This is a genomic window from Pseudomonas sp. DWRC2-2, from assembly GCF_049897885.1.
GTDB lineage: Bacteria > Pseudomonadota > Gammaproteobacteria > Pseudomonadales > Pseudomonadaceae > Aquipseudomonas > Aquipseudomonas azotoformans_A.
The window spans coordinates 337731-394644 of record NZ_JAFCXD010000005.1 but is presented as its reverse complement, the minus strand read 5'-3'; the positions used below and the strand labels follow the sequence as shown (position 1 = coordinate 394644).

The following is a 56914-nucleotide window of genomic DNA, read 5'->3' as shown; positions in this document are numbered from 1 at the left end:
TGAGAAGCTTCTGAATCATCTGCATCTGTATGATGTTTTTGGAGGCTGCAAAGATAGGGTGGAAGATGCTGTTTATGAACAGCTCTGCAGGATTGTTGCTCAGTCATGGAGGATAGTGTTGCTGAGTAAATTTCCAGAAAGGACATTTTGTGTCCAAGCGATAGTGTCCGATCAGGAATATGGCCCAGTGGTTACGTTTTCCCAAGTCAGCGTATAACCTTTCCGTTGCGGGAGGCCGCCGCACCGTCTGTTATCCCGTCGGGGGCGCAGAGCTTTTACGGACAGTCAGTTCAAAAGGTAGGGTCACATGCTGCTCAGGATTGGCTCTTTTCTCGATCAAGTTGATCAGCATTTCCACGGCCCTGCGCCCAAAGCCTTCGGCGGGCTGGGCAATAGTGGTCAGCGGCGGATCGCAGTAGTGCGCCAGCGGAATATCATCAAATCCCACCAGGGAGATATCCTCAGGCACGCGCAGGCCCGCTTCCTTGATGCGCTTGAGCGCGCCAATGGCCATTTCGTCGTTCTCGCAAAACAGCGCGGTAGGGCGCTCCGGTAGTGTCAACAGACTGGCAGCACCCTCATAGCCGGCGCGCAGGCTGAAGTCGCCGTGGCAAATAATCGCCGGGTCGCTGGGGATGCCTGCCTGCGCCAATGCAGCCTGATAGCCCGCCACTCGGTCCTGGGTCAGGGGGCTGCTTTGAGGGCCCTTGATCAAGCCAATCCGACGATGCCCCAGGCCGATCAGGTGCTCGGTCATCGCTTGGGCAGCCGCCTGGTTGTCGAGGCTGATGGTGGGATGGCGTCCGCCCTTGATCACCTCGCAGGCGTTGATCATCGGCGGCGTGTCTGTGCGGTCGGCCGGAAAAGGATCGTAGGCGCGCAACTGAATCACGCCATCGGCCTGATGGGCGTCAACCAGCCCGGCACATTCGCGCTCGACGTCTTCACGGCCCTGGGTATCGCAGAGCAACAGTCGATAGCCGGCAGTCTGAGCCGCCTGTTGCGCGCCGCTGATCACGCGCGCGAAAAACGTGTTGGCAATCTTGGGAACCAGAATGACCAGGTTGGCGGTGCGCCGCGAGCGAAATTGGACCGCCATCAAGTTAGGGCGGTAACCCACCTGTTCGACGGCAGCGTTGACCTTGTCGCGCGTGGCCTGACGCACGCGTTCGGGTGATGCCAGGGTGCGCGATACGGTCGCCACTGAAACCCCGGCGAGCCGGGCGACTTCACGAATATTGGACAAAATCACCTCTTGTCTGAACGCTAAGGCGGTCGAGCTTACCGCAGGTCTGCCTGCGCTTGAATCCTTGCGACTGTGGATTATCGATTTGACAGCCTTGCCTGCAGCGCATAAATTTCAGTTCAAATGTAACCGGTTACATTCTAACTAATGGAAACAGCTTTCAGTCGAGCCGCACAGAGAAGGTCAGCGATGAACACAGTGATACCCAAAATAAGAATGGGCTTTGTGGGTGGGGGAGAGGGGTCGTTTATCGCCCAGGCTCATCACCAGGCCGCAGGGCTCGATGGGCGCTTTGAGCTGGTGTGCGGGGCGTTCAGTCGCGACGCGAACAACAATGCACGTACGGCCAACCGTCTGGGCCTGGCGCAATCACGCTGCTACAGCACCTGGCAATTGATGCTTGACGCCGAGCGTGCGTTACCCGCTGAGCAGCGCATGGAACTGCTGGTAATCGTTACCCCTAATCATCTTCACGCGCCGGTGGCCTGCGAGGCACTTACCGCAGGCTTCCATGTGTTCAGCGAGAAGCCCGCAGCGTTGAGTCTCGCTGAACTGCGAGGCCTTGATACCCGACTGAACAGCAGTGCCGGGCTGTATGGCCTGGCGCACACCTACCTGGGCTATCCGATGGTCTGGCAAGCGCGGGACATGGTGCGCAGCGGCGTGATCGGTGCAGTACGCAAGGTCCTGGTGGAGTATCCCCAAGGCTGGCTTAGCCAGGATGTGGCCGGGCAGGGCAACAAACAGGCCGAGTGGCGTGGGCAGCCGGAACTGTCCGGGGTGGGCGGCTGCATCGCCGATATTGGCACCCATGCCTTTTCCCTGGCAGAGTTTGTGGCTGACCAAACCGTCACCCACCTGTGCGCCAGCCTGGGTGTGCATGTGGAAGGCCGTCAGTTGGACGACGATTGCGCCATGCTGTTCAAGATGGCGCAGGGTGCCACTGGCGTGCTGACCGCCAGCCAAGTGTGTGCGGGGGAAGAGAACCCGCTGAGTATTCGGGTCTACGGTGACAAGGGCGGCCTCGAATGGCGCCAGGAACAACCCGCCAGCCTGATTCATCGCTCACTCGACCAACCGATGCGCGTCTTGCGCTCCGGCATCGGGCAACCGTGGTTGTGCGACGCCGCGACCCAGCGCATGCGCTTGCCCGCCGGCCATCCCGAGGGCTACCTGGAAGCGATGGCCAATCTGTATGGCGATTTTGCCAAGGCCATTCGCGGCGAGGTCGAAGGCCACACCGCACCGGGTGTTCCGGGGATTGAGGTGGGCTTGCGCGGCATGGCCTTTATCGAAGCGGCCATCGCCAGTCACACCAGCGATGCCAAATGGACCCCGCTGGAGTGCAACCCATGAAACCTCAACCATCCATTGCGAGCTCGAACGGCCTGCGCGGCCCCGGGATTTTTCTGGCGCAGTTCATCAGCGATGAGGCGCCTTTTGACTCGCTGGCCAATATCGCCCAGTGGGCAGCTTCCCAGGGCTACACAGCCATTCAGCTGCCGACCCTGGACACGCGTTACATCGACCTTGAACGTGCAGCCGAAAGCCAGAGCTATTGCGATGAACTCAAGGCCGTGTGCGCCAACGCCGGGGTTGAAATCAGCGAGCTGTCCACCCATCTGCAAGGGCAGTTGGTGGCCGTGCACCCGGCCTTCGATGCCTTGTTCGATGACTTCGCCCCGGCGCATTTGCGTGGCCACCCCCAGGCGCGCACCGAGTGGGCAATCGAGCAATTGAAACTGGCGGCGCGCGCCAGCCAGCGTCTGGGCCTGACCGCACACGCAACGTTTTCCGGGGCCTTGCTCTGGCCCTATATGTACCCGTGGCCGCAGCGCCCTGCAGGGTTGGTGGAGCAAGGTTTTGCCGAACTGGCCAAGCGCTGGCTGCCGATCCTCGACTGCTTCGACGAGGCTGGTGTCGACCTGTGCTACGAAATTCATCCGGGTGAAGACCTGCACGACGGCGCCTCCTTCGAGCGTTTCCTTGAGGCCGTCAATCATCATCCCCGCGCATCGATCCTCTATGACCCCAGCCACTTGTTACTTCAGCAAATGGACTACTTGGGGTTTATCGACCGTTATCACGCCCGTATTCGCATGTTCCACGTCAAGGACGCCGAGTTCCGTCCCGATGCGCGCTCCGGGGTCTATGGGGGTTACCAGGGTTGGGTGGAGCGCCCAGGACGTTTCCGTTCGCTGGGTGACGGACAGATCGACTTCAAGTCGATCTTCAGCAAGTTGACTCAATACGGTTTCACCGGTTGGGCCGTGCTGGAGTGGGAGTGTTGCCTGAAAGACTCTGCACAAGGCGCTGCCGAGGGCGCGGGGTTCATCCGGGACCACATGATCAATCGAAGCCAGAAGGCCTTTGACGATTTCGTCAGCGTGGCCAGCGATGCGGCTTCCAACAGGCGCTTGTTGGGCTTGCCAGACGCTTGAGTTGCACCAGTTTTTTCCAATAACAATAAGACGGTGACGGTTATGACGTGGATGAGTGCGCGCTTGAGCGCCATGATGTTTCTGCAATTCTTTATCTGGGGTGGCTGGTTCGTCACCCTGGGCACTTTTCTGTCCAGCCAGTTGGGCGCCAGCGGCAGCCAGATTGGCATGGCGTTCTCGACACAGTCCTGGGGCGCGATCATTGCGCCGTTCGTGATCGGGCTGATCGCTGACCGTTTCTTCAATGCCGAACGCATTCTGGCGGTGCTGCACCTGGCGGGGGCGGTGTTGCTGTATCAGCTCTACCGGGCGCCGGATTTTGCCGCGTTCTACCCCTACGTGCTGGCCTACATGATGATCTACATGCCGACCCTGGCCTTGGTCAATTCCGTTGCCTTCCGACAGATGCGCGACCCGGCGCTGGAGTTTTCGCGCATTCGTGTATGGGGCACCGTGGGCTGGATTGTCGCGGGTGTGGTGATCAGCTTTGTATTCGCCTGGGACTCGAAAGCCGTGATTGCTTCCGGTGGCCTGCGCAACACCTTCCTGATGGCGGCGCTGGCGTCCCTGGCGCTGGGTGTCTACAGCTTCACACTGCCGAAAACGGAACCGCTGAAAGCCGACACCACGCGAACCGGGGTTAAACAGATCCTCGGCCTGGACGCTTTGGGCCTGTTGAAAGACCGCAGCTACCTGGTGTTTTTCATCGCCTCGATCCTGATCTGTATCCCGCTGGCATTCTATTACCAGAATGCCAACCCATTCCTCGCCGACATCGGCATGACCAACCCTACGGCGAAGATGGCCATCGGGCAGGTCTCCGAAGTCCTGTTCATGCTCCTGCTGCCTTTGTTCATTCACCGCTTCGGTATCAAGATTGCCTTGCTCATGGGCATGCTGGCGTGGGCCTTGCGCTACGTGTTGTTTGCCTACGGTAACAACGCCGACCTGGCTTTTATGCTATTCACCGGTATCGCCCTGCACGGTATCTGCTACGACTTTTTCTTTGTGTCCGGGCAGATCTACACCGATGCCAAAACCCCTGAGCGCTTCAGAAGCTCGGCCCAGGGCCTGATTACCCTGGCCACCTACGGCGTCGGCATGTTGATCGGTTTCTGGGTAGCGGGCCATGTCTCCGATTATTACGCGACACCTGCGGGTCACCAGTGGCAGAGCATCTGGTTGTTCCCGGCGTTCTTTTCCCTGGGCGTGGTGGTGGTATTCATGTTTGCCTTTCGCGATGCACCGCGACCGGAGCCGACGCGCGCCAAGGGTTGAGGGGCTAACAAGCCTGGCCAACGAATCTTAGAGACTGTCAGGGGTCCCCAAAAAACATCTGAATCCGCGACCGCAACCACCGCTCCCCCGGATCATTATCCTGCGACCCACGCCACGCCATGTGCAGCTCAAAACTGCGCACCGGCAACGGCGGGTCCTCCGCGCGCAAGCCACCCGCAGAGGTCAGCGCCTCAGCGGCATAGTCCGGCACGGTCGCCAGAATATCCGTGCCGGCCAGCAGAGTGCCCAAGCCATTGAACTGTGGCACGGCCAGTACCACATGACGCTTGCGGTCGAGTTTCTCCAGCTCTTCGTCAATAAACCCGCTCAAGTCACCGGCAAACGACACCAGCGCGTGGGGGCGGGCGCAGAAGTCGTCCAGGCTGAGGGAGCTCGGTACGCTGTCGGCGCGCAGCAGTTTTGGCAGGCTGCGACGCAGCACTTTGCGTTTGGCGTTGGCCGGCAGGTCGGCGGTGTAGCTGACGCCGATGGAGATTTCGCCGGAGGCCAGCAGGCCAGGCATGAGGATGTAGTTGACGCGACGCACCACCAGCACGATGCCGGGGGCTTCGGCACGCAGGCGTTTGAGCAGTTGGGGCAGCAGCGCGAATTCAACGTCATCGGACAGGCCAATGCGAAACACTGCCGTGCTGGTGGCCGGATCAAACTCGGCGGCACGGCTCACGGCGGTGGAAATCGAGTCCAGGGCCGGGGAGAGCAGGGCGAAGATTTCTACCGCACGGGCCGATGGCTCCATGCTGCGGCCGGTGCGCACGAACAAAGGGTCATCAAACAGCCCGCGCAGGCGTGACAAGGCCGCGCTGATGGCCGGCTGGCCGAGGAACAATTTCTCGGCAGCGCGGGTCACACTGCGCTCATGCATCAAGGTTTCGAATACGATCAAGAGGTTAAGGTCGACACGACGCAGGTCGTTACGGTTCATCTTGTGTCCTGGAAGAGTCAGCAAACTTGACGAGAGCGGCCATATGTAAACAATGACCGGCATGAATCTTACGGGGAAAGGCTGGTACTCTGCACAGGATAATTGAGTTTTCCTACGATAGCTGAGGTCTATTCCTCACATGCGGAATCAATGACAGGCATGTCGACTATTAATGGCGACCGGTGGTCTTACCCGGAAAGCCCAGATAGAGTTCATGGCATTAGAGGTTACTTTGACGAGGTTTGCGATGTCCCGCACGATCCGTTTTCACAAGTTTGGTCCGGCCGAGGTGCTCAAATGCGAAGAGCATGCAGCCGCGCAGCCCGCACCGGGCGAAGTGCAGGTGCGTGTCGAAGCGATTGGCATCAGCTGGTATGACATCCTGTGGCGCCAGAACCTGGCGTCTTCCCATGCACGCTTGCCGTCCGGCCTTGGCCATGAGATGGCGGGGGTCGTAGTCGCTGTTGGCGATGGCGTGGATGATTTGACTGTGGGCGATAAAGTGGCCAGTTTTCCGGCCGAGAGCCCCAATGATTACCCGGTGTATGGCGAACAGATCGTCCTGCCCCGTTCGGCCCTGACCCGGTACCCGGATGTCTTGAGCCCTATCGAGGCGAGCGTGCACTACACGCCGCTGTTGATTGCCTACTTTGCCTACGTGGATTTGGCACGGGTCAAGCCTGGGCAGTTTGCCTTGGTGACTGACGCCAGCCACTGCGCCGGCCCATCCTTTGTGCAACTGGGCAAAGCCCTGGGTGTGCGGGTGATTGCCGCGACCAAAGACAGTGATGAGCGTGAATACCTGCTGTCCCTTGGTGCCGAGAAAGTCATCGTCACCGAAGAGCAGGACCTGTTGATGCAAATCAACAAGTTCACCGATAACCGCGGTGTCGACGTGGTGTTCGACGGTTTGGGCGGCCCGCAGATGTCGTTGCTCGGCGATGTGCTGGCGCCCCGTGGCAGCCTGGTGTTGTATGGCTTGCAGGGCGGTAACCAGACGCCATTCCCGGCGTGTGCGGCGTTCCAGAAGAACATTCAGTTCTTCGTGCACTGTATCGGCAACTTCACCGGCAAGCCTGAACTGGGCATTATCCAGGACCAGGTCGCCTTGCAGCGAGCGCTTCGGGATATCAACCAACTCACCGCCGACCGCGTGCTGGTGCCGCTGAAAACCACGGTGTTTCCGTTCAATCAGTTCGTGGAAGCGCATCGCTACATGGACGAATGCCCGTGCCGCGAGCGCGTTGCGTTGCAGGTTGAAGCTGTTTAGGGTGTAGGAATATTCTCAAATGAGTATTCCTCGCTCCTACCTTGTGGGGCATATGCGCCATTTGAAAGGGCTGAAACTGTAGTGTTCTTCCACGATAAGGCTGGTGTTTTAACGCCTGGATCCTGACTTTTTCCCCCACGCCGCGCTGGATTCCAGCGCGGCGTTTTCGTGTGTGCGTGATTCAGGGAGTGTCCGCAATTCATCTGCACTGGTTTTCGGCAGGGTTCTGTATCTATTAATCATTATTCCAGCACTGATAATTACGCCTTCACTTTCATCTCAAGGACTGAGCGATGATTGAATATCTGATACCACTATTGCGAGTAGTTGAAACTAACCTCGTGGTAAACGTCGGGCGCCAGGGAAATACATGCGCCCATGAAAAGACTCAATGCAACAAGTTGGAAAGTTGGTCGCAGTTATTTGTAAGACGCTTCCTCGAATAGTTGGTTAGATGCGTGTAAGGGTTTGTCGGAAAGATCCTAGGATCACGATTATGTTCGCCTGGCCCCAGCAAATACGGCGCTTGCGTGTGTTTGCAGGGCGTGCCCCCCAATCTGATGGCACTGATGTCATTTTATTGCGTGGTGCTAGTGTCTAGTCATAACCGCACAGGCTGCGCGCGAATTTCTTACACGTGCAATAGGTCGAGCAAATACTGTCAGCAGTTGCTTGAAACTGAATATCCAAACTCAGGTAATAGAATGATGAGCACTATTCACGAACAGGCTATGACTTATGTTTATCAGCAAGTTCTACAGCGCTTGATCGGGCACTTCGCTCGCGAAGAGCGCACGGCACTCCAGTTGTTGGTCCAGCGAATCGTTGTGGCGGCAGGTGGCATGGAGCAAGTGGGGGGCTATAAAGTGCTGGTAGTCCATGGCGGTGGCAAAGTGAGTAGCTACACGCTGGCCTTGTTGCGGGCCGCGCAATTGACCATCGCTGGTCGATCCCCACGAACCTTTCAACTGCGTGTCGCGACATTACGCCATGCGGGAATGACCGAGGGCATGCTCGACGGCATCAACCAGGGCTACGGCCGCCTGTTTCTGCACGATGACCCAAGGGTTGACCTGCTGATGGTGGAAAACCAGGAAGTGTTGCCCTTCAACCACTTGCGACCTGTTTCCAGCGTTGGACGAGAAATCAGCCAGCGCAACATGTTGATGGTGGGCCATTTGAGTTCAGGCGACTGCCGCGCCACCCTGTGCAGTGATACGTACCTGGCGCTGGGGGATTTCTACCAGCGCATCACCACTTGGAATGGCGGGGTGCACGCACTGGTGAGCGGCGACTCCCCGCGCAAGCAAAGTCAGTTCCTTGCCTGGCTCAAGAACACGGCGTTGGGCGCCGGTATCGCGATACCGCAAGGCTGGCCGTCGTCACTCACCGGGTTGTTCGCGCGCATGGATGAATGGAGCACCGGATATTACCGTGATGTGTATGGGGAACATTATGTTGAAAGTGACAACCCCAGCAAGAACGGACATCGCCACTTGGCTTACATTGGCGTTGCCGATTTGCTGGACGATGTCGACCTTTCATCCTCGGCCATGCTCAACGAATTCATGGCCTTCGCACCCGACCCGCAGGAATTTCACTTCAGTCATCCCGCGTATTCCAACCCTCGGCTTATGGCACATCTTCGTGGGCTGCAAGCCCAGTGCTTGCGGGACCTGGATTACGAGGAGGGGGTACAGCGCTTTATCCAGCAGGTCCCACACTGCATGCCCGATGAACTGCTTGCGCAGGTGGGGGGCCGCGACGGTCGCATCCAGTCAGGCGCCTACGCCCAGCAGTTCTTTGGCTTGGACGAGACTCAATTGATTTGCCTGCTGTTTTCGCCGTTTATCCATCACGGCGAACGCCTGGAAGGCTATTTGCGCCAATGCCACCCAGGCATGCTGGTGGCCTTGCCCGAATTGCACAAGGTCCTGCAAGGCAAGCCGTCCGCCGACATGCTGCAACAGTGGGTCACTGACACCAGCGGCTTGCCGATGACTTTGTTGCAACACCTCTATCGCAAACGTCCGCTGGGCTATGTGGGCGGCAAATTGCGCAATGTCGGCACTACGGCCCATGACAGCGCGCAGGCCTGTCAATTGTCCGGACGATGACGCTGCGCGGCGAGCGGCAGGCAGATTTCGCGTATCAGGCGGTCTATCGCTACATGATCAGCCTGATCAACGAAGTCAGTACTGACGCACGGGTAAAACTGCCCTCCCTGCGACAATTGGCGGGGCGCTTGAACGTGTCGATTTCAACCGTCCAGTATGCCTACTCGCTGCTTGAAAAAGAGGGCCGGGTCTATTCGGTGGCCAAATCGGGTTATTACGCCTGGCCGCTCTCGGCAAATCCGCTGGCAGGTGCCAGCGGTGACCTATTGGATCGGCTCTACGCAGCGGCACGGCGCCCAGGCATGGTGGTGCTCAGCGGCGATGAGCCTGCGCTGCTGGCTTCGCTGGATGGCACGCTGTTGCGCTTGGAGCGAGAACTGGTCCGCCAGTATCCGCAATATCTTCAACCCTGGTCCCAGCCTTGCGGAGTCTGGGAGCTGCGTGCAGCGCTGGCGGCGCGTTATACGTCGTCGCCGACCCGCTGCTGGCATGCCGATGACGTCTATATCGGTGCCGACCTGCGCGGTGTATTGGACATCCTCATCGAAGTGTTGGGCCTGAGGGGGGCTGCGGTGATTGTGGAGTCGCCGTGTGATTGGCTGGTCCTGCGCCTGCTTCAGGATGCCGGGGTGCGGATCATCGAGCTGCCCTGGACGCCAGAAGGGCGGCTCGACCTGGTGTGCCTTGATCAATTGTTATGCGCCGAGTCGGTGCATCTGGTGTTGCTGTCATCCAGGGTCAGTGTGCCAGCCGGAGTTTCCATGCCGCCCCAGGATCGAGTGGCCATCGCGCACATGCTGGATCAGTACGGTTGCTGGCTCCTGGAGAACGACACCTTTGGCGAACTGGGTTTCCACGAGCCACAGGTCGCACTGCGCGAGTTGGTGAACCCTGAGCGATTGATGGTGTTTTCCTCGTTCGAGAAAGTACTGGGCTCGGAAGCGCCCTATGGGTATCTGCTGTCAAGGCGTATGAACAGCGAACTTCAGCGCCATTTCCTGCTGCGCTCCTTTCGCTTGTCGCCGATTCGCCAGCGTGCCATTGCGCGTCTTTATCACAGCGGGCGGATCGACCAGCACCTGCGTGGGCTGCGCCAGCAGCTGCGTCAGCAGGCAGACGAAATGTGCGAGCGCCTGGACCAGCATCTGGGAGACCAAATGACCTATCGTGCACCCGCTGCGGGCGCGGCGTTCTGGTTGAACGCCACACGACCCGTGGATATGCGCCAGGTCTTCCAGCGTCTGCTCTCCCAGCAAGTGGTGATTGCCCCTGGCGAACTGTTCAGTATCAGCGGTCTGCATCAGCAGCATTTGCGCCTGAGCCATACCTTTCAGGGGCAGCCGAACCTGGATATTGTCCTGGCAGCTCTCAGCGAAGCGTTGCGTAAGGCACAGATAGGATGATCGCGTGAAGTTTCTCTTACTGTTGTAGGATCGATAACGTCGCGCAGCAGTCCAACTCTCAGTAAACTGCCATTTTATTCCAAATCCTTCTTTCCGAGGTTTATGCATGACAATCAGTCCTTTTGCGGGCAAGCCGGCGCCAGCCCAACTGCTGGTGGATATCCCGCGACTGGTCACGGCCTACTACACGGGCCAGCCTGATGCAGCAATCTCCACCCAGCGCGTGGCATTCGGTACTTCCGGGCACCGTGGTAGCTCGTTTGAACTGAGCTTCAACGAATGGCACGTGCTTGCCATCAGCCAGGCCATCTGCCTGTATCGCGAAGCCCAGGGCATCAACGGCCCACTGTTCGTCGGCCTGGACACCCACGCACTGTCGACACCTGCTGGTGCCAGCGCCCTGGAAGTGCTGGCTGCCAATGGTGTGCATGTGATGCTGGCCGAAGGCGATGAATACACGCCGACGCCTGCGATTTCCCACGCCATCATCTGCTACAACCGTGGCCGCACCAGCGGCCTGGCGGACGGTATCGTCATTACGCCGTCGCACAACCCGCCGCAGAGTGGCGGCTACAAGTACAACCCGCCGAATGGCGGCCCAGCCGATACCCACGTCACCAAGTGGATCGAAGCCAAGGCCAACGAACTGTTGGCCAACAAACTCGCCGGGGTCAAGCGCATCACCCACGCCCAGGCACTCAAGGCGGATACCACGCATCGCCATGACTACCTCAACATCTACGTGGCTGACCTGGTCAATGTGATCGACATGGACGCCATCCGCAGCGCTGACCTGCGCCTGGGCGTGGACCCGCTGGGTGGAGCAGGGGTGCGCTACTGGTCGGCGATTGCCGAGCATTACCGCCTGAACCTGGACGTGGTGAATACCGAAGTCGATTCCACCTTCCGTTTCATGAGCGTGGACTGGGACGGCCAGATCCGCATGGACCCGTCCTCCAGCTACGCCATGCAGGGCCTGATTGGGCTCAAGGAACGCTTCGATGTGGCGTTCGCCTGCGATCCAGATCACGACCGCCACGGCATCGTCACGCCGTCCGGTGGCTTGCTTGCACCCAACAACTACCTGGCGGTGTCCATCGACTACCTGTTCCAGAACCGTCCTGACTGGCGCGCAGACGCCGCCGTGGGCAAAACCGTGGTCAGCAGCGGCTTGATCGATCGCGTCGCTGCGCGCATTGGCCGTCGTCTGTATGAAGTGCCGGTTGGCTTCAAGTGGTTTGCTGATGGTCTGTTCGAAGGATCGTTGGGCTTTGGTGGCGAAGAAAGCGCCGGTGCTTCGTTCCTGCGCAAGGACGGCACTGTCTGGAGCACTGACAAGGATGGCCTGATCCCGGCGCTGTTGGCCGCGGAAATGACCTCGCGCAAAGGCCAGGACCCCAGCCAGATCTACCGTGGGCTGACCGACGCATTGGGTGAGCCGTTCGCGATTCGTGTGGATGCCAAGGCCACTCCGGCGCAGAAAGCCCTGCTGGGCAAGCTGTCGCCAGACCAGGTAACGTCTACCGAGTTGGCCGGTGAAAGCATCCAGCAGATCCTCAGCCATGCGCCAGGCAATGACCAGGCGATCGGCGGATTGAAGGTGATGACTGAAAACGGCTGGTTTGCCGCACGGCCATCCGGTACTGAGGATATCTACAAGATCTACGCCGAGAGCTTTATTGATGAGGATCACCTCAAGCAACTCGTGGAAGAGGCGCAGGTGCTGGTAGACGGTGCTATCAGCCAATAACTAGCCCTTGCAGGAACTGGCAAGCCAGCTCCTGCATACATTCAGGCGAGGTCGACCAACACAATTTCGCTGTCTTCAATTGCCGTTACCCGCAACACCTGTTCATCTTCAACCGCGACACCATCTCGAGCTTGTGCACGCAAGCCATTGACTTCAATAACCCCGGTCGCCGGCACCAAGTAAGCCCGACGCCCGCTGTCAAGCCGGTATTCGGCACTTTCCCCCGCCTTCAGGTTCGCCGCCACCAGGCGTGCATCCGCACGAATGCGCAAGCTCTCGCTGTCCCCGGCCTTACCACTCGCCAGCGTTACAAAACCCTCCCGGTCACCCTTAGGAAACGGCTTGGCGCCCCATGAAGGTGGCAAACCGGCTTCGTTCGGAATAATCCAGATCTGGAAGATTTTGGTCGGCGTGTCCTCAAGGTTGTACTCGCTGTGGGCAATCCCGGTGCCTGCGCTCATCACTTGCACATCACCGGCTTCGGTACGGCCTTTATTGCCAAGGTTGTCGGCATGGCTGATCGCGCCTTTGCGCACATAGGTGATGATCTCCATGTCGCGGTGCGGGTGCTGTGGGAAGCCGGTGCCCGGCGCGATAATGTCGTCGTTCCACACCCGCAGGTTGCCCCAGTGCATGCGGTTGGGGTCGTGGTACTCGGCAAACGAAAAGTGGTGATGAGCGTCAAGCCAGCCGTGGTGGGCGCCGCCCAGGGAAGTGAAAGGTCGAAGTTCAAGCATGATCGTCTCCTGTGAATGGCCCTATGATCCTGCAGCTCATGATCGATAAAAAGCGTAAAAACTGCCTGATTCCTATCAGTCGATTAGATTGGTTAGTGGCGCTTTGACTTTCAGTTCATCGCCTAACTGCATGACGGAAAAGCAATTGGCTGGAACTGAGCGTCGATTCCGGCGACCATGGCGCACTTGTTTGAAACCAGCTCATCGCAGGAGTCCGCGTGTCGCAACAAAAGCCTGATCTTCCTCCCGAACTGCGCCCTTTGGCAGACATGCCGCTATTCAAACGCCTGGCTGCGCGCCTGTTTGGCCATGGCTTGACCCGTTTGCGCGCCCAGCACCGGTTTTCCTGGCTGCACGGGCAGGCGGACGGTTTTCGCAGCGGGCATGAAGCGGGTGTGGAGTACGGCTATCGCGAAGGCAAAGCCGATGGCATCGAAGAAGGTCGTCAAGTGCTGTTGATTCGTGACTTCCGCCCGGATGAACACCGTGCACCGGGTGTGGATGACAGCCTGTTCGAGGATTGGCGCCTGCCGCTCACCGCCGAGCTGAAGAAGCGCATGAAGGCCGACGTCGCACGATTGCTGCCGGCTCACGCCCAGCCGAGCGCGGCGCAATGGAAGATGATCTTCAGTGAAACACCCTCGACCTCTGTGATCGCCGGGGCCGGTGCTGGCAAATCCACGTCGCTGGTGCTGCGCATTTTGCTGCTCACCCATTACCTGGGCTTTGAGCTGAGTTCGATGACGGTGGTGACCTTCACCCGCGAATCGCGCAAGGACTTCATCAACAAGCTCATGGAGATTCTCAACCTTTGGGGCCAACCCCTTGGTATGAAAGAAGCGCAAGTCGTGGTGCGGACCTTTCACTCGCGCATTCTGCCCATGGTACGCAGCCTGCCGGGCTTTGAGCGCCTGCAAGCCTTCGAGAACCTGAATTCGGGTTTTGAAGACGCTGACAGCAACCCTTTTGACCTGCGTATCAACGACGCCCAGCGCCAGCAGATGAATGCCTGCTACCACCGGCTGCAGGGGCAGCACCCGCGTTTCCGTGAGCTGATTGCGCCACTGGCGCGCCACGGGCTGCAACTCAAGGAGCTGGAGCGCGATCATCCGGATGTGCAAAAACGCGTGGCCGTGACCGAACTGGCGGCCAAACGCGACGAAGAACTCTGCGATGTGATCGAGGACCTGTGGTTTCGCGCAGGCGCGTGGCCAATCAAGGGCATTGAACCCAACCGCCAGACCGTGGAAATCAACGGTGCGCAATTTCACTGCCATGGCTACAGTCCCGAGCTAGATGCCTGGGTGGTGCTGGGCTTCGACTCACGGGAAAACGCGCAGACCAGCCGGCCAAGCTCGAAGCTGTCGGTGCGCGCAGAATGGGCGGTAAAGCGCACCTTGTTTCAAGCTTTCTGTCGTAAGCCTTTGATATGGCTAGATAGCTACGAATCATCAAAGCGCCTGCTAAGCAGCCTGGCCGGCGATGCCACCGCCGGCCCCGGCTTTGATTACAAGGTCAAAGGCGAGTTGGCTTCAGCGCCGCTGCTGGACAGTTTTGTGATGGCCGCCGGATTCATCGAAAACCTCGGCCTGGACGTACCCACCGCCGTTGGGCAGATGAGCTTTGCCAAAGATGACCCGGACCGCTTCTTCTTCGAAGCCCTGAGTATTTTTTGGAAAGCCCTGGAAGATCACTTGCTGGACCAATCGCCACCGATCATGACCTATAACCGGATGTTCTCGCTGTTTGGCGAAAATACCCCGGAAAATTTGAAGCTGCTCAGCGATCCGCTACTGCGTCCCCTGTCGCACTTGATGATCGACGAATTCCAGGACGTTTCGCCGCAGATCGTCTCGTGGATCCGTGCCAGCCTGCGCGAGATTCGCAGCCGTGGCCCAGCCATGCATGTGGGACGCGGCGCGCAGCGCTCATCCTTGCTGTGTGTGGGGGATGATTGGCAGTCGATCTATGGCTGGCGCGGCAGTTCGCCCAAGTACTTCATGGAGTTCGACAAGGAGTTCCCATCCCCGTCGACCACCCGCGTGATGCTGGGCGAGAACTACCGCAGCCACCAGCACATCATCGATGCGGCCGAGCACATCGTGCGCGCCGCACCGGCGATTCCTGGCAAGAAGGCCAAGGCCAGTGGCGCGCCCAAGGCATTGGTGCCGGTCAAGGTGTTGGAGCGCGACGATGCGGCATTGGGGCGGCAGTTGTCGGAGCACTATCAGAAGGGTGAATCGATCTTGATGCTTTATCGAAAAAGTAGCGATAAGCTATTGATTCAAGAGCATATTCAATCTGTAGTTAATGTGGATTCTAGCTTGCAACCGCAGGCGCGCAGGTTGAAGCAGTTGACCTATCACAGTGCCAAGGGGCTTCAGGCAGACGCGGTGTTTCTGCTTGGGGATTGCCAGCATGTCACCAGCTCGCCGTACAAAAATCAGGTCTACCGCATGGCGGGCCTGGGCAAGGCTGGCGACAGCGAACCCTATGACAATGCGCAAAGGGACGAAGTGCTGCGCCTGGCCTATGTGGGCATAACCCGCGCCGTGAGCCATTGCTACTGGTATGTGGAAAAGCCCGAAGGCCAGGCCGTGAACGTGCCGAGGGCCTCGGAGCGGGTGGATGGCAAGAAGGCGTTTTTCGATGATCAGCGCGTTTAGGCGCTGATCACTCAGGCCCGCAATGACACCGGCGGCACAAACGACTCCAGCTCATCCTCAACGGCCTCAATGATGCGCTCCACATCGGCAGCATTCATCACGGTGGCGCAGGGGATGCCGGCGATGGCGATCAGCGTCTCGCCGCTGGCGCGGTCGAACAATCGGGCGATCATACTGCCAGGCGCATCCATGCTGCCCTCAAAACCCATCGGATGAAAATGCCAGCGCATCAGCTGGCAGGCGTTGGGGAACGTCACTTTGTTCATGTTGCCCACCTTGTTCATTGAGCGCTTCCTTTAGCTCGCGGCAGGGGGCCAAGACCTTCACTGGTCGTGGCATCTAAGAACTTAAAAATAGCATCCGTTCGCACACGCAAGGTGACTTTTTTGGCCCCGTTCGGCGGTTGTTTTTCATAAGTTTGATGTGGGTCATGTCCTACTTGAGATTGGGCAAAAGGCCATTAGTCAGAAGTGCCAATTCGCCATTGAAGGCCCCGGCAAAATTCGGCAATCTCCAAGGTTTACCCGCCGCAGAGCCTTCCATGTCCGACATCGCCCAAGACGATGAGCCCCAGCAGTCCCACGCCACACGCGAATTGGTGCTGCGTCACCACCTGTGTTGGCGTCATCGGGACCTGGAGGGCGTCATGTCCTACTACCATCCGGACATCCAGTACCACGACTTTTTCCAGAACCGCGTCGTCGGTTACGCCGAGCTGCGTGATTACCTGCAAGCCAGCATGCCGCGTGAGGCCGATGAAGCCATCGAGCACAGCGACCGCATCCGCGCCGATGGTGATACGGCCTTCATCCAGTACCGCATCACCTTGCGTGGCGGCCACGGCCTGGTGTCATTCCGCACCAGCGAAGCCATCACGGTGCGCGATGGGTTGATCTGGCGGGTCAATGAATACGCCTCCCTGGTGCACGAGCAACCTATCCAGGCCGCACGGCCTTCGGTCAGCCGCTTGGGCTTGTCGCCCCAGCAATTGGGGCATATGGCCAATGACCTGCAGCAGTATTTCGAACGCAAGCAACCTTATCTGGACCCGGGACTGGACCTGCAGCGCGTCTCCAAAGAGTGTGGCTACAGTCGCAATCAGATTTCCTATTTGCTGAACCAGGTGCTGGGGCAAAGCTTCTATCGTTACGTCAACCAAGCCAGGCTCCAGCACTTGCTGGCCGCATTGGACAAGGCAGCACCGCCGATAAAGGTCGACGACCTGGCCTTTGCCGCCGGTTTCAACTCACTGTCAGCGTTCTACAGCGCATTCCGTCAGCACACGGGCCAGTCACCCAAGGCCTACGTCAAACAAATTTCCCTGCGTGCACGCGCGCAAGACAGCCCCTGACACCGCGCTCTAGGATCCATCCTATCGAAACGAGGTAGGGGAACCCGGCATGCCGGCATGGCGCAACATCAGCTTATGGATGGACCAGTTGGATGACCCGCTGCTCGCGCGGCCCTCGCTGGAGCAGGACCTGGACGTCAACGTGGCCATCATCGGCGCCGGTTATACCGGGTTGTGGACCGCGTATTACCTGAAACGTCAGGCGCCCGAACTGAACATCGCAATCATCGAAGCGCAAACCGCCGGCTTCGGCGCCTCCGGCCGCAATGGTGGTTGGCTGATGGGCAACCTGCTGGGCGAGGACCGCTTGTTGGCAGGCCTGAACCCCGAACAGCGCCGCGCCTCGTTTGACCTGCTGCATGCCATCCCTGATGAAGTCGCCCAAGTGCTGGCGCGTGAAGGCATCGACTGCGACTACCGCAAGGGCGGCGCGTTGTACTGCGCCGCGCGCTACCCCGAGCAGGAAGGCAGCCTGCGCAGTTACCTCGACAAACTCTACGCCCAGGGCCTGACCGAAGCCGACTACCGCTGGCTCAGCCCGCAGCAACTGGCCGAACAGATTCGTATCGCCAAGCCTTATGGCGGTATCTATGCACCCCACGTGGCGACCATTAACCCTGCCAAGTTGGTGCGCGGCCTGGCGCGGGTGGTTGAGAGCATGGGCGTGGCAATCTACGAAAACAGCCCAGTGACCCATTGGCAATCCGGAGGCCTACGCACGGCGAAGGCCGGTGTTCGTGCCGCTTGGGTGGTGCCGGCAGTGGAGGGCTACGCCAACACCTTACCGCCCCTGGGCCGTTATCAACTGCCGGTGCAAAGCCTGATTGTCGCCACCGAGCCGTTGCCAGCCAGCACCTGGGATGAAATCGGCCTGAGCCACGGCCAAGCCTTTGGCGAAAGCAGTCGCCAGGTGACCTACGGCCAGCGGTCGGCGGACAACCGCCTGGTGTTCGGCGCCCGTGGCGGCTACCAGTTTGCCGGAAAGCTGCGGCACAACTTCGATCTGACTGACAGCGAAGTGGAACTGCGTCGCTACCTGTTCGGTGAGCTTTTCCCACAGCTCAAGCACGTGAAGATTACCCATTCCTGGGGCGGCAACCTGGGCATGTCGCGAAATTTCCGACCGCACATGCTGTGCGACCACAAGACCGGCATCGCACTGTCTGGCGGATATGGCGGGGAGGGCGTCGGCGCCACCAACCTGGGTGGCCGCACCCTGGCCGACCTGATCCTCGGCCGCGACACGCCGCTGACCCATCAACCCTGGGTAATCCGTGAACGTGGGCTGGACGCGCTCAAGCCCTGGGAGCCCGAACCCTGCCGCTGGCTGGGCTACAACGCGATCATTCGCAGTTTTGTCCATGAAGACAAGGTGTTGGCCAACCCCAATACCGCCCCTTGGCGCCGCAAGCTGGCGACCGGCGTGGCCGGGTTCATGGAAGGTTTCATGCACTAAGTCGTTTCACTCACACGGGAAAACCCCATGAGCATCACGCAATTCAAAGACACGCTGAACGCCCACCTACCGGACTCGTCGCCCGTGGCCGTGCCGTTGGGCGAGCCCATTGCCGTGGCCTCGACCCTGAGCGTCGAGCGCAACGATGGCGTCGAAACCGGCATCTGGGAATGCACCCCAGGTGTCTGGCGTCGGCAGATCAAATCCCAGGAGTTTTGCCACTTTATCCAGGGCCGCTGCACCTTCACCCCTGACAACGGTGAAATCGTCCACATACAAGCCGGTGACGCACTGATGTTGCCGGCCAACAGCACCGGCATCTGGGACATCCAGGAAACCGTGCGCAAGACCTACGTATTGATCCTGTAACGCTTTGATCCTTGATCGCCTGCCATAAAAACAGCCCTAAAACCGCCAGGAAATCGAACCATGAAAGCCATTGCCCTGTTGCCCTTGATGTTGGTGGCCTCTATCAGCCAGGCCGCCGAGACGGTGAAAATCTACAACTGGTCGGACTACATTGCGCCGGACACCACCAAGAACTTCCAGAAAGAAACCGGCATTGGTTTCACCTACGACGTGTACGACAGCAACGAAACCCTCGACGGTAAGTTGATGACCGGTAAATCCGGCTACGACGTGGTGTTTCCGTCCAACCACTTCATGGCCCGGCAGATCCAGGGCGGTGCGTTGAAGAAGCTCGACAAGAGCCAGTTGCCCAACTGGAAGAACCTGAACCCGGTGCTGCTCAAGGCCCTGGAAAACAACGATCCGGGCAATGCCCATGGTTTCCCGTACCTGTGGGGCAGCACCGGCATCGGCTACAACATCGACAAGGTCAAGGCGGTGCTGGGCGACAATGCGCCGGTCGATTCCTGGGACCTGATCTTCAAGCCGGAGAACATGGCCAAGCTGCAAAAATGCGGCGTGGCCATTCTGGACAACGGCCCGGAACTGCTGCCGGCGGCGCTCAATTACCTGGGCCTACCGCACCACAGCAAGAAGCCTGAGGACTACAAGAAGGCTGAAGACTTGCTGATGAAAGTTCGCCCTTACGTCGCGTACTTCCACTCCTCGAAATACACCGCCGACCTGGCCAACGGCGATATCTGCGTGGCGGTGGGCTTCTCCGGCGACATCCTGCAGGCGGAAAGCCGTGCCAAGGAAGCTAACAACGGCGTGAACATCGGCTACAACATTCCCAAGGAAGGCGCCGCGATCTGGTTCGACATGGTCGCCATGCCTGCGGACGCCCCGGATGAAAAAGCCGGGTATGCCTTCATGAACTACCTGTTGCGCCCGGAAGTGATGGCCAGCATCACCAACTATGTGCATTACGCCAACGGCAACCAAGCCGCCGACAGTCTGGTGGAGCCCGCAATCAAGGCAGATACCAAGGTGTATCCGAGCCCGGAAATGATGGGCAAGTTGTTTGCGCTGGAGGCGATGCCATTGAATATCGACCGGGTGCGTACGCGGGTGTGGAACACCATTCGCACCGGTAAATAAACGTTACGCATCACTCATGTGGGAGCGGGCTTGCTCGCTCCCACATTTAAACCGAGTGCAACCTCGGGCTCAGGGGTGTTCCAAATCATGCCCCAACGACTGGATAAACAACGAAAACAACTCTGGCTGTGACGATATATCCAGCTTGGCGTACAGATGCCGACGGTGCACCTTCACCGTGTCCGGCGAGATATTCAGCCGCTCGGCCATGGCCTTGGACGAGAACCCGCGCAACACCAACCGGGCGATTTCCAGCTCGCGGTCCGACAGCACACCACAACCGAACTGGCTCAACGCGTCCCTGATCTGACTGTCCATCGCCGGCGCACGCTGGGTGCTTTGCTGCCAGTGTTGCTGCATCAACGGCAATACCCAGGCGGCCACGGTGGTCATCAGCCCGGTCTCATCAAAACTGAAACGCCGCTGCATGCCCAACGAAAGCGACAATGTCCCCGCGCCCGGCACTTGCAGGATGAATTGCACCTCGTCTTCCAGCACGTTGTCGTGGAAGTAGTTGAGGAAGTATTCGCTCTGGCGAAAATGATCCGGTGCCACTTCCTCCAGGCGGTACACGCCGCTGGCATAGCCCTCGCGACAGACCTGGAAAAACGGGTCGAGCAAATACAGGCCATTGAGATACACCAGCATCGACGCCGGTTTGCTGCTGGGCTGGGCGTCGTATTCTTCCAAGGCCTGGGGCGGGCCATCCACCGGGTAGAAGATCGCCAAGGCGTTATCGAACGGCAGGCACTGGTGCAGCAACAACACCAACTGTTTCCAGAAATGCTCGGTGCCGATGTGCGCAACGGTGCGGCCCAGGCCGGCGTGCATGCCGACTTCGCGAAACAGGCTCATGTGGCAGGCTCCCACCCGCAAAAGATCGGCCAAGGGTTCGGCTTTTGCCCGGTGGCGTCAAGGGGAGTACGCCAATAGGGGAATTGGCTGACATGAACACCCTGTTTAAGGTTGCCATCATTCAGCGGAAAACATATCCCGCGATATTCAGACGTTTCGTTTCTGCCTCACACCAAGAACAACGACAGAGGATAACGATATGAGCACTTCCCCCACGCCTGACGGCGTGCTGAAACCCACCTTGAGTGTCTTTGATGTGGTCGCTATCACCGTGTCAGCGGTGACGCCGGCCAGTTCCGTGTTTGTGATTGCGCCCTTTGCCATCCAGCAAGCCGGCAGTGGCGTGTTCCTGGCGTTTGTGATGGCAGGCTTACTCGCGCTGATGTTTGCCTTTTGCTACGCCGAGTTGGGCCGCGCCCACAACAGCGCCGGGGGCGAGTATGTGTACGCCAAGCGCGTGTTTGGCGGCATGGCCGGCTATGCGACGTTCCTGACCGTACTGGTGATGTTGCTGTTTATCCCGCCGGTGCTCGCCACAGGCGCGGCGACTTATCTGAATAACGCCTTGGGCACGAAGTTCGACTCCCAGACCGTCGCGCTGGTAATCGTGGTGTGCAGCTACGCCTTGGGCATTCTCAATATCAAGCTGAATGCCTGGATCACCGGCACCTGCCTGCTGCTGGAAGTGGCCGCGCTGCTGGTGATTGTGGTGATCGGCTTTAGCAACCCGGTGCAACCGGCCAGTGTGTTGTTCCAGCCGCAGATCGTCGAAAACGGCGTGCTGCACCTGGCGCCGTGGGCGCTGGTGATCGGCGCGGTGGGTATCGGTCTGTTTTCCTACAACGGCTATGGGCCGGCGGTGTTGCTGGCTGAGGACATGAAATGCGGCGGCAAAGGCGTGCACAAGGCCGTGCTGTGGTCCTTGGGACTGGTGGTGATCATCGAACTGGTGCCGATCACCGCGCTGTTGATCGGAGCGCCATCGCTGAGTGAGATGATCAGCAGCCCGGACCCTATCGGCTACCTGTTGACCAGCCATGGCAATGAAACCTTGTCGCGGCTGGTCAGCGCCGGGATCTTCCTGTCGGTGTTCAATGCGATTGTCGCGATCGTGATCCAGATCGGCCGCGTGGTGTTCAGCAGCGGACGCGACGCCCTGTGGACGCCGAGCATCAACAAACTGTTCACGCGTATTCATCCACGCTGGGATTCGCCCTGGTTGGCTACGCTGTTCCTGGCGATTCCTTCGGCGCTGTTGAGTTTCAGCTCCAACCTGGCCGACCTGACCTCGTTCAGCGTGTTGCTGATCATGCTGGTGTACCTGGTGGTGGCGCTGAGTGCGTTGATGAGCCGGGTGCTGCTGCGTGATCGCGAGCATCCCTATCGCATGCCGCTGTGGCCGCTGCCGGCGTTGGTCGCGGTACTCGGGGCGGGTTATCTGTTGGTCACCCTGGTGGCGGCGGCTTCGATCCGCGACATCATGATCATCATCGGTTTGCTGGCGCTGTCGGTGATTCTGTATTGCATCAGTGGACGGTTGAGTCCGGTCTTCCAGAAATTGTAAGGAGTGGTTATGCGCGCACGTCAATTGGGCATCACGTTGGGGCTGGGCACGCCCGGTGAATGGAACGCCATTACCGATGTGCCCGGTGTCCGGGTCGGGCACAGCACGATCAAGACGCTTATCGACGGCAAGCACGTGCGCACTGGCGTCAGCGTGATCCAACCCCGCGCCGGCGAAGCCCGCCAGCAACCGTGCTTCGCCGGCTATCACGTGCTCAATGGCAATGGTGACGCCACTGGGCTTGAGTGGATCAACGAGGCGGGGCTGTTGACCACGCCGTTGGCCATCACCAACACCCACAGCATCGGCATTGTGCGCGACAGCCTGATCGCCCTGGAGCGCGAGCGCCTGGCGGATCCGGCGGTGTACTGGTGCATGCCGGTGGTGATGGAAACCTATGACGGCCTGCTCAATGACATCTGGGGCCAGCATGTCGGCCCCGAGCATGTGCGCGAAGCCGTGGACAACGCCGAAACCGGCCCGGTGCAGGAGGGCGCGGTCGGCGGCGGCACCGGCATGATCTGCCATGAATTCAAAGGCGGTATCGGCACCGCCTCGCGGCGCTTGCCGGCGGAACAGGGCGGCTGGACTGTCGGCGTGCTGGTGCAGGCCAACCATGGCAAGCGCCAGGAGCTGCGGGTGGATGGCTACCCGGTGGGGCGCCAGTTGATGGAGATTGCGTCGCCCTTCGCCGAGCAAGGCACGCCGGGTATGGGCTCGATCGTGGTGATCCTGGCCACCGACGCGCCGCTGTTGCCGCACCAATGCCAGCGCCTGGCGCAGCGCGCGTCCATCGGCATCGCCCGCACTGGCGGCGGCACCGAAGATTCCAGCGGTGACCTGTTCCTGGCCTTTGCCACCGGTAACCAGGATCTGCCGCCAGCGGATTATGGACGCAAGGGCCTGCCGTTCAGCAGCGCCTTGCAGATGGTCAACAACGACCATATTTCGCCGCTGTTCAGCGCGGCGGCGGAGGCGGTGGAAGAGGCGATCATCAATGCGATCCTGGCCGGGGAGAGCATGCTCACTGATGAACGTGTGCTGGTGCCCGGACTGGAAGGTGAAACGCTGTTGGCGGTATTGCACAAGACAGGCTGGAGTGCGTCCCGGTAATAGGGGGCAACCTAAGTTATTAATACAAGTAGTGGCTGTTTAATGTTGCTAATGACACCCTGCCAATATATTGGATCCATTAAATGGCGGCGCCGCTCTACTTGAGCGGCGTTAGTGCTATTTAATATTTAAATATGAGCCAGCTGTTTTTTGTCGGACAAAACCACTGCCACCCAATAAACACGGCACAGGTCTTAACTAAGTTGTTGTTCGAGTGATTTAGAATGCTGGAAAAGATGTAGACGAAAGATTTCAAGTTGTGTCAGTTTTCTTACGCCTTCAAAAGAGGCGAGTGATAGGACGATCTCGCCCGCGAGGTGCCTATCGAACAAAGACTGATGCACTTGCAAACAAGGAAGTACGTTTATGTCAAAAGTAAAAGACAAGGCTATCGTGTCGGCGGCGCAAGCCAGCACCGCTTACTCGCAAATCGATAGCTTCAGCCATCTGTACGACCGTGGCGGCAACCTCACGGTCAACGGTAAACCTTCGTTCTCGGTGGATCAGGCAGCTGACCACCTGTTGCGCGAGAACGCGGCCTATCGTGACCTGGATGGCAACGGCAAGATTGATCTGACCTACACCTTCCTCACCTCGGCGTCCTCGGCAACCATGAACAAACATGGCATCACCGGGTTCAGCCAGTTCAACACCCAGCAGAAAGCACAGGCCGTATTGGCCATGCAATCCTGGGCGGATGTGGCCAATGTGACCTTCACCGAAAAAGCCTCGGGCGGTGACTTCCACATGACGTTTGGCAACTACAGCGGTGGCCAGGACGGCGCGGCCGCGTTTGCCTACCTGCCGGGCACCAACGACAAGTACCACGAAAGCGGCCTGGACGGCACCTCCTGGTACCTGACCAACAGCAGCTACACGCCGAACAAAACGCCGGACCTGAATAACTACGGCCGCCAGACCCTGACCCACGAAATCGGCCATACCCTGGGCCTGGACCACCCTGGCGATTACAACGCCGGGACCGGTAACCCTTCCTACAAAGACGCGGACTATGGACAGGACACGCGTGGCTACAGCGTTATGAGTTACTGGAGCGAGAGCAACACCAACCAGAACTTCAGCAAAGGCGGCGTCGAAGCCTACGCGTCCGGCCCGCTGATCGATGACATCGCGGCGATCCAGAAGCTCTACGGCGCCAACTACAACACCCGTGCCGGCGACACCACCTACGGCTTCAATTCCAACACCGGGCGTGATTTCCTCAGCGCCACCTCGAATGCCGACAAACTGGTGTTCTCGGTGTGGGACGGCGGTGGTAACGACACCCTGGACTTCTCCGGTTTCACCCAGAACCAGAAAATCAACCTCAATGAAGCGTCGTTCTCCGACGTTGGTGGCCTGGTGGGCAACGTGTCCATCGCCAAGGGCGTGACCATCGAAAACGCCTTCGGCGGCGCCGGCAATGACTTGATCATCGGCAATAACGCGGCCAACGTGATCAAGGGTGGGGCCGGCAACGACCTCATCTACGGTGGCGGCGGTGCGGACCAACTATGGGGCGGCGCGGGCAACGACACCTTTGTGTTCGGTGCCAGTTCCGATTCCAAGCCAGGCGCTGCGGACAAGATCTTTGACTTTACCTCGGGTTCGGACAAGATCGATTTGTCGGGCATCACCAAGGGCGCAGGCCTGACCTTCGTCAATGCCTTCACCGGACATGCCGGCGATGCTGTACTGACCTATGCCGCAGGCACCAACCTGGGCACCTTGGCAGTGGACTTCTCCGGGCACGGCGTGGCGGACTTCCTCGTCACCACCGTCGGCCAGGCAGCCATCAGCGACATCGTGGCGTAATGCACGGGCGCGGCGCTTCGGCGCCGCGCTTTAGCGATGGAGCGTGGAGATGCAGCGTTTATTCAAAGTGATCACCGGCGTGTTGCAGGTGATGTTCGTATCGGCAGGAGCCCACGTGATGGCGAGCAGTCTTGTATTACCCACCAGCGCCCAGTTGGCTGGCCACTGGCAATTGCACCAGCAGGATCAGATGTGCGCACTGGACCTGCTGGAACAGGCGAATGCCTTGGGCGGCGACGTCGCCTGCGCGGCGCAATGGCTCGGTGAAAAACCACTGACCTGGACGCCGACACCGGATGGCATCTGGCTGATGAATGCCGAAGGCAGCGGGATAACCCACCTCAACCGAGAGCAAGAGGGCGAATATAAAGGTCGCACGCCTACCGGCCTGGAAGTTGTATTGCAACGCACACCTTAGTTGTCGCTATAGGTTTATAACTGAATTTATTAGTTGACCGCTCCGTTGTTTGGGGTTGGGGAAACTATTGCGCGAAATTTGTTTCAGGGAAGATCAGAAGCCATGGCGAAGTCCCATGCCGTCGCGCCGTTACTCAGGGCGTTGGGTGAGTACAAAAGTATCTTGATCAGTGTTGGTTGTTTCACCGCATTGATTAACCTGCTGATGCTGGTGCCATCGATTTACATGCTGCAAGTGTATGACCGCGTGCTGTCCTCCCAGAATGAAACCACCCTGGTGATGTTGACGCTGATGGTCGTCGGCTTCTTTGCGTTTATTGGCACGCTTGAGGTGATCCGCAGCTTTATCGTGATCCGTATCGGCAGCCAGTTGGAGCGGCGTTTCAACCTGCGCGTGTACAAAGCCGCCTTCGAACGCAACTTGAAAAGCGGGCAGGGGCATGCCGGGCAATCCCTTGGCGATTTGACCCACATCCGCCAATTCATCACCGGGCCGGCGCTGTTCGCGTTTTTCGACGCGCCGTGGTTTCCCATCTACCTGTTTGTGATTTTCCTGTTCAACGTGTGGCTCGGCCTATTGGCCACCGCGGGCGCGGTGCTGTTGATCGGCCTCGCCTGCCTGAACGAATACCTGACCAAAAAGCCGTTGGGCGAGGCCAGTGGTTATTCCCAGCAATCCACGCAACTGGCCACCAGCCACTTGCACAATGCCGAGACCATCCAGGCCATGGGCATGCTCGGTGCGCTGCGCCAGCGCTGGTTTGCGGTGCATTCGCAGTTTCTCGGTTTACAAAACAAGGCCAGTGATACCGGCTCGGTGGTGACGTCTTTGAGCAAATCCCTGCGCCTGTGCCTGCAATCGCTGGTGCTGGGCCTGGGGGCGTTGCTGGTGATCAAGGGCGATATGACCGCCGGGATGATGATCGCCGGTTCCATCCTGATGGGCCGGGTGCTCAGCCCCATCGACCAGTTGATTGCGGTGTGGAAGCAATGGAGTTCGGCCAAGCTGGCGTACCAGCGGCTGGATGATTTGTTGCGTGAATTTGCGCAGGAAGTCGAGCAGATGAAGCTGCCGGCGCCCAAGGGCCAGGTCAGCTTCGAACAGGTCAGCGCAGGCCCGCCGGGGCGTCGGGTGGCGACCTTGCATCAAGTCAGCTTCAACCTCGGCGCGGGTGAAGTGCTCGGCGTTCTGGGTGCATCAGGCTCAGGCAAATCCACGCTGGCCCGTGTGCTGGTGGGCGTGTGGCCGACGCTGGCCGGGACGGTGCGCCTGGATGGCGCGGATATCCACCGCTGGGACCGCGATGACCTCGGCCCCCACATCGGCTATCTGCCCCAGGACATCGAACTGTTCAGCGGCAGCATTGCCGACAACATTGCGCGTTTTCGCCAGGCCGACCCTGAGCAGGTGGTGCAGGCCGCGCAGCAGGCGGGCGTGCATGAGCTGATCCTGCGCTTGCCGCAAGGCTACGACACGTTGCTGGGTGACAACGGCGGCGGCCTGTCCGGCGGCCAGAAACAACGGGTGGCGTTGGCCCGCGCCCTGTATGGCGGGCCGCGATTGATCGTGCTGGATGAGCCCAATTCCAATCTCGACACCGTCGGTGAAGCGGCCCTGGCCAGTGCCATCGTGCAGATGAAAGCCCAGGGCAGCACAGTGGTGCTGGTCACCCATCGCTCGTCGGCGCTGGCCCAGGCCGACAAATTGCTGGTGCTCAGCGAAGGGCATTTGCAGGCATTCGGCCCGAGCCAGGAAGTGCTTCGGGCGTTGTCCGGCCAGCAGGAGCCGCCCAAGGAGAAACCGGGCGTGAGTTTCAGTCGTCAGTACCAGGCCGGAAGGAATCCAGGCGCATGAGCAGCCTCACTGTTGAACCTCGCTTCAAAGAACACGACGCCAATTTCTTCGCCCGCATGGGCTGGCTGCTGACGGTGGTCGGCGCCGGTGGCTTCTTCTTGTGGGCCAGCCTGGCGCCCTTGGATCAGGGCATTCCGGTGCAGGGCACGGTGGTGGTGTCGGGCAAGCGCAAGGCGGTGCAAACCCTCAGCCCCGGTGTGGTCAGCCGAATCCTTGTGAAGGAGGGCGAGTTTGTGAAACAAGGCCAGCCGCTGTTTCGTCTCGACCAAACCCAGCACCAGGCCGACGTGCAATCCCTGCAAGCCCAGTACCGCATGGCTTGGGCCAGCGTGGCACGCTGGCAGAGCGAGCGCGACAACCAGGCCAGCATCCGCTTTCCGGCTGAACTGAGTGCCAATCCCGACCCGGCCCTGGCGCTGGTGCTGGAAGGCCAGCGGCAATTGTTCAGCAGCCGTCGTGAGGCCTTTGCCCGTGAGCAGGCGGGTATCCGTGCCAATATCGACGGCGCCACCGCGCAGTTAGGCGGCATGCGCCGCGCCCGCAGCGACCTGACCGCCCAGGCCCAGTCCCTGCGTGATCAACTGAGCAACTTGCAACCCTTGGCCGACAACGGCTACATCCCGCGCAACCGGCTGATGGACTACCAACGGCAATTGTCCCAGGTGCAGCAGGACCTGGCGCAGAACACCGGTGAAAGTGGCCGGGTCGAGCAGGGCATTCTTGAATCGCGGCTGAAACTGCAGCAGCACAGCGAGGAATACCAGAAGGAAGTGCGCAGCCAGTTGGCCGACGCGCAATTGCGCAGCCTGACCCTTGAACAGCAACTCACCTCCGCCGGGTTCGACCTGCAACACAGCGAAATCAACGCCCCGGCGGATGGCATTGCGGTCAATCTCAGCGTGCACACCGAAGGCGCCGTGGTCCGTGCCGGTGAAACCCTGCTGGAGATCGTGCCCCAGGACACGCGCTTGGAAGTGGAAGGGCGTTTGCCGGTGCATTTGGTCGACAAGGTCGGCACGCACTTGCCGGTCGATATCCTGTTCACCGCCTTCAACCAAAGCCGCACACCGCGTGTGCCGGGGGAGGTCAGCCTGATTTCCGCCGACCAGATGCTCGATGAAAAAACCGGCGCTGCCTACTACGTGCTGCGCACCACGGTCAGCGAAGCGGCGTTGGAAAAACTTCACGGGTTGGTGATCAAACCCGGCATGCCCGCCGAGATGTTCGTGCGCACCGGCGAGCGCTCGTTGCTCAATTACCTGTTCAAGCCGCTGCTCGACCGCGCCGGCTCTGCGTTGACCGAGGAATAGACATGAAGCACATGTTTATCGCCTTGCTGTTGACCAGCGCCAGTGCCCAGGCCGCCATGGGCCCGTTTGATGTGTACGAACAGGCTTTGCGCAACGATCCGGTGTTCCTCGGAGCGATCAAGGAGCGCGACGCCGGCCTGGAAAACCGCGCCATCGGCCGCGCCGGGCTGTTGCCGAAGCTCTCGTATAACTACAACAAGGGCCGCAACAATTCCCAGGCCACCCTGCCGGACGGGCGCGGAGGCAATTACCACGATGACCGCAACTACAACAGCTACGGCTCCACCTTCAGCCTGCAACAGCCGCTGTTCGACTACGAGGCCTACGCCAACTACCGCAAAGGCGTGGCCCAGGCGCTGTTTGCCGACGAAAGCTTTCGCGACAAGAGCCAGGCGCTGCTGGTGCGGGTGCTGACCTATTACACCCAGGCCTTGTTTGCCCAGGACCAGATCGACATCGCCCGCGCGAAGAAGAAGGCGTTCGAGCAGCAGTTCCAGCAGAACCAGCATTTGTTCCAACAAGGCGAGGGCACTCGCACCGACATCCTGGAAGCTGAATCACGCTATGAACTGGCCACCGCCGAAGAGATCCAGGCCCTGGATGAACAGGACGCGTCCTTGCGGGAGCTGGGCGCACTGATTGGCGTGCAAAGCGTCAACATCCACGACCTGGCCCCGCTGAATCAGGGCTTTGCCGCCTTCACCCTGACGCCGGCCAACTACGACACTTGGCATGAACTGGCGATCAGTAATAACCCTACGCTCGCCTCCCAGCGCCAGGCGTTGGAAGTGGCGCGTTATGAAGTGGAACGCAACCGCGCCGGGCACCTGCCCAAGGTCACGGCCTATGCCAGCTCGCGCCAGCAGGAATCCGACAGCGGCAACACCTACAACCAGCGCTATGACACCAACACCATCGGCGTCGAAGTCAGCCTGCCGCTGTATGCCGGTGGCGGTATCTCCGCGTCCACGCGCCAGGCCAGCCGCGCCATGGAGCAGGCCGAGTACGAACTGGAGGGCAAGACCCGCGAAACCCTGATCGAGCTGCGTCGGCAGTTCAGCGCCTGCCTGTCGGGGGTGAGCAAGCTGCGTGCGTATCAGAAGGCCTTGGTGTCGGCCGAAGCGCTGGTGGTGTCGACCCAGCAAAGCATCCTGGGGGGGGAGCGGGTCAACCTGGATGCGCTGAACGCCGAGCAGCAGCTCTACAGCACTCGCAGAGACCTGGCCCAGGCGCGGTACGACTACCTGATGGCCTGGACCAAATTGCATTACTACGCCGGCAACCTGCGCGATACCGACCTGGCCAAGGTGGATGAGGCGTTTGGGCGTTGATTTTGGGTGTTCACAACAATAAGAGAGGCACTGACATGGGTATCTTTGACTATAAAAACCTCGGCACCGAGGGCTCCAAGGCGTTGTTCGCCGATGCGATGGCGATCACGTTGTATTCCTATCACAACCTGGATAATGGCTTTGCCGTGGGTTACCAGCACAATGGCCTGGGGCTGGGCTTGCCGGCCACGTTGGTCGGCGCGTTGCTCGGCAGTACGGATTCCCAGGGCGTGATCCCCGGCATTCCCTGGAACCCGGATTCGGAAAAAGCCGCGCTGGACGCAGTGCAAAAGGCCGGTTGGACACCGATCAGCGCCAGCACCCTGGGCTACGGCGGCAAGGTCGATGCGCGGGGTACGTTTTTCGGTGAGAAGGCCGGCTACACCACGGCCCAGGTCGAGGTGTTGGGTAAGTACGATGACGCTGGAAAACTGCTGGAAATCGGCATCGGTTTTCGCGGCACCTCAGGGCCTCGTGAAACCTTGATCAGCGACTCCATCGGCGACCTGGTCAGTGACCTGCTGGCCGCACTGGGCCCCAAGGATTACGCGAAGAATTATGCCGGGGAGGCCTTTGGCGGTTTGCTCAAGAACGTTGCTGACTATGCCAGCGCCCACGGTTTGAGCGGCAAGGACGTGGTGGTCAGCGGCCACAGCCTGGGCGGGCTGGCCGTCAACAGCATGGCGGATCTGAGTAACAGCAAGTGGGCCGGCTTCTACAAGGATGCCAACTACGTGGCCTATGCGTCACCGACCCAAAGTGCCGGCGACAAGGTGCTGAATATTGGCTATGAAAACGACCCGGTGTTCCGTGCGCTGGAGGGCGCGTCCTTCAACCTGTCTTCCCTGGGCGTGCATGACAAGCCCCATGAGTCGACCACCGACAATATCGTCAGCTTCAACGACCACTACGCCTCGACGTTGTGGAATGTGCTGCCATTTTCCATTGTCAACTTGCCGACCTGGATCTCGCACCTGCCCACGGGTTATGGCGATGGCCTGACGCGGGTGCTGGAGTCAGGTTTCTACGAGCAGATGACCCATGATTCCACGGTGATTGTCGCCAACCTGTCGGACCCGGCGCGGGCCAATACGTGGGTGCAGGATCTCAACCGCAATGCCGAACCGCATAAAGGCAATACCTTCATCATTGGCAGCGACGGCAATGACCTGATCCAGGGCGGCAAGGGCGCGGATTTTATCGAGGGCGGCAAGGGCAATGACACGATCCGCGATAACAGCGGGCACAACACCTTTCTGTTCAGCGGACATTTCGGCCAGGACCGGGTGATTGGCTATCAATCGACGGACACGCTGGTGTTCAAGGATGTGCAGGGCAGTGTGGATTACCGTGAGCACGGTGGGGATACGGTGATCAGTGTGGGCGGGGATTCGGTGACGCTGGTTGGGGTTAGCGGATGGTCGGGGGAGGGTGTTGTCATCGTCTGACAGACACATGTGGGGGCCAGGCCCCCACATGATTGCTCAATCAGTCTTCCTTGCGCACGGTGGCCACATCGTCGGCCTTGACCCGTACACGCTTGCCGGCGATGTCGGTGAATTCGTAGAAACCGTCGGCGGTCTTGGTTTTCGGGGTGTCCTTGGTCAAATACTGCGTGCCGTTTTGCAGCGTCACTACGGTCTGCGTCGCGCAACCGGCCAATACCAGAAAAGTGAGTGCAACCAGTGGCAGACCCAAATTCTTCATGTTCATAACCCTTACCTTTAACCTTGAAAAGTCCCACGCCAGAGGCGCGGGCCACAAATGTTACGCCATCGGCTCACCCATCTGATCACTTTTGTATGAAAAGTTGCAGGCGCCATTTATCTATTAGCCATTGCAACCTGGCCTTGGCGACGGCACTCTGTATGCATAACCAGTATTTGATCGCTGCGCACCATGGCCAATCCCCTCGAAAACCCGCTCTATTACCTGCATAACTTCCGCCAAGTCCTGCATTGGCTGGGGCAACGCTATGCGGATCTGCTCGATGCGGACGAACAGCATTTCATTCAGCAATTTGACAGGTTGCCGCAGCCCTCCCAGGCGCTTTTAGTACGCATGGTGATGCGCAAGGGTGTGCATTTTCGCGCGGGCAAACTCAATTATCTGGAGATCGGCTGCACACACGCCGCTGCTGCGCCATTGCTCGAGTTGGGCTGGGTCGACGATCAATCCCTGCTGGCGTTTGAAGCGCTGTTCGGCTTGCTGCAAAAAGGCGAGGTGCTCGGTGCGTTCAAGCCCTGGATCGACCAGCCCAGGGGCAAGAAGTCCGATTGGTTGGAAGGGCTGGCGGCGCAATTTACCGACAGCCGCAGTTTTTCTGGCTGGTGCCCCGACCTTGCCGACACCCTGTACAGCCTCACCGTCATGGAGTTGTGCGATCGCCTGCGCCTGATGTTCTTCGGCAACCTGCATCAGGATTGGTCGGAATTCGTGCTGGCCGACCTGGGCATCTACACCTACGAAAAAGTCGAATTCTGCGCAGAATCTCGTGGGCTGCGCAGCCGGGATGATGTGCAGGGGTTTCTGTTCCTGCACCAGTGTCAGCAGGCTTTTGAGACCGGTGAAGCGCTGGAGGAGGTACTTGCCAGGGTCGCAACCTTGAGTACCGACAACCCGTGGCTGGAAAAACGTCGGGCCAAGTTGTTGTTCCAGGTCGGTCAATATTGCGAGCGCATTGCCGAGTTGGCGTTGGCGGAACAGATTTACCGCGCCTGTACCTATCCTGGTGCTCGCTCACGACTGATTCGCGTGCTGGAGCGCCAGGAGGACTACGGCCAAGCGATGGCCCTGGCAACTGCCGCCCAACAGGCCCCGGAGAGCGCCGCCGAACAGCAGCACTTACTGCGTGTGGTGCCACGCCTGCGCCGCAAGCTGGGTGAACCTGCGCTGCCCAAAACGAAGCCGCGTCCGGTCACCCGGCTGGACCTGGCCCTTGCACTGCCCGAGCCGCTGATGTCGGTGGAGTATTGCGTGCAGGCCCACCTGAGCGAGCCCGATGGGCCGGTGCACTACGTTGAAAACGGGCTGATCAATTCACTGTTTGGCCTGTTGTGCTGGGACGTGATCTTTACGCCGCTGCCGGGCTCATTTTTCCACCCGTTCCAACGCGGGCCAGCGGACCTGCACAGCGAAGACTTCCACCAGCGTCGTGCACCGCTGTTCGCCGCGTGTTTCGAGCAATTGCAGGACGAACGCTACAAAGCCACCATTCGCCAGCGTTACCTCGGCAAGTGGGGGATCCAGTCACCTTTCGTGTTCTGGAACCTGCTCAGTGAAGACCTGCTGGAACAGGCCCTGGCCTGCCTGCCCGCCGAACACCTGCGCTACTGGTTTGAACGGCTGCTGCTGGACATCCGCGCCAACCGCGCCGGCATGCCCGACCTGATCCAGTTCTGGCCAGCGCAAAAAACCTACCGCATGATCGAGGTCAAGGGGCCCGGCGATCGCCTGCAGGACAACCAGTTGCGCTGGCTGGAATTCTGCGGCGAATACCAGATGCCGGTGACGGTCTGTTATGTGCGTTGGGCAGAGTCCGCTTGAGCTACAACGTTGCCGTGCGTGCGCTGTGTGAGTTCACGGCCAAGGTCGGTGACCTGGACCTGCGCTTTACACCGTCACCCAGTGCCCAGGAAGGCATTGTCGGCCACCGCACCGTCGCCTCGCGGCGCAGCGCGCACTACCAGAATGAAGTGGCGCTTGAGGGCGAGTACCAGCAGCTCAAGGTGCGGGGCAGGGCAGACGGCTACGACCCTGACGCGAACCGCCTGGAAGAAGTGAAGACCTATCGCGGCGACCTCGACGCCCAGCCGGCCAACCACCGGCAATTGCACTGGGCCCAGGTCAAAGTGTATGGCTGGCTGATGTGCCAGAAGCTCAACCTCTCGGAAATCGACCTGGCGCTGGTCTACTTCGACATCGTCGGCGAAGGCGAGACGCTGCTCAACCAACGCTTTCAAGCCGCCGAGCTGGAACCCTTCTTCAACCAGCAATGTGCGCTGTTCCTCGGTTGGGCTGAGCAGGAGATGGCACACCGCGAAGCGCGCAACAGCGCCGCGCAAACCCTGGCGTTTCCCCATGCCGGTTTCCGTCCTGGCCAGCGTTCGCTTGCCGAATCGGTGTTCAAGGCGGTCAGCACCGGCCGTTGCCTGATGGCCCAGGCACCGACCGGTATCGGCAAGACCATCGGTACGATTTTCCCCTTGATCAAGGCCCTGGCGCCCCAGCAACTGGACAAGCTGTTCTTTCTCACCGCCAAGACGCCCGGCCGCAAACTGGCCCTGGATGCCGCCCAGGTGCTGCATGCCAGCAGCCCGGAGCTGCCACTGCGTGTGCTGGAGCTGGTGGCGCGGGACAAAGCCTGCGAACACCTGGACAAGGCCTGTCATGGCGATTCTTGCCCTTTGGCCAAGGGTTTCTACGACCGTTTGCCCGCCGCACGTATCGCCGCCGCCAAGGTGCGCCTGCTCGATCAGCGCAACCTGCGCGACGTGGCCCTGGCCCATGACGTCTGCCCCTATTACCTGAGCCAGGAAATGGCGCGCTGGGCCGACCTGGTGGTCGCCGACTACAACTATTACTTCGATTTTGGCGCCATGTTGTTCGGCCTGGCCCAGCTCAACCAGTGGCGCGCAGCCGTGCTGGTGGACGAGGCACACAATCTGGTCGAGCGCGCCCGCTCGATGTACAGCGCCAGCCTCGACCAGTACCACCTCAAGACCCTGCGCGACACAGCCCCCGAGCCCTTGAAGAAGCCCTTGCAGCGCCTCAACCGTGAGTGGAACGCGCTGCATAAAGACCAACTTGCGCCGTACCAGGCCTACAGCGTCCGCCCCGAGAAACTGCTGCAGGCCCTGAGCCTGTGCGCGAGCGCCATGGGCGAATACTTCAACGATCACCCCGAATCCCTCAGCGGCGACCTGCAAAATTTCTATTTCGAGGTGCTGCAATTCGGCAAGGTCGCCGAGCTGTTCAACGAACACTTCATTTTCGACATCAGCAAGCGCCAGCTCGGCGGCAAACGCAGCAGCTCGACCCTGTGCCTGCGCAACGTGGTGCCTGCCGAGTTCATCCGCCCACGGTTGACGGCGGCCCGCAGCAGCGTGTTGTTTTCCGCGACCCTGAGCCCCCGTCATTACTACGCGGATTTGCTGGGCCTGCCCGCTGATACGGCATGGATCGATGTGGAGTCGCCGTTCAAGGCCGAGCAGTTGCAGGTGCATATCGTCGATGCAATCTCCACGCGCTTCGTGCATCGCGGGGCCTCGCTGGAGCCTATCGTTGCGTTGATCGCTCGCCAGTACCTGCAACAGCCGGGCAACTACCTGGCGTTTTTCTCGAGTTTTGATTATCTGCAGCAGGTGGCGCAGTTACTGGCCGAGCGGCATCCGGAGATCGCGCTTTGGCAACAGTCACGCGGCATGGCCGAGGGCAAGCGCCAAGCCTTTCTGGACCAATTCACCGAGCACAGCCAGGGCATCGGGTTTGCTGTGCTGGGCGGCGCGTTCGGCGAGGGCATTGACTTGCCCGGAACCCGTTTGATCGGCGCATTCATTGCCACACTTGGCCTGCCCCAGTTGAACCCGGTCAACGAACAGATGAAGTTGCGCATGGGTGCGATCTTCGGCGCGGGCTACGACTACACCTACCTGTACCCCGGCATCCAGAAAGTCGTGCAGGCGGCAGGCCGGGTGATCCGCAGCCAGCAGGACCAGGGTGTGGTGATGCTGATCGATGACCGATTTGGCGAGGCACGGGTACGTCAATTGCTGCCGCGCTGGTGGGCGGTGGCTTGAGTCATTCCTGCCATCAATGATGCTGGTGGCTTCAGCCGCCATGGTCCACGCTGGGGAAAACCTTCAAATAGGTCATGCCCATGCGCCAGCACCTCATAAGCGTCAACGGTATTGAGTTAAGCGTTCATAGTGCGGGCCCCGAACAGGGTGCGCCGATCTGGTTGCTTCACGGTTTCCCTGAGTGCTGGCACTCCTGGCGCGGACAGATTCCCGCACTGGCAGCGGCGGGTTATCGCGTATTTGCCCCGCAAATGCGTGGTTATGGCCAGACAAGTTCGCCCAGTGAAATTGCCGACTATGACCTGTTGACCCTATGCGGCGATATCCAGCAAGCCATGGACCATTTTGGCCATACGCAGGTGGTGATGGCCGGCCATGACTGGGGCGCTGTGGTGGCGTGGCACCTGGCGTTGCTTGAGCCTGAGCGTGTCACACACTTGATCACGATGTCCGTGCCATTCGCTGGACGTGCCCGTCGGCCGGTGATCGAAATCATGCGCGAGTTGTACGCCGAGCGCTTCAACTACATCCTGTACTTCCAGGCGCCGGGCGTTGCCGAGCAGGAGTTGAATGCTGATATCGAACGGACTTTGCGCCTGTTCATGCAGGACCAGGATGTGTTTCTACAGCGCAAGCCAGCCAGCGCCACCTTGCTCAAAGGCGTGTCGGCGCCCGGTGCATTGCCGCAATGGTGTTCCCGGGCGGATCTGGACGTCTATGTGAACACCTTCGCCGAGCACGGTTTTCGTGGCCCGCTGAACTGGTATCGCAACTTCGAACGCAACTGGCAACGCACCGAGTCCCTCGCTGGGCAGAAAGTGCTGCAACCCACACTGTTCCTGATCGGCGATCGCGATCCGGTCGGGGTCTTCGAGGCCCACACGCTCAAGCGCATGCCGGATTCAGTGCCGCAGCTTGAGCAGCACGTGCTGGCCAACTGTGGTCACTGGATCCAGAACGAACAAGCCCAACAGGTCAACGCGCTGATGCTCGGCTTTCTAGGGAAAACGTAAAGGTTGCCCCTCGACCCGGTTGATCGACCAGGCGAATGCTGCGCCCATGCAATTGCAGGATGCGGTGCACGATGCGCAGGCCCAGGCCACCGTCGCGACGGGCACCGCCAATGGTAAACGCGCGCAGGAACAAGCCTTCGCGCAACTCGGCGTCGATGCCTGGGCCGCTGTCGCTGACGGTGATGGCGACAGCATTGGGTTCCGGCGACAACGTCACCTCGATTTCGCCGTTCACCGGTGTATGGCGCAGGGCGTTATCCAGCAGGTTGGTCAGCACCCGCTCAATCAGGCCCAGGTCCGCCAACACCGTGGGCACTTGCGGTGGAAGGGTCGCAGTGAGCGTAATGCCGCGCGCTTCGGCCGTGAGCTCGAATTTCTGGAAGATGTCCTGCACCAAATCAGGTAATGAAAACCCTTCGATCACCGGTTGTACGAAACCATGCTCCAGACGCACCAGCTCCAGCAATGATTGGGCCAGACCGCCAACCTTGCGGCTCTGGTCCAGGGCAATGCCGAGGTAACGGCGGCGTTCTTCGGGGCTGAGGCTGGCATCCTTGAGCGACAGGGTTTCCAGGTAACCATGCAGCGAGGCCAACGGCGTACGCAGGTCGTGGGAGATGTTCGCGACCATTTCGCGACGTTCCTGGTCCTGATGGGTGATGGCGCGCCATTGTTCGCCCAGGCGGTTTTCCATCTGCACGAAGGCGTGGTCAAGCACGGCAATTTCATCGCCGCTGGTGAGTTCCGGCGCAGCGGTTTCAGCCGCTTTCGGTGCGCCATTGATGTCGAACCGGCCGACTTTTTCGGTCAACTGGCGCAGCGGTCGGGTGATCCACGCGAACGCAATCAGGCCGGCCAACAAGCAGAGCAGGGCGACCAGGCCGATGGACCACAGCGCGATCTTCAACGCCATGCCGGTGGCATCCTTGGCGTCATACACATCGTGGGCTTCACCCAGCAGCACCACATACAGGAAACCGGTCTGCTGACCGCCCGCCATGAGGGGGGCCGCGCTGAACACTTTGCGCCCATCAAGGCTGCGCGGGTCATCGCCGAGGATCGGCAGCATGAACCCGGCGAGGAAGCGCCGGATGGGCGCCAGGTCTACCCGATCACGCAGCAAGTGACCACTGGGCGCGGCGTTGCCGACCACGCGGCCGTCGATGTCGAGCAGGTACACCTCGACACTCGGGTTGACCAGCATCAACTGGCTGAACAGGTTGCGCACGGCGTCGGGCTTGAGGCCATCGGCGTCCATCAGTTGTGTGTCGCGGGCAATGTGCGCCGCCAGGTCGCGGGACAGGCCTTGCACCACCTCCAGCTCATGCATGCGGTTGGAGCGCACCTGCAACCAGGCCGAGGTGCCGCTGCAGACCAGCAGCAATACGGCGAACACCACCGACAGGCGCTGGGTCAGGGTCAGTTTCATGGTGGGCTCTCGGCAAACTTGTAGCCACGACCCCACACCGTAAGGATGCGCGCCGGGTTGGCGGGGTCGTCTTCGACCTTGGCGCGCAGGCGGTTGATATGGGTGTTCACCGTGTGTTCATAACCCTCATGGCTGTAGCCCCACACCGCATTGAGCAAGTCCATGCGTGAGAACACCTTGCCCGGCTGGCGGGCGAAGAAGTACAGCAGGTCGAATTCCCGTGGGGTGAGGTCCAGGCGCTGTCCTTGCAGGGTGGCGTCACGGGTCAGCGGGTTGATGAACAGTTGGCCCAGATCAAGGCTGCCGGCGTCCATCTTCAGGTTACGCGCCATGGCGTCGACCCGGCGTAACAGCGCCTTTACGCGAGCAACCAGTTCCGGCATGGAAAAGGGTTTAGCGAGGTAGTCATCTGCGCCCAGCTCCAGGCCGAGGATGCGGTGCAATTCGCTGGAGCGCGCGCTGGTGATGATGATCGGTGTGTAGCGCGTCATGGCACGGGCGCGGCGGCAGATCTCCAGGCCGTCGACGCCGGGCAGCATCAGGTCGAGGATCAGCGCGTCCCAGCCGCCTTGCTCCAGCAGACGCAGGCCTTCGGTGCCGTCGGCGCTGTGCACCACCTGGAATTGTTCATCACGCAGGTGCAGGCAGATCAGGTCGGCGATATGGGCATCGTCCTCGACCACCAGGACACGTTTTGGCTGATCCATGTAAGAGAAACCTTCGCTTGTAGTCCGCGCATTGTGCGGGTTTTGCAACAGTGTAGTTATCACGAATTGTTTAACTCTGCGTGAGGATTCCGCGACCGGCCAGGGCTCAGGATGGTTTCAATGCTTATGGAGGAATGCCCCATGTACTCACGCCGACAATTACTCCTGGCCGGTGGCGGCCTGGGTGTCGCGGTTCTGGCCGGTGGCCTGCTCAAACAGCTCGACTTGGTCACCGAAGCCGAAGCCGCCGAAACCTTCGAAGTCACTCACACCGACGCGCAATGGCGCAGCCTGCTCACTGCCGAGCAGTACGAAATCCTGCGCGAGGAGGGCACTGAGCGTCCTTACACCAGCGCGCTGAACGACGAACACCGTGCCGGGACCTTCGCCTGCGCCGGTTGTGCCTTGCCGCTGTTTTCCTCGACCACCAAATTCAACAGCCACACCGGCTGGCCGAGCTTCTGGCAGCCCCTGGACAACGCCGTTGCCAGCCGCAGGGACACGTCCCACGGCGTGGTGCGCAAGGAAATCCACTGCCGTCGCTGCGGCGGCCATCAAGGGCACGTGTTCGATGATGGCCCGCCACCCACCGGCCTGCGCTACTGCATGAACGGCGCCGCCATGACGTTCACGGCGGCTTAAGCCGATGTCTTTCTCTTATAAGGTTCCCTGCCATGTGGCTTCTGGTTCTCGCGTACCTGGGCGGCGTGCTGACAATCGTCAGCCCGTGCATCCTGCCTGTTCTGCCTTTTGTCTTCGCTCGCACCGGGCAGCCGTTTTTGCGCAGTGGCTTGCCGCTGTTAGCGGGGATGGCGGTGACATTCGCCCTGGTGGCAACGCTCGCGGCGGTGGGCGGCGGCTGGGTGGTGCAAGTCAATCAGTACGGTCGCTGGCTCGCGTTGCTGTGCGTTGCGCTGTTCGGCTTAACGCTATTGCTGCCGCAGCTGTCGGAACGTCTGACACGCCCGTTAGTGGCCGCCGGCAGTCGCCTGTCGGAAGCCGCCGGGGCCGATGCCAGGCCGCGTCCGGGCGCATCGTTCCTGATCGGCGTGGCCACCGGGTTGCTGTGGGCACCGTGCGCCGGGCCGATCCTGGGGCTGGTGCTCACCGGCGCCGCACTGCAGGGCGCCAGCATCGGCACTACCTTGCTCTTGCTGGCTTACGCCGCCGGGGCTGCTACCTCCCTCGCGCTGGCCTTGTTGGTCGGCGGTAAAGTCTTTGGTTTCATGAAAAAGTCCCTGGGTGCCGGTGAATGGCTGCGCCGAGGCCTGGGTGCGCTGATGCTGGCCGGGGTGGCCGCCATTGCGCTGGGCCTGGACACCGGCGTGCTGTCGCGGTTATCGACTGCCTCCACCGGCGGCCTGGAGCAACGCCTGGTAGACACCCTCAGCGCCAAGCCGGAACAAAAGGGCGGGGCGATGATGGCGGGGGGCGCAATGATGGCCGCCGCCAACCACAGCGACACACTGCCCATCGAAGGTGCGCTGCCGCCCCTGGACGGCGCCGTGCAATGGCTCAACAGCCCGCCACTGAGCGCCGAAGCGCTCAAGGGCAAGGTGGTGCTGGTGGATTTCTGGACCTATTCCTGCATCAACTGCCTGCGCACCTTGCCCTACGTGAAAGCCTGGGCCGAAAAATACCGCGACCAGGGCCTGGTGGTGATTGGCGTACACGCGCCGGAATTCGCCTTTGAACGCGACGTGAACAACGTGACCAAGGCCATGAAAGACCTGGGCATTACCTACCCGGTGGCCATCGACAACAACTACAAGGTCTGGCGCGCGTTCAACAACCAGTACTGGCCGGCCCATTACTTTGCCGATGCCAAGGGGCAGATCCGCTATCACCACTTTGGCGAGGGCGACTATGCCGAGTCGGAGCGGGTGATCCAGCAGTTGCTGCGTGAAGCCGGAGCCCAGCACGTCGCAGGCGGCTTGATCGAAGCCGACGCCAAGGGCGTGCAGCAAGCGCCGGACATGAACGAAGTGCAATCGCCGGAAACCTACCTGGGCGCCCAGCGTGCCGAGAACTTCGTCAAATCCGGCCCCCTGGCCCTGAACAACTGGACCCTGGAAGGCCAATGGAACGTCGGCGGCCAGCAGGTCACCCTCGACCAGGCCGGCGGGCGCATCGTCTACCGCTTCCATGCCCGCGACCTGCATCTGGTACTGGGTCCTGGCGCCGATGGAAAACCGGTGCGCTTCAAAGTCACGATCGATGGCCAGGCCCCAGGCGAAGCCCACGGCACCGACTTGGCCCCGGATGGCCGCGGCACCGTCACCGAACAGCGCTTGTACCAGCTTGTGCGTCAGCGGGGCGCCGTGCAGGACCGCACCTTCACCATCGAATTCCTCGACCCCAACGTGTCGGCGTATGCCTTTACCTTTGGTTAACCCGGAGTGCCTACCATGAATGTATTCAAATACCTGCCCGCACTGGCCTTCGCCGCCTTCGTCGGCCAAAGCTCAGCCTTCTCCTTCGGCGCCGCCGACGATGCCGTTGTCATCGCGCCGCCGGCCCTGGACCTGCCAGCAACCTCAGGCAACCTGCAAACCGCCGTGTTCGCCGGCGGCTGCTTCTGGGGTGTACAGGGGGTATTCCAGCACGTGCAAGGGGTGAAAAACGCCGTGTCCGGTTACGACGGTGGGGCGGCGAGTACCGCCCAATATGAAGCCGTCAGTGAAGGCGATACCGGCCACGCCGAGTCCGTGTCCGTCACCTACGACCCAAGCACAGTCAGCTACGGCAAACTGCTGCGGATCTACTTCTCGGTCGCCCACAACCCCACCGAACTCAACCGCCAGGGCCCAGACACCGGCACCCAATACCGATCTGCAATCTTCGCGCAGAACGCCGAGCAACAAAAAGTCGCCCAGGCCTACATCGCTCAACTGGATGAGGCCAACGCGTTCGGCAAACCCATCGTCACGAAAATCGAAATGGGCAAGGCGTTCTACCCGGCGGAGTCCTACCATCAGGACTTTCTCACCGAGAACCCGTCCTACCCCTACATCGTGATCAACGACCTGCCGAAAGTGGCGCAACTGAAAAAGCTGTTTCCGACGCAATACAGCGCCGAGCCGGTGCTGGTGAAAAACCAGTAATCAGCCTTTGGCCTTGGCCAGGTAAGGTGCCAGGCGCCGGCCCATTTCCTCACCCAGGGCTTGCAGCCCGCTCAACGGGCGGACCATCACTTCAAACTCGATGATCTGCCCGTGTTCGTTGAAGCGGATCAGGTCGATGCCCTTGAGCTGCTTGTCGCCCACGCGCGCGCTGAATTCCAGCACCACACTCAGGCCATCGCCGGTAGCGAGTTCACGGTGATAAGTAAAGTCTTCGAAGACGTTGATCACCGTATTGAGGATCATCGACACCACCGGCGCGCCAGGGTAGGGCGTATGAGCCATTGGTGAGCGGAAGACGGCGTCGGGCGCCAACAGTTCGGGCAGGGCCTTGAGGTCACGATTGGCCAACATGGCGTGCCAGCGTTGCAGGGTGTGTGCAGCCGCAGGGTTGAGCGTGAGTTCGGACATGTTCTGTACCTGTTCTTATGGTGGGAAGGCATTTCACCTGCCCAACATAAGAGCGGTATCCAAACAGGGTCAATCACCCTAACTTACAGATAAGTGACCTAAGCGCACTTAGACCATCTCCAGGTACGAGCTGTGAATCGCCCGCGCCAACTCGCGCACGGTGTCGATAAAGTCCGTGAGACGGGCGTGCAATCCCTCCTCAAGAATCTCTTCGATCCCGGTATACCTCAGCCGTGCCTCGAACTCTGCCGCCAAACGCTGCGCCGTGCGCCCATAACTGCCGGGCAGGTCCGCCAGGATATGGCTCAGTTCTTCGATGCAGGCATGCAACGAACGCGGCACATCACTGCGCAACAGCAGCAACTCGGACACGGAGCGGGCATTCAATGCATTCGGGTACAGCTCGGTATACGCCTCGAACGACGACAACGCGCGGAGCAGGGCGCTCCACTGGTAATAACCGCGTGCCGACAAGTCGCTGACTTCTTCCGACTCCTCGCCAAACATCTCGTACCGCGCATCCAGCAAGCGCAGGGTGTTGTCGGCGCGCTCGACAAAGGTGCCGAGGCGGATAAACCGGTAGGCATCATTGCGCATGATCGTCCCGGACGTCGCCCCCCGGAACAGGTGCGAGCGCTGCTTGACCCAATCACAGAAGTGACTGATGCCATGCCGCGCCAGGCCGCCGGCGGCGATGCTGCGCATTTCCAGCCAGGTGGCGTTGAGGTTTTCCCACATGTCGGCGGTGATGCGCCCGCGTACCGCGTGGGCATTGCCGCGTGCGGCGCGCAGGCAGTTGTAGATGCTCGCCGGGTTTTCTTCGTCGAGGGCGAAAAAGTGCAGCATGCGCTCGGCGTCCAGCTGTTTATGGCGCTCCAGGTAACTGTCCAGGGTGCCGCTGCTGAGCAAGGACATGGCCAGCTCATCCAGGCCGTCACTGCGCCCGGCCTGGGGCATCAATGACAGGGAATAACTGACTTCGAGCATGCGCGCCAGGTTCTCGGCGCGCTCCAGGTAACGGGACATCCAGTACAGATCTGCGGCGGTTCTACTCAACATACTCAGCCCTCCACCACCCAGGTGTCCTTGGTTCCGCCGCCTTGCGACGAGTTGACGATCAACGAACCTTCCTTCAGCGCCACGCGGGTGAGGCCACCGGGCACCAGGCGGGTTTCCTTGCCCGAGAGTACAAACGGCCGCAGGTCGATATGCCGTGGGGCGATGCCGTTTTCGACAAAGGTCGGGCAGGTGGAGAGGCTCAACGTCGGCTGGGCAATGTAGGCGTGGGGCCTGGCCTTGATGCGTTGGCGGAAATCCTCAATCTCGGCAGCGCTGGAGGCCGGGCCGACCAGCATGCCGTAGCCGCCGGAGCCCTGGGTTTCCTTGACCACCAATTCCGGCAGGTTGGCCAGCACGTGGGACAGTTCATCCGGCTTACGGCACTGGAAAGTCGGTACGTTCTGTAACACCGGTTCTTCGTCCAGGTAGAAACGGATCATTTCCGGCACATAGGGGTAGATCGATTTGTCGTCGGCCACGCCGGTGCCGATGGCATTGGCCAGCACCACATTGTCTGCGCAATAGGCGGCGACCAGACCGGGCACGCCGAGCATCGACTCAGGGTTGAAGGCCTTGGGGTCGAGAAAAGCGTCGTCGATACGCCGGTAGATCACATCCACTGGCTTGGGGCCGTCGGTGGTGCGCATGAACACCTTGAGGTCCTGCACGAACAGGTCCGCGCCCTCTACCAATTCCACGCCCATTTCACGGGCCAGGAACGCATGCTCGAAGAACGCGCTGTTGAAGCGACCGGGCGTCAGCACCACCACGTTGGGGTTGTCCAGGCGGCTTGAGCTTTTCAGGGTCTTGAGCAGCAGGTTGGGGTAGTGGTCCACCGGTGCGATGCGCTGCTTGGCGAACACCTCGGGGAACAGGCGCATCATCATCTTGCGGTCTTCGAGCATGTAGCTCACGCCGCTGGGGGTGCGTAGGTTGTCTTCCAGCACGTAGTAGGTGCCGTCGCCATCGCGCACCAGGTCCACGCCGGAAATGTGCGAATAGATGTCGCGGTGCAGGTCCAGCCCGACCATGGCCTTCTGGTAACCCTCGTTGCCCAGCACCTGGTCTGCCGGAATGATCCCGGCCTTGATGATGCGCTGGTCGTGGTAGATGTCGGCGAGGAACATGTTCAGCGCATTCACGCGCTGGATACAGCCGCGTTCGATCACGCTCCACTCACTGGCGGGAATGCTGCGCGGGATGATGTCGAAGGGGATCAGGCGCTCGGTGTCTTGCTCGTCGCCATACAAGGTGAAGGTGATTCCGGCGCGGTGGAACAGCAAATCGGCTTCACGGCGACGCTGGGCCAGCAGCTCCGGCGGCGTATTCGCCAGCCAGCGGGAGAAATCCTGGTAATGCGCACGGCACACGCCGTTTGCGTCATTCATTTCATCAAAGAAAGATCGAGCCATTCCAGTACCTTGTCAGTGCCGAGGGGAACAGGTGGCACTGCCGTTTCAAAAAACGCATTTTTTATGAGCCCGTGGCGGTGGGTGCCAATGGGCCAGGTCCTTACTTTCTTATGGGGTCGGCTCTGGGTCGGGGGGTAACCAATGCTCCTGTATCCGGGCAGATGAATGGATAAAGCAATGCTTGTGCCGGAAACCCTAAAACACCAATCCCTTTGTGGTGGACGGGCTTCTGTGGCGAGCGGGCTTTTGTGGCAAGCCCGCTCGCCACAGAAGGCCATGCTCAGCACAGTGCACGCCATGCTCCGACTTGGTGCATGAACAAACTTGAACTTCATCCGCCCGCGATTCTTCTAACAGCACACGAACCTGCATGGAGCACCGCCGTGCCCAGAATCATTTCACCCGAAACCCCGGAATCGAGCCTGCCCGATCACAGCGAACACAACGCCAAGATCTTCGGTTCGCCCAAGGACCGCCTGGACTTCTACCGGCGTGAAATCCAATACGAAACCACCATTCTCGCCAACCGTACGGACGCCTATCTCACCGCGCAGTCCTTCCTGGTGATCGCCTTCGTCTCCGGCATGGGCAACCTCAACCCCGAGTGGGGCAAGCTGTTCACCGTGGTGGTGCCGATTTTCCTCGCGGCGCTGGGCATCCTCAGTTCCCTCAACGCCTGGCCAGGGATACGCGCGGCGTATGACATCATCGACCACTGGCACTTCAAGCAAAGCGAGTTGTTGCGCAGCGAGCCGGTGATGGGCATGGCGTACGACGAATCGCCGCTGTTTTCCGAGATGGAGTCGTCCCACAAGGGCTACCGCAAGTCGCTGCTGTTCTCCATGCGCGCACCCTGGCTGTTCATGGTGTTCTGGGTACTGCTCGCCGCGTATGCGTTTTATATCCAGGTCGACAACCCTGGGTCGTAAGCCGATGGAACTTCACCGCCCTGGGCATGACCTTAACTCTACCCAGGCGATATTTTCCGAGAGGTAACCATGAGCACAGACAAACAACCCGCCACCGGTGCGGATGCGCCCAAAGACCCGGTGCCGGCCAAAGACCCCAAGGCCAAGGAAAACGACTACAGTCCAGACTTCAAACCCAAGCCTGAGCCCAAGCCTGAAACCGATGCCGATATCGACACCCAAGGCGGTTAGAGGAGACGGTCATGTCCAAAGAACTCGACGATGAACTCAACGACCCAGGTAACGAAGACCCGGGTTCACTGATGGACGATGCAGAAGTGCCGCTGAACGATCTGGATGACGCGGCGGATGTGGGCAATACCGAAAACCAGGACTGAGCGTCACTCGATCATCTGTGAGCCAATGGTCTTCATCCGGATCATATCCATCAACTGCCGCAACCCCGGCTGTGACTGGCGCCGGCTGGGGTAATACATGCACAACGGCTCGCCCATGCAGGCCCAGTCCGGCATCACCTCCACCAGGCGGCCTTCTTTTAGCTCCTGTTCCACACGGTTGGACAGGCAGTAGGCAATCCCCACCCCTTGCAGAGCGGCATTGACGATGGTCTCGGTGTCGGCCGCGCTGAAGTGGCCGGGCACGTCGATGCGTTGTTGCCGTGTGCCTTTGCCCAATTCCCACTTGTAGGTGGTCTTATCGCCCAGGTACATGCGGATGCAGGCATGTTCCAGCAAGTCCTTGGGCGCCTGGGGCGTGCCGCGTCGGGCGAGATACGTGGGGGAGGCGACCATGATCCAGCGCAGCTCAGCCGTCAGTGGTACAGCGACCATGTCCTGGGGCACGGTGGCACCGTAGCGGATACCCGCGTCGTAACCTTCAGCGATGATATCGATCATCTGGTCCTGCACGATCAGGTCCAGGCGCAGTTGCGGGTAAGCCGCGCAAAAGTCCCCTAGAATCGGCGCCAGCAGCAGGACCGCTGCATCCCGTGGCACATTCAGGCGCAGGCGGCCGATCGGTGCCTCGCGGTACAACTCCAGGGTATCGAGGCCGTCCTTGATGGTGGCAAACCCCTGGAGGAGTTTTTCCGCCAACAGGGAGCCCGCATCGGTGGGTTCCACGGCGCGGCTGGTGCGATAGAGCAGCTTGACGCCCAGGCGGGTTTCCAGGTTGCGCATGGTGTGGCTCAACGCCGAGGTGGTCACCCCCAGTTCATGAGCGGCGTGGCGGAAGCTGCGGCGGCGGATGATCGCAATGAACACATTGAGATCAGCCAATTCGGAGCGGTTGAAAGCAGCCATTTCAAGTCTCTTGAGCGGGAATTCGGCTGTATGCGGCGTTGAGCCCGATTCAACCGTAGATGACTTAGAGTAATTGTTTTTCTAAGCATTATTGCGCGCCATGGGATTTTTTTATGCACGTTGAGACCATCAGAATTGCCGGCATCGACCAAACGGTCTCGCGGATTGCCCTCGGCACCTGGTCCATGGGCGGGCACCTGTGGGGTGGGGCGGATAATGAACAAGCCATCCGCACGCTGCGCCATGCCCTGGCCATCGGTATCAACTTGATCGACACCGCGCCGGTGTACGGCTTTGGCCTGTCCGAAGAGCTGATCGGCAAAGCCCTGCGCGGCGTGCGCCACAGCGCGGTGATCGCGACCAAGGCCGGGCTGCAATGGGACGCCGGCACACCCCGGCGCAACGCCACGGCCCAGCGCATCCGCAAGGAAGTCGAGGACTCCCTGGTGCGCCTGCAAACCGACTACATCGACCTGTACCAGATCCACTGGCCAGACCCGCTGGTGGCCCAGGAAGAAACCGCCGATGAACTGGAACGCCTGCGCCGTGAAGGCAAGATCCTCGCGGTCGGCGTGAGTAACTATTCCTCCGCGCAAATGGACGATTTCAGCCAGTACACCGCACTGGCCACGGTGCAGCCGCCCTATAACCTGTTCGAACGAGCCATCGACAGCGACATCCTGCCCTATGCCAAGCAACATTCCCTGGTGGTATTGGCCTACGGCCCGCTGTGCCGCGGTTTGCTCAGCGGCAGCATGCACTCGGCCACACGCTTTGCCGGCGATGACGTACGCAAGCTCGACCCCAAGTTCAAGGCGCCGCGTTTCGAACAATACCTGGCTGCCGTGGCCGCGCTGGATATGTACGCCCGCGAGTGCCACGGCAAATCAGTGCTGGCCTTGGCCCTGCGCTGGGTGCTTGATCAAGGCCCGACCATCGCCCTGTGGGGCGCCCGGCGACCTGAGCAGTTGAAAGGCTACGAAGAAGCCTTCGGCTGGCACCTGACGCCCGAAGACCTGACGCATATCGACCGTATCCTGGCCAGCACGATAAAAGATCCGATCGGCCCGGAATTTTTGGCCCCGCCCAAGCGTTAACCCTGCGACAGGGATGTCGCCAGCAACACACATAACATCCCTGTACGTCGAGGTTTTTGCATGAAGCGCGGTTCCGTAGTCACGATCGCTGGTGGTTTGCTCTGTGGGTTGGTGCTCGTGGGGGCCTGGAAGTGGCGGGGTAGCCCGGATGCCTTGTGGCAGACCGTCAGCCAGCAATGTGTGCCCCACCAGCAACAGCAGCTCAAGCCCGACCCCTGCCTGGCGGTGGACCTGGACCGCGGCTACGTCCTGTACAAAGACCGCAACGGCCCGCTGCACAACCTGCTGATGCCGGCGGACAAGGTCACCGGTATCGAAGACCCGGCCCTTGGCCGCGCGCTGCTGCCGCATTACTTCACCCAGGCCTGGCAACATCGGCGGGTGTTGTCCGAGGGCTTGAAAAAACCGATTGCCGATCAGTTCGTCTCGGTGGCGATCAACTCTCGCTACGGTCGCTCCCAGAACCAGTTGCACGTGCATATCGCCTGCCTGCGCCCGGATGTCTATAGCACGCTCAACCAGCAAGTACTGGATGAGCAGTGGCGCACGCTGCCGGTGCAGTTGATGGGGCACACCTACAGCGCCCGGATGCTGTCGGCGGCCGACGCCGAGCTGCGCGACCCACTGGCAGTGTTGCGTGATTATGTGGACGCCCAAGGCGACTCGATGAGCCAGTACAGCTTGTTGATGGCACCGCGTGCCGATGGCAATTTCGTGCTGCTGAGCACCCATGTCACGTTGAGCGAGCTGAACCTCGGCTCGGCCGGCGAATTGCAGGACTATCGCTGCGACCTGATGAGCCAGCTGTAAACCCACAAAATCACCACAACGACCTCTTTGGAGCATAAACGACACGGCCGCAAACTTACCCATTGAACGACTGTTCAGTTTGAACTATGTTGACCGCATCCACCCGTTTGTCACGTAACGGGTTCGCGCTGTTTCTTCTTGAACGAGAGGCTCTGGCATGCGGTTTTCCCCCTTCGTCGAACGAATTGCAGGGCAGGGCGTAGCCGCCTGGGACATCCACCACGCCGCATTCCAGGCGGCCAGCCAGGGCGAAGACATCATCATCCTCAGCGTTGGCGATCCGGATTTCGCCACGCCGTCCTTCATTACCGACGCCGCCGTAAGTGCCTTGCGCGAAGGTGACACCCACTACACCGAAATTCCCGGTCGCCCGGCATTGCGCGAGGCCATTGCGGCACGCTACAGCCAGACTCTGGGCCGTCGGCTGAACGCCGAAAACGTGATCACCGTCGCGGGTGCACAGAACGCCTTGTTCGTGACCTCCCTGTGTCTGTTGCAAGCGGGTGATGAAGTACTGGTGCTCGACCCGATGTACGTCACCTACGAGGCCACGCTCAAGGCCAGTGGTGCGACACTGGTGCGTGTGCCCTGTTCGCCGGAATCCGGCTTTCGCCTCGATGCCCGGTTGCTCGGCGCAGCCATCACACCGCGTACGCGGGCGATTTTCTTCTCCAACCCGAACAACCCGACCGGCGTGGTGCTCAACCCGCACGAACTGCAAGCCATTGCCGACCTGGCCATCGCCCACGACCTGTGGGTGGTGGTGGATGAGGTCTATGAAAGCCTGGTGTTCGACGGTGAGTACCACAGCCTTGCGGCGTTGCCGGGCATGGCCGAGCGCTGCGTGGTGATTGGCAGCCTGTCCAAGTCCCATGCCATGACCGGCTGGCGCATTGGCTGGATCATCGCCACGCCGCAGATGGTCGCCCACGCCGAAACCCTGGTGCTGAGTATGCTCTACGGGCTGCCGGGCTTCGTGATGGAAGCCGCCACCGCCGCCGTACTGGCCCATGACGAGGTGACCCAGGGCATGCGCGAGATTTATCGGCGCCGACGCGACCTGGTGGTGAGGGGGCTGAGTGCGTGCCCTGGCATCCAGGTGCAGGCACCGCAAGCCGGGATGTTTGTGCTGGTAGATGTGCGCGGCACCGGCCTGGGCTCCCTCGACTTTGCCTGGCGCCTGTTTCGGGAAGCCGGGGTTTCGGTGCTCGACGCCGCCGCCTTTGGCGAGCCGGCCCAGGGTTTCGTGCGCTTGTCGTTCACCCTGGGTGAAGAGCGCCTGAGCGAAGCCTGCCAACGCATCGTGCAATTTGTCGCCAAGCTGGCCGGTGAGCCGCGTGTTGCGGCGGCGCCCAGGATCGAAGGGGTGCCGCCGGCCGCAGTCAAAAAGATGATCGAGGTCATCGACCTGCACAAACGCTTCGGCAATATCGAAGTACTCAAGGGCATTTCCCTCACGGCCCACGAAGGCGACGTGATCTCGCTGATCGGCGCCAGCGGCTCGGGTAAAAGCACCTTGCTGCGCTGCATCAATATGCTCGAAGTGCCGGACCAGGGCAGCATCCATGTGGATGGCGAAAGCATCAAGCTCAACTACGGTCGGCCCGGCGCGCCCCTGGTCGCAGATGCCAAACAGCTGGTACGCATTCGCTCGACCCTGGGCATGGTGTTCCAGAACTTCAACCTGTGGCCACACCGCACGGTCCTGGAAAACCTTATCGAAGCCCCCACCCAGGTCCTGCGCGAAAGCCGTGCCGAGGCCATCGAACGCGCCGAAGCCTTGCTCGACCGCGTCGGCCTGGCCGCCAAGCGCAACGAATACCCGGCGTTCCTCTCCGGCGGCCAACAGCAACGGGTGGCGATTGCCCGTGCGCTGGCCATGCGTCCCAAAGTCATGCTGTTCGACGAACCCACCTCGGCCCTCGACCCGGAGCTGGTGGGCGAAGTGCTACGCGTTATCCGCTCCCTGGCCGAGGAAGGTCGCACCATGATCCTGGTCACCCATGAAATGGCGTTCGCCCGGGATGTGTCGTCGAAAGTGGCGTTTCTGCACCAAGGCATGATCGAAGAAACCGGCTCGCCGGATGCGGTGTTTATCGACCCACGCAGTGAACGTTGCCGACAGTTCGTCAACGCGCATCAAACTCGCTAACTCCATAAAAAGACGGGGCAAAATCATGAAATCCAAGCGTATGGCAACGTGGTTGAGCAGTGCTGTGTTGATGTTGGCTGCAGGCTTCACCCAGGCGGCGGAAAAGCCCATCGTGTTTGCGGTCGCCGCGGAGCCCTATCCGCCGTTCACCGTTAAAGGCGGCAACGGACAGTGGTCCGGCTTTGAAGTGGACCTGATCCACAAACTCTGCGAAGGCATGAAAGCCGAGTGCCAGATCAAGGAAGTGGCGTGGGACGGCATTATTCCCTCGTTGCTGGCGAAGAAGATCGACGTGATTTTTTCGTCGATGTCGGTGACCGATGAGCGTGAAAAACAGATCGCTTTCAGCCGCGCCTACTACGATTCCCTGTTGGGTGTTGCCGGCCCTAAAGGCAGCGAAGTCGAGATCTCCCCGGCGGGCCTCAAGGGCAAGTTGATCGGCGTGCAGATCTCCACGGTCAGCGCCAACTACCTGAAGAAGTACTACGAAAATATCGCGGACCTGAAGTACTACGACACCCAGGAATCGGCCAACGCCGACCTGATCGCCGGGCGTATCGACTACATGATGGCCGACGACACCGCCATCGCCATGATGGTCAAGACGCCTGAAGCCAGCGGCCTGGCGCATATCGCCAGCGTGCCCTACGACCCGATCATCGGCCGAGGCGTCGGCGCCGGCCTGCGCAAGGAAGACACGGCGCTCAAGGCGCGGCTGGATAAGGCCATCGGCGAATTGCTGGTGAGCAAGGACTACGACGACCTGTCGCAGCACTATTTCGGCCTGTCGGTCAGCCCGTGCAAGCGCGGCGACACCCCGGCGTTTGTCAGCAAGACCTGTGAAAGCCCCTATCAACAAGTCGCCCAGAAGACCGAATAATGCTCGACCTCTTAAGCTTCGGCGAACAAGGGTGGGGCAATGCGTTGCTCAAAGGGTTGTGGATGACCCTGCAAATCTCCGCCGGCTCGTTTGCGGTGGGTGTGTTGATCGGCCTGGTGGTGGCCTGCGCCAAGCTCAGTGCGCCACGGCCGATTGCGCTGCTGATGCGCGGCTACACCACGGTGTTTCGTGCGGTGCCGGAACTGCTGCTGATCCTGCTGCTGTATTACGCCGGCTCCATGGGTCTCAACGCGCTGATGCTGGGGATGGGCTTCGAGCAGATGAACATCAGCGGCCCGCTGGTGGCGATCCTGGTGTTGGGCCTGGTGCAGGGCGCCTACGCGTCGGAGATCTTCCGCGCGGCGATCCTGGCGATTCCCCACGGCCAGATCGAAGCCGCACGGGCGTTTGGCTTGAGCGGGTTTGGCCTGTTCCGCCGGGTGACCTTGCCGATCATGGCGCCGTTCGCCCTGGCCGGCATGTCCAACCTGTGGATCAACCTAATCAAGGACAGTGCGTTGATCAGCGTGGTCGGCACCAACGAGTTGCTGTACACCGCCAAGCAGGCGGCGGGCTCGACCCGTCAGTATTTGCTGTTCTACCTCACGGCCGCCGCCTTGTATTATCTGGTGACGCTGGCTTCCAACTACCTGTCCGGGCGCCTGGAGCGACGTATCCGTCGCTGGATGCCGGTTGTCGAGTGAGCGAGCCATGCCTGAATGGATAAGTTATTACGCCGGCCTGATCGCCAAGGGCTTGCAGACCACCTTGTCGCTGCTGGTGATCTCGGCGGTGTTGGGTTTTGCCCTGGCGGTGCTGGTGGCGTTGGCGCGCTTGTCGCGGCGCAAATGGCTGGCCCGTGGCGCGCTGGCCTACACCAGTGTGTTGCGCGGCACGCCGTTGCTGATCCAGATCTACATTTTCTACTACGGGCTGGGCAGCCTGTTTGCCCAGTTCCCGATGATTCGCGGCAGCTTTCTGTGGCCGTACCTGCGTGACGGTTACTGGTACATCGTGTTTGCCCTGGTGTTGTCGGTGGGTGCCTACGTCGGCGAAGTGATCCGCGGTGGCCTGCTGGCGGTGCCCAAGGGCGAAATGGAAGCCGCCTCGGCATTTGGCATGACACCCCGCCAGGCCCTGCTGCGCGTGCGTTTGCCACGGGCAATGCGCCTGTTGTTGCCGACCTTGGCCGGGGAGACCGTGATGCTGCTCAAATCCACCGCGCTGGCCTCGACCATTGCCGTGGTCGACCTGTTGGGCGCGGCCAACGTGGTCCGCGCGCAGACCTTGCAGATCTACCAGCCGCTGCTGCTGGTGGCGGCGGTCTACCTGTGCCTGACCTTTCTCATCGAAGGTGTCTACGCCATCGCCGAACGGCGCGGTACGCCGCTGCGCAGGTCGGCCGGATGAAACAGGACCGCTCTTTGCAAGGGATTGCCCTGTGTTCGCTGGCGTATTTGTTCCTGGCGTTGCAGGACGCGGTGGTCAAGTGGCTGGTGGCCGATTACTCGGTGTTCACCATCCTGTTCTGGCGCAGCCTGGTGGTAGTGGTCGCGTGCTTGATCGCCGGGCGCATGAGCCTCGTGCGCAGTGCCTGGACGTCGGTGAGCCGGCGCTTGCTGATCATTCGCGGCTTGTTGTCGTTGCTCGCGTGGTTGCTGTACTACACGGCGGCCAAGGACCTGAGCCTGGCGGAAATGACCACACTGTATTTCTCTGCGCCGATCATGGTCACGCTGCTGGCTGCGCTGATCCTCAAGGAACGCGCCAGCCGGGGTCAATGGATCGCGTTGATCATCGGCTTTGTCGGGGTGGTCATCGCCTGCCGTCCTACGCATATGCTCGACCCTTGGCCCATCGCCCTGACGTTGGGCGCGGCGTTGTGCTGGGCGTTTACCTATATCCAGTTGCGCCAGGTCGACCCGAGCAGCTCGGTGCTGGAGCAAATGCTGATCACCAACGTCGTGTTTGTGCTGTGCATGGGCGTGACCTTGCCCTGGACTCACACACCGGCGCCCGCGCCGGCCTGGCTGGGCATGTTGGCGGCGGGCTTGGTCGGCGGCATCGGGCAATTCCTGCTGTTTGCCAGCTTCCGCCGCGCCACCGCGACCTTACTCGCGCCATTCGAATACACCGGGCTGATCTGGGCGTTCCTCCTGTCGAGCCTGGTGTGGGGCACCTTGATGGATGGCTCGCTGATCATCGGCGCGGTGTTGATCGCCATCAGCGGCACCCTGGCCATGCTCAGCGCACGGCATCCGGTGTCACAGGACGTGGTCGGCGCCGAATGCACCCTGACGCAACCCCTGTACCCAGCAGCGGCAGATGTGCAGCCCGTTGGCGGGGCTGAAGGTGCCGGGGTTGAGGCACCCCTCGAGCCAGAGTCCGTCGAGCATCGCCGATAAACCGATGGCGGCCAGGTGGCTGTCGTGGATCAGCAGGTTTTCACTGCGGGCCAGATCGTCCAGCAGTTGTTGGATCAATGCCAGGTAGGCGTGGTAGCTGTTTTCGTGGGACTGGTTCACATGGGGCGAGTGGCGGATCAGGCTCCAGAACACCACCCACACGCCCAGCAGGTCGGGGTCCATGACCCGGGGCGAGAATGAGGCGCTGAGGAATGCATCCAGGCGCGCGGCAGGGCCTTCGGCCTGTTCCACGTGCGCCCAGAGGGCACTGGTCAGTTCGTTGGCCAGCTTGTGGTAGGTCTCGGCAATCAGCGCATCGATGCTGCCGAAATGGTGGTTGAGCAACCCCACCGACACCCCGGCCTCGGAAGCGATACGGCGCACGGAAATCCCCGCATGCCCATCGCGCGCCAGGCAGGTGAGGGTGGCAGCAATCAGCAGGTCCCGGCGTTCGTCGGGATCGGCACGGCGCAGTTTGGGCAGCTCGGGGGTCATGGGCAGGCCTTGGATGGAACAGCACAGCGCTCAGGTTAGTTGAACATGTGTTCAATCTCTACCGATTAATTGATCAGAGGAGGGCAAGGCATGGCGAAAGACCTTTCGTGGCAGGTGACGGGCGATTCCGGCAATGTGCTGCACATCGGCGCCTGGCGCTTCGACGGCGACGGGCGCGGGCCGAAGGTGCACCTGCAGGCCGGTGTGCACGCCGACGAAATCGCCGGGATGCTGGTGCTGCATAAACTCCTGCCGCGCTTGCAGGCGTGCGCCGAGCAGGGCCGGCTCAAAGGCACGGTCACGGTGGTGCCCCAAGCCAATCCCTTTGGTATCGGCCAGTTTCGCCAGGGCCGCTTGCTCGGGCGCTTTCACGAAGCCACCGGGCAGAACTTCAACCGTGCCTTCGATTGTTCGCTGGCCATGGCGCGCCCGGCGAGCAACCTGGCGCAATGGCAGAAACGCCTGGTGCAACTGGCCGCCGATGCCGACTTGATTCTGGACCTGCACACCGACGACGAGGCGTTGCCCTACCTCTACATCCACCGCAGCTTCTGGCCCGAACAAGGCCTGGCACTGGCGGCGGCGTTGCAGGTGGACCTGGTGATTGTCTGGGATGAAGGCGGTGATGGCTCCTTTGAAGAAACCCTGATCAACCACGCTTCGCCGCAACTGGCGGCAACCATTGAACTGCGCGGGCAGGCGGACGTCAGCGATGCCCTGGCGCAACAGGACGCGGATGGGCTGTGGGCGTGGTTGTGCATCAATGGCGTGATCGACGAGGTGGCCAACATTGCCGAATGGCAAGGCGAGGTGGTCGACATGGGCTGTATGGAGACCGTCCTTGCACCCTGCGCGGGTGTGCTGGTGTTCGAAAAGGGCTTGGGCGACGACCTGGAAGAAGGCCAGCGTTTCGCGCGGATTATCGGCCGACCCGGTGACCCGGCCTCCGAAGTGACCCTGCACGCCGCTCAGGCCGGACGCATGGTCACCGGCCACCGTGAGCGCCTGGTGGCACAGGGCTCGGTAGTCGCCAAGTTCACCGGCACACGCTTATCCGACAGCTACAGCGGCGGCGTGCTGGACCCGTAGCGGCGCCTGCAACTGTATCCACTCGCGCGGGCTGGTGCCGATCTTGCGCCGGAACGCACGGGCCAGCGCCGAGGGACTCTCGTAACCGACTTCATCGGCGATCAGGGCGATGGGGCGACCTTCACGCAGGCGTTTCTGCGCCAGGCTCACGCGCCAGCTCAGCACATAGTCGGCTGGCGTCTGGCCGACCACTTTATGGAAGTGCGCGGCGAAACTGGCACGGGACATGTTCGACTCAACCGCCATTTCCTGCACGGTCCACGGGCGTTCGGGGTTGTTGTGCAGCAGGGTCATGGCCCGCGCCAGGCGCAGGTCGGCCAGGCCCGACATCATGCCGGTGGTCATGCTGTGATAGGCCATCATGTGGCGCAGGAACTG

51 protein-coding genes and 1 pseudogene (2 of these 52 only partly in view) are annotated in these 56914 nt (G+C 60.7%); 38 read left to right on the top strand and 14 right to left on the bottom strand.

Annotation, left to right across the window (positions count from 1 at the left end; genetic code table 11):
• Nucleotides 1–217, top strand: the end of a protein-coding gene (locus ACP7EW_RS23610; protein WP_426220149.1) for a hypothetical protein. Its footprint begins 257 nt before the window's first position; 217 of the gene's 474 nt are visible here — the last part of the coding sequence; its start codon lies beyond the left edge, outside the window; it ends in the stop codon at nt 215–217.
• A 33-nt stretch (nt 218–250) separates the two neighbouring features.
• Here ACP7EW_RS23610 and ACP7EW_RS23605 read toward each other — a convergent pair whose 3' ends face one another.
• Complete coding sequence (locus ACP7EW_RS23605; protein WP_426220147.1) at nt 251–1246, bottom strand: LacI family DNA-binding transcriptional regulator; 996 nt, start codon at nt 1244–1246, stop codon at nt 251–253.
• A 189-nt stretch (nt 1247–1435) separates the two neighbouring features.
• On the opposite strand from ACP7EW_RS23605, the gene ACP7EW_RS23600 reads away from it, so the two are divergent.
• Genes ACP7EW_RS23600 through ACP7EW_RS23590 form a run of 3 tightly spaced genes read left to right on the top strand, consistent with a single transcriptional unit; the run spans nt 1436 to nt 4965 of the window.
• On the top strand, nt 1436–2602 hold the full coding sequence (locus ACP7EW_RS23600; RefSeq protein ID WP_426220145.1) for a Gfo/Idh/MocA family protein: 1167 nt from the start codon (nt 1436–1438) through the stop codon (nt 2600–2602).
• Nucleotides 2599–3687, top strand: coding sequence for a sugar phosphate isomerase/epimerase family protein (locus ACP7EW_RS23595; RefSeq protein WP_426220144.1), 1089 nt, complete (start codon nt 2599–2601; stop codon nt 3685–3687). The genes ACP7EW_RS23600 and ACP7EW_RS23595 overlap by 4 nt, the downstream gene beginning before the upstream one ends.
• Nucleotides 3688–3729: 42 nt before the next feature.
• Nucleotides 3730–4965 carry a nucleoside permease gene (locus tag ACP7EW_RS23590; RefSeq protein WP_426220142.1) on the top strand — a complete coding sequence of 412 codons (1236 nt, stop codon included), beginning with the start codon at nt 3730–3732 and terminating at the stop codon, nt 4963–4965.
• A gap of 37 nt (nt 4966–5002) precedes the next feature.
• Here ACP7EW_RS23590 and ACP7EW_RS23585 read toward each other — a convergent pair whose 3' ends face one another.
• Complete coding sequence (locus tag ACP7EW_RS23585) at nt 5003–5908, bottom strand: LysR substrate-binding domain-containing protein (protein WP_426220140.1); 906 nt, start codon at nt 5906–5908, stop codon at nt 5003–5005.
• A 247-nt stretch (nt 5909–6155) separates the two neighbouring features.
• Between ACP7EW_RS23585 and ACP7EW_RS23580 the strand changes: the two genes are divergently transcribed.
• The 4 genes from ACP7EW_RS23580 (at nt 6156) to pgm (ending at nt 12448) form a co-directional block, all read left to right on the top strand.
• Nucleotides 6156–7178 carry a zinc-dependent alcohol dehydrogenase family protein gene (locus tag ACP7EW_RS23580; RefSeq protein ID WP_033902139.1) on the top strand — a complete coding sequence of 341 codons (1023 nt, stop codon included), beginning with the start codon at nt 6156–6158 and terminating at the stop codon, nt 7176–7178.
• A 707-nt stretch (nt 7179–7885) separates the two neighbouring features.
• Nucleotides 7886–9295 (top strand): hypothetical protein, encoded by a 1410-nt coding sequence (locus tag ACP7EW_RS23575; protein ID WP_426220138.1) that lies wholly within the window; start codon nt 7886–7888, stop codon nt 9293–9295.
• Nucleotides 9292–10698, top strand: a complete 1407-nt coding sequence (locus tag ACP7EW_RS23570) for a PLP-dependent aminotransferase family protein (protein WP_426220136.1) — start codon at nt 9292–9294, stop codon at nt 10696–10698. The genes ACP7EW_RS23575 and ACP7EW_RS23570 overlap by 4 nt, the downstream gene beginning before the upstream one ends.
• Before the next feature lie 106 nt (nt 10699–10804).
• Nucleotides 10805–12448 (top strand): phosphoglucomutase (alpha-D-glucose-1,6-bisphosphate-dependent), encoded by a 1644-nt coding sequence (gene pgm / locus ACP7EW_RS23565; protein WP_426220134.1) that lies wholly within the window; start codon nt 10805–10807, stop codon nt 12446–12448.
• A gap of 41 nt (nt 12449–12489) precedes the next feature.
• Here pgm and ACP7EW_RS23560 read toward each other — a convergent pair whose 3' ends face one another.
• Complete coding sequence (locus tag ACP7EW_RS23560; RefSeq protein ID WP_426220132.1) at nt 12490–13185, bottom strand: pirin family protein; 696 nt, start codon at nt 13183–13185, stop codon at nt 12490–12492.
• Between the two features lie 218 nt (nt 13186–13403).
• Here ACP7EW_RS23560 and ACP7EW_RS23555 point away from each other — a divergent pair, with 218 nt between their 5' ends.
• Nucleotides 13404–15851 carry a UvrD-helicase domain-containing protein gene (locus ACP7EW_RS23555; RefSeq protein ID WP_426220130.1) on the top strand — a complete coding sequence of 816 codons (2448 nt, stop codon included), beginning with the start codon at nt 13404–13406 and terminating at the stop codon, nt 15849–15851.
• An 11-nt stretch (nt 15852–15862) separates the two neighbouring features.
• Here ACP7EW_RS23555 and ACP7EW_RS23550 read toward each other — a convergent pair whose 3' ends face one another.
• Entirely contained in the window at nt 15863–16135 is a 273-nt protein-coding gene (locus ACP7EW_RS23550) for a DUF1652 domain-containing protein (RefSeq protein ID WP_014718395.1), read from the bottom strand.
• 257 nt (nt 16136–16392) lie between these two features.
• On the opposite strand from ACP7EW_RS23550, the gene ACP7EW_RS23545 reads away from it, so the two are divergent.
• From ACP7EW_RS23545 to ACP7EW_RS23530, 4 genes are read left to right on the top strand one after another with little or no spacing between them, the layout of a single operon-like run.
• Nucleotides 16393–17202, top strand: a complete 810-nt coding sequence (locus tag ACP7EW_RS23545; RefSeq protein ID WP_426220129.1) for a helix-turn-helix domain-containing protein — start codon at nt 16393–16395, stop codon at nt 17200–17202.
• Between the two features lie 49 nt (nt 17203–17251).
• Nucleotides 17252–18658, top strand: a complete 1407-nt coding sequence (locus ACP7EW_RS23540; protein ID WP_426220128.1) for an NAD(P)/FAD-dependent oxidoreductase — start codon at nt 17252–17254, stop codon at nt 18656–18658.
• Nucleotides 18659–18685: 27 nt separating this feature from the next.
• Nucleotides 18686–19027 carry a cupin domain-containing protein gene (locus ACP7EW_RS23535; protein ID WP_016975816.1) on the top strand — a complete coding sequence of 114 codons (342 nt, stop codon included), beginning with the start codon at nt 18686–18688 and terminating at the stop codon, nt 19025–19027.
• Nucleotides 19028–19087: 60 nt separating this feature from the next.
• Nucleotides 19088–20167 carry a polyamine ABC transporter substrate-binding protein gene (locus ACP7EW_RS23530; RefSeq protein ID WP_033902147.1) on the top strand — a complete coding sequence of 360 codons (1080 nt, stop codon included), beginning with the start codon at nt 19088–19090 and terminating at the stop codon, nt 20165–20167.
• Between the two features lie 69 nt (nt 20168–20236).
• Here the strand turns inward: ACP7EW_RS23530 and ACP7EW_RS23525 are convergent, their stop codons facing one another.
• Complete coding sequence (locus ACP7EW_RS23525; RefSeq protein WP_426220125.1) at nt 20237–21022, bottom strand: response regulator transcription factor; 786 nt, start codon at nt 21020–21022, stop codon at nt 20237–20239.
• Between the two features lie 199 nt (nt 21023–21221).
• Here ACP7EW_RS23525 and ACP7EW_RS23520 point away from each other — a divergent pair, with 199 nt between their 5' ends.
• From ACP7EW_RS23520 to ACP7EW_RS23485, 8 genes are all read left to right on the top strand, one after another.
• A complete protein-coding gene (locus ACP7EW_RS23520) occupies nt 21222–22586 on the top strand; it encodes an APC family permease (protein ID WP_426220123.1) in 1365 nt (454 codons plus the stop codon).
• 9 nt (nt 22587–22595) lie between these two features.
• Nucleotides 22596–23699, top strand: coding sequence for a P1 family peptidase (locus ACP7EW_RS23515; RefSeq protein WP_426220121.1), 1104 nt, complete (start codon nt 22596–22598; stop codon nt 23697–23699).
• Between the two features lie 366 nt (nt 23700–24065).
• The gene (locus ACP7EW_RS23510; RefSeq protein ID WP_426220119.1) at nt 24066–25514 is read left to right on the top strand and encodes a serralysin family metalloprotease; all 1449 of its coding nucleotides are present in this window, start codon (nt 24066–24068) and stop codon (nt 25512–25514) included.
• Between the two features lie 49 nt (nt 25515–25563).
• Nucleotides 25564–25932, top strand: coding sequence for an AprI/Inh family metalloprotease inhibitor (locus tag ACP7EW_RS23505; RefSeq protein WP_426220117.1), 369 nt, complete (start codon nt 25564–25566; stop codon nt 25930–25932).
• A 102-nt stretch (nt 25933–26034) separates the two neighbouring features.
• Nucleotides 26035–27786 carry a type I secretion system permease/ATPase gene (locus ACP7EW_RS23500; protein ID WP_426220115.1) on the top strand — a complete coding sequence of 584 codons (1752 nt, stop codon included), beginning with the start codon at nt 26035–26037 and terminating at the stop codon, nt 27784–27786.
• Nucleotides 27783–29096 (top strand): HlyD family type I secretion periplasmic adaptor subunit, encoded by a 1314-nt coding sequence (locus ACP7EW_RS23495; protein ID WP_269130549.1) that lies wholly within the window; start codon nt 27783–27785, stop codon nt 29094–29096. Before ACP7EW_RS23500 ends, ACP7EW_RS23495 begins: the two co-directional genes overlap by 4 nt.
• Nucleotides 29097–29098: 2 nt before the next feature.
• Nucleotides 29099–30427, top strand: coding sequence for a TolC family outer membrane protein (locus tag ACP7EW_RS23490; protein WP_426220113.1), 1329 nt, complete (start codon nt 29099–29101; stop codon nt 30425–30427).
• A 35-nt stretch (nt 30428–30462) separates the two neighbouring features.
• Entirely contained in the window at nt 30463–31875 is a 1413-nt protein-coding gene (locus tag ACP7EW_RS23485; RefSeq protein WP_426220111.1) for a polyurethane esterase, read from the top strand.
• A 40-nt stretch (nt 31876–31915) separates the two neighbouring features.
• Here ACP7EW_RS23485 and ACP7EW_RS23480 read toward each other — a convergent pair whose 3' ends face one another.
• Complete coding sequence (locus ACP7EW_RS23480; RefSeq protein ID WP_033902158.1) at nt 31916–32140, bottom strand: YgdI/YgdR family lipoprotein; 225 nt, start codon at nt 32138–32140, stop codon at nt 31916–31918.
• A 186-nt stretch (nt 32141–32326) separates the two neighbouring features.
• On the opposite strand from ACP7EW_RS23480, the gene ACP7EW_RS23475 reads away from it, so the two are divergent.
• From ACP7EW_RS23475 to ACP7EW_RS23465, 3 genes are all read left to right on the top strand, one after another.
• Nucleotides 32327–33973, top strand: coding sequence for a VRR-NUC domain-containing protein (locus ACP7EW_RS23475; protein ID WP_426220109.1), 1647 nt, complete (start codon nt 32327–32329; stop codon nt 33971–33973).
• Nucleotides 33970–36225 (top strand): ATP-dependent DNA helicase, encoded by a 2256-nt coding sequence (locus ACP7EW_RS23470; protein WP_426220107.1) that lies wholly within the window; start codon nt 33970–33972, stop codon nt 36223–36225. The genes ACP7EW_RS23475 and ACP7EW_RS23470 overlap by 4 nt, the downstream gene beginning before the upstream one ends.
• An 80-nt stretch (nt 36226–36305) precedes the next feature.
• A complete protein-coding gene (locus tag ACP7EW_RS23465; RefSeq protein WP_426220105.1) occupies nt 36306–37238 on the top strand; it encodes an alpha/beta fold hydrolase in 933 nt (310 codons plus the stop codon).
• Here ACP7EW_RS23465 and ACP7EW_RS23460 read toward each other — a convergent pair.
• Both ACP7EW_RS23460 and ACP7EW_RS23455 read right to left on the bottom strand, forming a co-directional pair.
• Complete coding sequence (locus ACP7EW_RS23460; RefSeq protein WP_426220103.1) at nt 37201–38667, bottom strand: ATP-binding protein; 1467 nt, start codon at nt 38665–38667, stop codon at nt 37201–37203. The genes ACP7EW_RS23465 and ACP7EW_RS23460 overlap by 38 nt on opposite strands.
• Nucleotides 38664–39374: a response regulator transcription factor gene (locus ACP7EW_RS23455; RefSeq protein WP_033902163.1), complete on the bottom strand. Its 711-nt coding sequence runs from the start codon at nt 39372–39374 to the stop codon at nt 38664–38666. The genes ACP7EW_RS23460 and ACP7EW_RS23455 overlap by 4 nt, the downstream gene beginning before the upstream one ends.
• Nucleotides 39375–39515: 141 nt before the next feature.
• Here ACP7EW_RS23455 and msrB point away from each other — a divergent pair, with 141 nt between their 5' ends.
• The 3 genes from msrB to msrA are packed head-to-tail and all read left to right on the top strand — an operon-like array spanning nt 39516 to nt 42478.
• On the top strand, nt 39516–40016 hold the full coding sequence (gene msrB / locus ACP7EW_RS23450; protein ID WP_426220101.1) for a peptide-methionine (R)-S-oxide reductase MsrB: 501 nt from the start codon (nt 39516–39518) through the stop codon (nt 40014–40016).
• Between the two features lie 32 nt (nt 40017–40048).
• Nucleotides 40049–41767, top strand: a complete 1719-nt coding sequence (locus ACP7EW_RS23445) for a cytochrome c biogenesis protein DipZ (protein ID WP_426220099.1) — start codon at nt 40049–40051, stop codon at nt 41765–41767.
• Between the two features lie 15 nt (nt 41768–41782).
• Complete coding sequence (msrA, locus tag ACP7EW_RS23440) at nt 41783–42478, top strand: peptide-methionine (S)-S-oxide reductase MsrA (protein WP_426220097.1); 696 nt, start codon at nt 41783–41785, stop codon at nt 42476–42478.
• On the opposite strand, the gene ACP7EW_RS23435 is transcribed toward msrA, so the two are convergent.
• The 3 genes from ACP7EW_RS23435 to ACP7EW_RS23425 all read right to left on the bottom strand — a co-directional run bounded on the left by ACP7EW_RS23435 (nt 42479) and on the right by ACP7EW_RS23425 (nt 45378).
• Nucleotides 42479–42907 carry a nuclear transport factor 2 family protein gene (locus ACP7EW_RS23435; RefSeq protein WP_426220095.1) on the bottom strand — a complete coding sequence of 143 codons (429 nt, stop codon included), beginning with the start codon at nt 42905–42907 and terminating at the stop codon, nt 42479–42481. It lies immediately after the preceding gene.
• A 108-nt stretch (nt 42908–43015) separates the two neighbouring features.
• The gene (locus tag ACP7EW_RS23430) at nt 43016–43966 is read right to left on the bottom strand and encodes an alpha-E domain-containing protein (protein WP_426220093.1); all 951 of its coding nucleotides are present in this window, start codon (nt 43964–43966) and stop codon (nt 43016–43018) included.
• A gap of 2 nt (nt 43967–43968) precedes the next feature.
• The gene (locus tag ACP7EW_RS23425; RefSeq protein ID WP_426220091.1) at nt 43969–45378 is read right to left on the bottom strand and encodes a circularly permuted type 2 ATP-grasp protein; all 1410 of its coding nucleotides are present in this window, start codon (nt 45376–45378) and stop codon (nt 43969–43971) included.
• A 383-nt stretch (nt 45379–45761) separates the two neighbouring features.
• Between ACP7EW_RS23425 and ACP7EW_RS23420 the strand changes: the two genes are divergently transcribed.
• The 3 genes from ACP7EW_RS23420 (at nt 45762) to ACP7EW_RS23410 (ending at nt 46684) form a co-directional block, all read left to right on the top strand.
• Nucleotides 45762–46307 (top strand): hypothetical protein, encoded by a 546-nt coding sequence (locus ACP7EW_RS23420; protein WP_033902169.1) that lies wholly within the window; start codon nt 45762–45764, stop codon nt 46305–46307.
• Between the two features lie 69 nt (nt 46308–46376).
• Nucleotides 46377–46538 (top strand): hypothetical protein, encoded by a 162-nt coding sequence (locus ACP7EW_RS23415; protein WP_010210501.1) that lies wholly within the window; start codon nt 46377–46379, stop codon nt 46536–46538.
• A gap of 11 nt (nt 46539–46549) precedes the next feature.
• Nucleotides 46550–46684 (top strand): hypothetical protein, encoded by a 135-nt coding sequence (locus tag ACP7EW_RS23410; RefSeq protein WP_256348987.1) that lies wholly within the window; start codon nt 46550–46552, stop codon nt 46682–46684.
• A 3-nt stretch (nt 46685–46687) separates the two neighbouring features.
• On the opposite strand, the gene ACP7EW_RS23405 is transcribed toward ACP7EW_RS23410, so the two are convergent.
• Entirely contained in the window at nt 46688–47608 is a 921-nt protein-coding gene (locus tag ACP7EW_RS23405; RefSeq protein WP_426220089.1) for a LysR family transcriptional regulator, read from the bottom strand.
• 113 nt (nt 47609–47721) lie between these two features.
• Between ACP7EW_RS23405 and ACP7EW_RS23400 the strand changes: the two genes are divergently transcribed.
• From ACP7EW_RS23400 to ACP7EW_RS23370, 7 genes are all read left to right on the top strand, one after another.
• A complete protein-coding gene (locus ACP7EW_RS23400; RefSeq protein WP_426220087.1) occupies nt 47722–48705 on the top strand; it encodes an aldo/keto reductase in 984 nt (327 codons plus the stop codon).
• A 60-nt stretch (nt 48706–48765) separates the two neighbouring features.
• The gene (locus ACP7EW_RS23395) at nt 48766–49515 is read left to right on the top strand and encodes a CDP-diacylglycerol diphosphatase (RefSeq protein WP_426220085.1); all 750 of its coding nucleotides are present in this window, start codon (nt 48766–48768) and stop codon (nt 49513–49515) included.
• 157 nt (nt 49516–49672) lie between these two features.
• Nucleotides 49673–51667, top strand: coding sequence for an aminotransferase class I/II-fold pyridoxal phosphate-dependent enzyme (locus ACP7EW_RS23390; RefSeq protein ID WP_426220083.1), 1995 nt, complete (start codon nt 49673–49675; stop codon nt 51665–51667).
• 25 nt (nt 51668–51692) lie between these two features.
• On the top strand, nt 51693–52547 hold the full coding sequence (locus ACP7EW_RS23385; protein WP_426220081.1) for a transporter substrate-binding domain-containing protein: 855 nt from the start codon (nt 51693–51695) through the stop codon (nt 52545–52547).
• Nucleotides 52547–53251: an ABC transporter permease gene (locus ACP7EW_RS23380; protein WP_033902177.1), complete on the top strand. Its 705-nt coding sequence runs from the start codon at nt 52547–52549 to the stop codon at nt 53249–53251. Before ACP7EW_RS23385 ends, ACP7EW_RS23380 begins: the two co-directional genes overlap by 1 nt.
• A gap of 7 nt (nt 53252–53258) precedes the next feature.
• Complete coding sequence (locus ACP7EW_RS23375) at nt 53259–53957, top strand: ABC transporter permease (RefSeq protein WP_028616125.1); 699 nt, start codon at nt 53259–53261, stop codon at nt 53955–53957.
• Nucleotides 53954–54952 (top strand): DMT family transporter, encoded by a 999-nt coding sequence (locus tag ACP7EW_RS23370; RefSeq protein WP_426220079.1) that lies wholly within the window; start codon nt 53954–53956, stop codon nt 54950–54952. Before ACP7EW_RS23375 ends, ACP7EW_RS23370 begins: the two co-directional genes overlap by 4 nt.
• Here ACP7EW_RS23370 and ACP7EW_RS23365 read toward each other — a convergent pair.
• Nucleotides 54908–55447, bottom strand: a pseudogene (locus ACP7EW_RS23365) (TetR/AcrR family transcriptional regulator); the annotation flags it as partial. The gene ACP7EW_RS23370 and the pseudogene ACP7EW_RS23365 sit on opposite strands and share 45 nt — an antisense overlap.
• Before the next feature lie 90 nt (nt 55448–55537).
• On the opposite strand from ACP7EW_RS23365, the gene ACP7EW_RS23360 reads away from it, so the two are divergent.
• The gene (locus ACP7EW_RS23360; RefSeq protein ID WP_426220077.1) at nt 55538–56536 is read left to right on the top strand and encodes a succinylglutamate desuccinylase; all 999 of its coding nucleotides are present in this window, start codon (nt 55538–55540) and stop codon (nt 56534–56536) included.
• Here ACP7EW_RS23360 and ACP7EW_RS23355 read toward each other — a convergent pair.
• A protein-coding gene (locus ACP7EW_RS23355) for a cupin domain-containing protein (protein WP_426220075.1) crosses the window boundary here: on the bottom strand, nt 56498–56914 show its 3' end. 441 nt of this gene lie beyond the right edge of the window; the window shows 417 of its 858 coding nt (coding positions 442–858); its start codon lies beyond the right edge, outside the window; it ends in the stop codon at nt 56498–56500. The genes ACP7EW_RS23360 and ACP7EW_RS23355 overlap by 39 nt on opposite strands.

Bases quoted from the DNA above. Each gene is read 5' to 3' on its own strand.
- ACP7EW_RS23500 (WP_426220115.1), top strand. From the start codon at position 26,035: ATGGCGAAGTCCCATGCCGTCGCGCCGTTACTCAGGGCGTTGGGTGAG.
- ACP7EW_RS23375 (WP_028616125.1), top strand. From the start codon at position 53,259: ATGCCTGAATGGATAAGTTATTACGCCGGCCTGATCGCCAAGGGCTTG.
- ACP7EW_RS23475 (WP_426220109.1), top strand. From the start codon at position 32,327: ATGGCCAATCCCCTCGAAAACCCGCTCTATTACCTGCATAACTTCCGC.
- ACP7EW_RS23465 (WP_426220105.1), top strand. From the start codon at position 36,306: ATGCGCCAGCACCTCATAAGCGTCAACGGTATTGAGTTAAGCGTTCAT.
- ACP7EW_RS23415 (WP_010210501.1), top strand. From the start codon at position 46,377: ATGAGCACAGACAAACAACCCGCCACCGGTGCGGATGCGCCCAAAGAC.
- ACP7EW_RS23390 (WP_426220083.1), top strand. From the start codon at position 49,673: ATGCGGTTTTCCCCCTTCGTCGAACGAATTGCAGGGCAGGGCGTAGCC.
- ACP7EW_RS23435 (WP_426220095.1), bottom strand. From the start codon at position 42,907: ATGTCCGAACTCACGCTCAACCCTGCGGCTGCACACACCCTGCAACGC.
- ACP7EW_RS23570 (WP_426220136.1), top strand. From the start codon at position 9,292: ATGACGCTGCGCGGCGAGCGGCAGGCAGATTTCGCGTATCAGGCGGTC.
- ACP7EW_RS23515 (WP_426220121.1), top strand. From the start codon at position 22,596: ATGCGCGCACGTCAATTGGGCATCACGTTGGGGCTGGGCACGCCCGGT.
- ACP7EW_RS23380 (WP_033902177.1), top strand. From the start codon at position 52,547: ATGCTCGACCTCTTAAGCTTCGGCGAACAAGGGTGGGGCAATGCGTTG.
- ACP7EW_RS23460 (WP_426220103.1), bottom strand. From the start codon at position 38,667: ATGAAACTGACCCTGACCCAGCGCCTGTCGGTGGTGTTCGCCGTATTG.
- ACP7EW_RS23455 (WP_033902163.1), bottom strand. From the start codon at position 39,374: ATGGATCAGCCAAAACGTGTCCTGGTGGTCGAGGACGATGCCCATATC.
- ACP7EW_RS23585 (WP_426220140.1), bottom strand. From the start codon at position 5,908: ATGAACCGTAACGACCTGCGTCGTGTCGACCTTAACCTCTTGATCGTA.
- ACP7EW_RS23560 (WP_426220132.1), bottom strand. From the start codon at position 13,185: ATGCTTGAACTTCGACCTTTCACTTCCCTGGGCGGCGCCCACCACGGC.
- ACP7EW_RS23525 (WP_426220125.1), bottom strand. From the start codon at position 21,022: ATGAGCCTGTTTCGCGAAGTCGGCATGCACGCCGGCCTGGGCCGCACC.
- ACP7EW_RS23385 (WP_426220081.1), top strand. From the start codon at position 51,693: ATGAAATCCAAGCGTATGGCAACGTGGTTGAGCAGTGCTGTGTTGATG.
- ACP7EW_RS23410 (WP_256348987.1), top strand. From the start codon at position 46,550: ATGTCCAAAGAACTCGACGATGAACTCAACGACCCAGGTAACGAAGAC.
- ACP7EW_RS23535 (WP_016975816.1), top strand. From the start codon at position 18,686: ATGAGCATCACGCAATTCAAAGACACGCTGAACGCCCACCTACCGGAC.
- ACP7EW_RS23550 (WP_014718395.1), bottom strand. From the start codon at position 16,135: ATGAACAAGGTGGGCAACATGAACAAAGTGACGTTCCCCAACGCCTGC.
- ACP7EW_RS23395 (WP_426220085.1), top strand. From the start codon at position 48,766: ATGAAGCGCGGTTCCGTAGTCACGATCGCTGGTGGTTTGCTCTGTGGG.
- ACP7EW_RS23580 (WP_033902139.1), top strand. From the start codon at position 6,156: ATGTCCCGCACGATCCGTTTTCACAAGTTTGGTCCGGCCGAGGTGCTC.
- ACP7EW_RS23480 (WP_033902158.1), bottom strand. From the start codon at position 32,140: ATGAACATGAAGAATTTGGGTCTGCCACTGGTTGCACTCACTTTTCTG.
- ACP7EW_RS23595 (WP_426220144.1), top strand. From the start codon at position 2,599: ATGAAACCTCAACCATCCATTGCGAGCTCGAACGGCCTGCGCGGCCCC.
- ACP7EW_RS23445 (WP_426220099.1), top strand. From the start codon at position 40,049: ATGTGGCTTCTGGTTCTCGCGTACCTGGGCGGCGTGCTGACAATCGTC.
- msrB (WP_426220101.1), top strand. From the start codon at position 39,516: ATGTACTCACGCCGACAATTACTCCTGGCCGGTGGCGGCCTGGGTGTC.
- ACP7EW_RS23400 (WP_426220087.1), top strand. From the start codon at position 47,722: ATGCACGTTGAGACCATCAGAATTGCCGGCATCGACCAAACGGTCTCG.
- ACP7EW_RS23425 (WP_426220091.1), bottom strand. From the start codon at position 45,378: ATGGCTCGATCTTTCTTTGATGAAATGAATGACGCAAACGGCGTGTGC.
- ACP7EW_RS23370 (WP_426220079.1), top strand. From the start codon at position 53,954: ATGAAACAGGACCGCTCTTTGCAAGGGATTGCCCTGTGTTCGCTGGCG.
- ACP7EW_RS23360 (WP_426220077.1), top strand. From the start codon at position 55,538: ATGGCGAAAGACCTTTCGTGGCAGGTGACGGGCGATTCCGGCAATGTG.
- ACP7EW_RS23510 (WP_426220119.1), top strand. From the start codon at position 24,066: ATGTCAAAAGTAAAAGACAAGGCTATCGTGTCGGCGGCGCAAGCCAGC.
- ACP7EW_RS23590 (WP_426220142.1), top strand. From the start codon at position 3,730: ATGACGTGGATGAGTGCGCGCTTGAGCGCCATGATGTTTCTGCAATTC.
- ACP7EW_RS23485 (WP_426220111.1), top strand. From the start codon at position 30,463: ATGGGTATCTTTGACTATAAAAACCTCGGCACCGAGGGCTCCAAGGCG.
- ACP7EW_RS23405 (WP_426220089.1), bottom strand. From the start codon at position 47,608: ATGGCTGCTTTCAACCGCTCCGAATTGGCTGATCTCAATGTGTTCATT.
- ACP7EW_RS23545 (WP_426220129.1), top strand. From the start codon at position 16,393: ATGTCCGACATCGCCCAAGACGATGAGCCCCAGCAGTCCCACGCCACA.
- ACP7EW_RS23600 (WP_426220145.1), top strand. From the start codon at position 1,436: ATGAACACAGTGATACCCAAAATAAGAATGGGCTTTGTGGGTGGGGGA.
- ACP7EW_RS23575 (WP_426220138.1), top strand. From the start codon at position 7,886: ATGAGCACTATTCACGAACAGGCTATGACTTATGTTTATCAGCAAGTT.
- ACP7EW_RS23540 (WP_426220128.1), top strand. From the start codon at position 17,252: ATGCCGGCATGGCGCAACATCAGCTTATGGATGGACCAGTTGGATGAC.
- ACP7EW_RS23430 (WP_426220093.1), bottom strand. From the start codon at position 43,966: ATGTTGAGTAGAACCGCCGCAGATCTGTACTGGATGTCCCGTTACCTG.
- ACP7EW_RS23530 (WP_033902147.1), top strand. From the start codon at position 19,088: ATGAAAGCCATTGCCCTGTTGCCCTTGATGTTGGTGGCCTCTATCAGC.
- msrA (WP_426220097.1), top strand. From the start codon at position 41,783: ATGAATGTATTCAAATACCTGCCCGCACTGGCCTTCGCCGCCTTCGTC.
- ACP7EW_RS23490 (WP_426220113.1), top strand. From the start codon at position 29,099: ATGAAGCACATGTTTATCGCCTTGCTGTTGACCAGCGCCAGTGCCCAG.
- ACP7EW_RS23495 (WP_269130549.1), top strand. From the start codon at position 27,783: ATGAGCAGCCTCACTGTTGAACCTCGCTTCAAAGAACACGACGCCAAT.
- ACP7EW_RS23520 (WP_426220123.1), top strand. From the start codon at position 21,222: ATGAGCACTTCCCCCACGCCTGACGGCGTGCTGAAACCCACCTTGAGT.
- pgm (WP_426220134.1), top strand. From the start codon at position 10,805: ATGACAATCAGTCCTTTTGCGGGCAAGCCGGCGCCAGCCCAACTGCTG.
- ACP7EW_RS23505 (WP_426220117.1), top strand. From the start codon at position 25,564: ATGCAGCGTTTATTCAAAGTGATCACCGGCGTGTTGCAGGTGATGTTC.